The sequence below is a fragment of the Nonomuraea monospora genome (assembly GCF_039531895.1).
Lineage (GTDB): Bacteria > Actinomycetota > Actinomycetes > Streptosporangiales > Streptosporangiaceae > Nonomuraea > Nonomuraea monospora.
The window spans coordinates 114,967-169,721 of the sequence record NZ_BAAAQX010000025.1; the positions used below are offsets into that span (position 1 = coordinate 114,967).

53 protein-coding genes (1 of these 53 running past the window's edge) are annotated in these 54,755 nt (G+C 72.2%); 28 read left to right on the forward strand and 25 right to left on the reverse strand.

Translation table 11 applies throughout. From position 1 onward, the window contains the following. The 3 genes in view from ABD331_RS38265 to ABD331_RS38275 are tightly spaced (at most 58 nt apart) and all read right to left on the reverse strand, a layout consistent with a single transcriptional unit that may run on beyond the window. On the reverse strand, positions 1–526 hold the 5' portion of the coding sequence (locus tag ABD331_RS38265) for a sulfatase family protein (protein WP_344486423.1). Its footprint begins 884 nt before the window's first position; only the first 526 of its 1,410 coding nucleotides appear in the window; the start codon lies at positions 524–526; the stop codon falls past the left edge of the window. Then, positions 513–1,598, reverse strand: a complete 1,086-nt coding sequence (locus tag ABD331_RS38270; protein WP_344486426.1) for a Gfo/Idh/MocA family protein — start codon at positions 1,596–1,598, stop codon at positions 513–515. The genes ABD331_RS38265 and ABD331_RS38270 overlap by 14 nt, the downstream gene beginning before the upstream one ends. Before the next feature lie 58 nt (positions 1,599–1,656). Continuing rightward, on the reverse strand, positions 1,657–2,712 hold the full coding sequence (locus ABD331_RS38275; RefSeq protein ID WP_344486429.1) for a substrate-binding domain-containing protein: 1,056 nt from the start codon (positions 2,710–2,712) through the stop codon (positions 1,657–1,659). 173 nt (positions 2,713–2,885) lie between these two features. Here ABD331_RS38275 and ABD331_RS38280 point away from each other — a divergent pair, with 173 nt between their 5' ends. The 4 genes from ABD331_RS38280 to ABD331_RS38295 all read left to right on the forward strand — a co-directional run bounded on the left by ABD331_RS38280 (position 2,886) and on the right by ABD331_RS38295 (position 7,041). Then, positions 2,886–4,178, forward strand: coding sequence for an ABC transporter substrate-binding protein (locus ABD331_RS38280; protein ID WP_344486432.1), 1,293 nt, complete (start codon positions 2,886–2,888; stop codon positions 4,176–4,178). After that, positions 4,160–5,119, forward strand: a complete 960-nt coding sequence (locus tag ABD331_RS38285) for a carbohydrate ABC transporter permease (protein ID WP_344486434.1) — start codon at positions 4,160–4,162, stop codon at positions 5,117–5,119. The genes ABD331_RS38280 and ABD331_RS38285 overlap by 19 nt, the downstream gene beginning before the upstream one ends. A 2-nt stretch (positions 5,120–5,121) precedes the next feature. Then, the gene (locus ABD331_RS38290) at positions 5,122–5,964 is read left to right on the forward strand and encodes a carbohydrate ABC transporter permease (protein ID WP_344486437.1); all 843 of its coding nucleotides are present in this window, start codon (positions 5,122–5,124) and stop codon (positions 5,962–5,964) included. 63 nt (positions 5,965–6,027) lie between these two features. Then, a complete protein-coding gene (locus tag ABD331_RS38295; RefSeq protein ID WP_344486440.1) occupies positions 6,028–7,041 on the forward strand; it encodes a LacI family DNA-binding transcriptional regulator in 1,014 nt (337 codons plus the stop codon). A 14-nt stretch (positions 7,042–7,055) separates the two neighbouring features. Here the strand turns inward: ABD331_RS38295 and ABD331_RS38300 are convergent, their stop codons facing one another. Continuing rightward, positions 7,056–7,964 carry an NADP-dependent oxidoreductase gene (locus ABD331_RS38300; protein ID WP_344486443.1) on the reverse strand — a complete coding sequence of 303 codons (909 nt, stop codon included), beginning with the start codon at positions 7,962–7,964 and terminating at the stop codon, positions 7,056–7,058. 89 nt (positions 7,965–8,053) lie between these two features. On the opposite strand from ABD331_RS38300, the gene ABD331_RS38305 reads away from it, so the two are divergent. The 3 genes from ABD331_RS38305 to ABD331_RS38315 all read left to right on the forward strand — a co-directional run bounded on the left by ABD331_RS38305 (position 8,054) and on the right by ABD331_RS38315 (position 10,624). After that, positions 8,054–8,542 (forward strand): MarR family winged helix-turn-helix transcriptional regulator, encoded by a 489-nt coding sequence (locus tag ABD331_RS38305; protein ID WP_344486446.1) that lies wholly within the window; start codon positions 8,054–8,056, stop codon positions 8,540–8,542. Positions 8,543–8,614: 72 nt separating this feature from the next. After that, positions 8,615–10,051: an MFS transporter gene (locus tag ABD331_RS38310; RefSeq protein WP_344486449.1), complete on the forward strand. Its 1,437-nt coding sequence runs from the start codon at positions 8,615–8,617 to the stop codon at positions 10,049–10,051. A gap of 138 nt (positions 10,052–10,189) precedes the next feature. Beyond that, positions 10,190–10,624: a carbohydrate binding domain-containing protein gene (locus ABD331_RS38315; protein WP_344486452.1), complete on the forward strand. Its 435-nt coding sequence runs from the start codon at positions 10,190–10,192 to the stop codon at positions 10,622–10,624. A 113-nt stretch (positions 10,625–10,737) separates the two neighbouring features. Here ABD331_RS38315 and lgt read toward each other — a convergent pair whose 3' ends face one another. Further along, positions 10,738–11,577: a prolipoprotein diacylglyceryl transferase gene (gene lgt / locus ABD331_RS38320; protein ID WP_344486455.1), complete on the reverse strand. Its 840-nt coding sequence runs from the start codon at positions 11,575–11,577 to the stop codon at positions 10,738–10,740. A gap of 86 nt (positions 11,578–11,663) precedes the next feature. On the opposite strand from lgt, the gene ABD331_RS38325 reads away from it, so the two are divergent. Further along, complete coding sequence (locus tag ABD331_RS38325; RefSeq protein WP_344486458.1) at positions 11,664–12,863, forward strand: FAD-dependent monooxygenase; 1,200 nt, start codon at positions 11,664–11,666, stop codon at positions 12,861–12,863. Between the two features lie 25 nt (positions 12,864–12,888). On the opposite strand, the gene ABD331_RS38330 is transcribed toward ABD331_RS38325, so the two are convergent. Next, complete coding sequence (locus tag ABD331_RS38330) at positions 12,889–13,986, reverse strand: enolase C-terminal domain-like protein (protein ID WP_344486461.1); 1,098 nt, start codon at positions 13,984–13,986, stop codon at positions 12,889–12,891. A gap of 208 nt (positions 13,987–14,194) precedes the next feature. Between ABD331_RS38330 and ABD331_RS38335 the strand changes: the two genes are divergently transcribed. Beyond that, entirely contained in the window at positions 14,195–16,117 is a 1,923-nt protein-coding gene (locus tag ABD331_RS38335; RefSeq protein ID WP_344486464.1) for a hypothetical protein, read from the forward strand. Positions 16,118–16,128: 11 nt separating this feature from the next. Here the strand turns inward: ABD331_RS38335 and ABD331_RS38340 are convergent, their stop codons facing one another. Beyond that, positions 16,129–16,302 carry a hypothetical protein gene (locus ABD331_RS38340; RefSeq protein WP_344486466.1) on the reverse strand — a complete coding sequence of 58 codons (174 nt, stop codon included), beginning with the start codon at positions 16,300–16,302 and terminating at the stop codon, positions 16,129–16,131. Between the two features lie 362 nt (positions 16,303–16,664). Between ABD331_RS38340 and ABD331_RS38345 the strand changes: the two genes are divergently transcribed. Beyond that, positions 16,665–16,991, forward strand: a complete 327-nt coding sequence (locus ABD331_RS38345) for a hypothetical protein (protein ID WP_344486468.1) — start codon at positions 16,665–16,667, stop codon at positions 16,989–16,991. 53 nt (positions 16,992–17,044) lie between these two features. Here the strand turns inward: ABD331_RS38345 and ABD331_RS38350 are convergent, their stop codons facing one another. The 7 genes from ABD331_RS38350 to ABD331_RS38380 form a co-directional block, all read right to left on the reverse strand. After that, complete coding sequence (locus ABD331_RS38350; RefSeq protein WP_344486471.1) at positions 17,045–18,871, reverse strand: FAD-binding oxidoreductase; 1,827 nt, start codon at positions 18,869–18,871, stop codon at positions 17,045–17,047. Positions 18,872–19,008: 137 nt separating this feature from the next. Continuing rightward, positions 19,009–19,932 carry an iron-containing redox enzyme family protein gene (locus ABD331_RS38355; RefSeq protein WP_344486474.1) on the reverse strand — a complete coding sequence of 308 codons (924 nt, stop codon included), beginning with the start codon at positions 19,930–19,932 and terminating at the stop codon, positions 19,009–19,011. A 61-nt stretch (positions 19,933–19,993) separates the two neighbouring features. Then, entirely contained in the window at positions 19,994–21,706 is a 1,713-nt protein-coding gene (locus ABD331_RS38360; protein ID WP_344486477.1) for an FAD/NAD(P)-binding protein, read from the reverse strand. A 9-nt stretch (positions 21,707–21,715) separates the two neighbouring features. Beyond that, positions 21,716–22,597 (reverse strand): alpha/beta fold hydrolase, encoded by an 882-nt coding sequence (locus ABD331_RS38365; RefSeq protein ID WP_344486479.1) that lies wholly within the window; start codon positions 22,595–22,597, stop codon positions 21,716–21,718. Continuing rightward, complete coding sequence (locus tag ABD331_RS38370) at positions 22,594–23,067, reverse strand: hypothetical protein (RefSeq protein WP_344486482.1); 474 nt, start codon at positions 23,065–23,067, stop codon at positions 22,594–22,596. The genes ABD331_RS38365 and ABD331_RS38370 overlap by 4 nt, the downstream gene beginning before the upstream one ends. A gap of 34 nt (positions 23,068–23,101) precedes the next feature. Then, entirely contained in the window at positions 23,102–25,696 is a 2,595-nt protein-coding gene (locus ABD331_RS38375; protein ID WP_344486485.1) for a ThuA domain-containing protein, read from the reverse strand. A 6-nt stretch (positions 25,697–25,702) separates the two neighbouring features. Beyond that, entirely contained in the window at positions 25,703–28,477 is a 2,775-nt protein-coding gene (locus ABD331_RS38380; RefSeq protein ID WP_344486488.1) for a carbohydrate-binding protein, read from the reverse strand. A 455-nt stretch (positions 28,478–28,932) separates the two neighbouring features. Between ABD331_RS38380 and ABD331_RS38385 the strand changes: the two genes are divergently transcribed. The 7 genes from ABD331_RS38385 (at position 28,933) to ABD331_RS38415 (ending at position 38,157) form a co-directional block, all read left to right on the forward strand. Next, a complete protein-coding gene (locus tag ABD331_RS38385; protein ID WP_344486491.1) occupies positions 28,933–29,784 on the forward strand; it encodes an NAD-dependent epimerase/dehydratase family protein in 852 nt (283 codons plus the stop codon). A 307-nt stretch (positions 29,785–30,091) separates the two neighbouring features. Then, on the forward strand, positions 30,092–31,354 hold the full coding sequence (locus ABD331_RS38390) for an enolase C-terminal domain-like protein (protein WP_344486494.1): 1,263 nt from the start codon (positions 30,092–30,094) through the stop codon (positions 31,352–31,354). Between the two features lie 43 nt (positions 31,355–31,397). Continuing rightward, complete coding sequence (locus ABD331_RS38395; RefSeq protein ID WP_344486497.1) at positions 31,398–33,734, forward strand: substrate-binding domain-containing protein; 2,337 nt, start codon at positions 31,398–31,400, stop codon at positions 33,732–33,734. A gap of 304 nt (positions 33,735–34,038) precedes the next feature. Continuing rightward, the gene (locus tag ABD331_RS38400; RefSeq protein ID WP_344486500.1) at positions 34,039–35,040 is read left to right on the forward strand and encodes a glycoside hydrolase family 99 protein; all 1,002 of its coding nucleotides are present in this window, start codon (positions 34,039–34,041) and stop codon (positions 35,038–35,040) included. Continuing rightward, positions 35,037–36,395, forward strand: coding sequence for an ABC transporter substrate-binding protein (locus ABD331_RS38405; protein WP_344486503.1), 1,359 nt, complete (start codon positions 35,037–35,039; stop codon positions 36,393–36,395). The genes ABD331_RS38400 and ABD331_RS38405 overlap by 4 nt, the downstream gene beginning before the upstream one ends. Then, entirely contained in the window at positions 36,392–37,357 is a 966-nt protein-coding gene (locus ABD331_RS38410; RefSeq protein ID WP_344486506.1) for a carbohydrate ABC transporter permease, read from the forward strand. Before ABD331_RS38405 ends, ABD331_RS38410 begins: the two co-directional genes overlap by 4 nt. Beyond that, positions 37,354–38,157: a carbohydrate ABC transporter permease gene (locus ABD331_RS38415; RefSeq protein WP_344486509.1), complete on the forward strand. Its 804-nt coding sequence runs from the start codon at positions 37,354–37,356 to the stop codon at positions 38,155–38,157. The genes ABD331_RS38410 and ABD331_RS38415 overlap by 4 nt, the downstream gene beginning before the upstream one ends. Here ABD331_RS38415 and ABD331_RS38420 read toward each other — a convergent pair. The 6 genes from ABD331_RS38420 to ABD331_RS38445 form a co-directional block, all read right to left on the reverse strand. Further along, on the reverse strand, positions 38,147–39,619 hold the full coding sequence (locus ABD331_RS38420; protein WP_344486512.1) for an FAD-dependent monooxygenase: 1,473 nt from the start codon (positions 39,617–39,619) through the stop codon (positions 38,147–38,149). The two genes, ABD331_RS38415 and ABD331_RS38420, sit on opposite strands and share 11 nt — an antisense overlap. Continuing rightward, positions 39,616–40,194 carry a PadR family transcriptional regulator gene (locus tag ABD331_RS38425; RefSeq protein WP_344486515.1) on the reverse strand — a complete coding sequence of 193 codons (579 nt, stop codon included), beginning with the start codon at positions 40,192–40,194 and terminating at the stop codon, positions 39,616–39,618. Before ABD331_RS38425 ends, ABD331_RS38420 begins: the two co-directional genes overlap by 4 nt. Before the next feature lie 131 nt (positions 40,195–40,325). Beyond that, positions 40,326–40,715, reverse strand: coding sequence for a hypothetical protein (locus ABD331_RS38430; RefSeq protein WP_344486518.1), 390 nt, complete (start codon positions 40,713–40,715; stop codon positions 40,326–40,328). A gap of 173 nt (positions 40,716–40,888) precedes the next feature. Next, on the reverse strand, positions 40,889–41,314 hold the full coding sequence (locus ABD331_RS38435) for an ester cyclase (protein ID WP_344486521.1): 426 nt from the start codon (positions 41,312–41,314) through the stop codon (positions 40,889–40,891). Between the two features lie 81 nt (positions 41,315–41,395). Further along, the gene (locus tag ABD331_RS38440) at positions 41,396–42,517 is read right to left on the reverse strand and encodes an RNA polymerase sigma factor (RefSeq protein WP_344486524.1); all 1,122 of its coding nucleotides are present in this window, start codon (positions 42,515–42,517) and stop codon (positions 41,396–41,398) included. A 38-nt stretch (positions 42,518–42,555) separates the two neighbouring features. Then, on the reverse strand, positions 42,556–42,894 hold the full coding sequence (locus ABD331_RS38445) for a YciI family protein (protein WP_344486526.1): 339 nt from the start codon (positions 42,892–42,894) through the stop codon (positions 42,556–42,558). A gap of 123 nt (positions 42,895–43,017) precedes the next feature. On the opposite strand from ABD331_RS38445, the gene ABD331_RS38450 reads away from it, so the two are divergent. Continuing rightward, entirely contained in the window at positions 43,018–43,359 is a 342-nt protein-coding gene (locus tag ABD331_RS38450) for a carboxymuconolactone decarboxylase family protein (RefSeq protein ID WP_344486529.1), read from the forward strand. A gap of 225 nt (positions 43,360–43,584) precedes the next feature. Here ABD331_RS38450 and ABD331_RS38455 read toward each other — a convergent pair whose 3' ends face one another. Beyond that, complete coding sequence (locus ABD331_RS38455) at positions 43,585–44,343, reverse strand: SDR family NAD(P)-dependent oxidoreductase (protein WP_344486532.1); 759 nt, start codon at positions 44,341–44,343, stop codon at positions 43,585–43,587. A 68-nt stretch (positions 44,344–44,411) separates the two neighbouring features. On the opposite strand from ABD331_RS38455, the gene ABD331_RS38460 reads away from it, so the two are divergent. Continuing rightward, positions 44,412–45,026 carry a TetR/AcrR family transcriptional regulator gene (locus tag ABD331_RS38460; protein WP_344486535.1) on the forward strand — a complete coding sequence of 205 codons (615 nt, stop codon included), beginning with the start codon at positions 44,412–44,414 and terminating at the stop codon, positions 45,024–45,026. Here the strand turns inward: ABD331_RS38460 and ABD331_RS38465 are convergent. Then, positions 45,009–45,665 carry a TetR/AcrR family transcriptional regulator gene (locus tag ABD331_RS38465; protein WP_344486538.1) on the reverse strand — a complete coding sequence of 219 codons (657 nt, stop codon included), beginning with the start codon at positions 45,663–45,665 and terminating at the stop codon, positions 45,009–45,011. The two genes, ABD331_RS38460 and ABD331_RS38465, sit on opposite strands and share 18 nt — an antisense overlap. A 48-nt stretch (positions 45,666–45,713) precedes the next feature. On the opposite strand from ABD331_RS38465, the gene ABD331_RS38470 reads away from it, so the two are divergent. Together ABD331_RS38470 and ABD331_RS38475 are read left to right on the forward strand one after the other, a co-directional pair. Next, a complete protein-coding gene (locus ABD331_RS38470; protein WP_344486541.1) occupies positions 45,714–46,370 on the forward strand; it encodes a CatB-related O-acetyltransferase in 657 nt (218 codons plus the stop codon). Positions 46,371–46,374: 4 nt separating this feature from the next. Beyond that, on the forward strand, positions 46,375–47,547 hold the full coding sequence (locus ABD331_RS38475) for a macrolide family glycosyltransferase (protein WP_344486544.1): 1,173 nt from the start codon (positions 46,375–46,377) through the stop codon (positions 47,545–47,547). Here ABD331_RS38475 and ABD331_RS38480 read toward each other — a convergent pair. Further along, positions 47,531–48,133 (reverse strand): hypothetical protein, encoded by a 603-nt coding sequence (locus tag ABD331_RS38480; RefSeq protein WP_344486546.1) that lies wholly within the window; start codon positions 48,131–48,133, stop codon positions 47,531–47,533. The genes ABD331_RS38475 and ABD331_RS38480 overlap by 17 nt on opposite strands. Positions 48,134–48,194: 61 nt before the next feature. On the opposite strand from ABD331_RS38480, the gene ABD331_RS38485 reads away from it, so the two are divergent. Then, positions 48,195–48,815, forward strand: a complete 621-nt coding sequence (locus ABD331_RS38485; protein WP_148440541.1) for an L-threonylcarbamoyladenylate synthase — start codon at positions 48,195–48,197, stop codon at positions 48,813–48,815. A 55-nt stretch (positions 48,816–48,870) separates the two neighbouring features. Here ABD331_RS38485 and ABD331_RS38490 read toward each other — a convergent pair whose 3' ends face one another. Next, positions 48,871–49,392 carry a DoxX family protein gene (locus ABD331_RS38490; protein WP_344486552.1) on the reverse strand — a complete coding sequence of 174 codons (522 nt, stop codon included), beginning with the start codon at positions 49,390–49,392 and terminating at the stop codon, positions 48,871–48,873. A 210-nt stretch (positions 49,393–49,602) separates the two neighbouring features. On the opposite strand from ABD331_RS38490, the gene ABD331_RS38495 reads away from it, so the two are divergent. Genes ABD331_RS38495 through ABD331_RS38515 form a run of 5 tightly spaced genes read left to right on the forward strand, consistent with a single transcriptional unit; the run spans position 49,603 to position 53,351 of the window. Further along, positions 49,603–50,598: an Acg family FMN-binding oxidoreductase gene (locus ABD331_RS38495; protein WP_344486555.1), complete on the forward strand. Its 996-nt coding sequence runs from the start codon at positions 49,603–49,605 to the stop codon at positions 50,596–50,598. A gap of 36 nt (positions 50,599–50,634) precedes the next feature. After that, positions 50,635–51,039 (forward strand): hypothetical protein, encoded by a 405-nt coding sequence (locus ABD331_RS38500; protein ID WP_344486558.1) that lies wholly within the window; start codon positions 50,635–50,637, stop codon positions 51,037–51,039. Positions 51,040–51,094: 55 nt separating this feature from the next. After that, complete coding sequence (locus ABD331_RS38505; protein ID WP_344486561.1) at positions 51,095–51,610, forward strand: hypothetical protein; 516 nt, start codon at positions 51,095–51,097, stop codon at positions 51,608–51,610. Positions 51,611–51,657: 47 nt separating this feature from the next. After that, entirely contained in the window at positions 51,658–52,116 is a 459-nt protein-coding gene (locus ABD331_RS38510) for a MarR family winged helix-turn-helix transcriptional regulator (protein ID WP_344486564.1), read from the forward strand. Between the two features lie 2 nt (positions 52,117–52,118). Further along, positions 52,119–53,351 (forward strand): epoxide hydrolase family protein, encoded by a 1,233-nt coding sequence (locus ABD331_RS38515; protein WP_344486567.1) that lies wholly within the window; start codon positions 52,119–52,121, stop codon positions 53,349–53,351. 67 nt (positions 53,352–53,418) lie between these two features. Here the strand turns inward: ABD331_RS38515 and ABD331_RS38520 are convergent, their stop codons facing one another. Beyond that, entirely contained in the window at positions 53,419–53,913 is a 495-nt protein-coding gene (locus tag ABD331_RS38520) for an NUDIX hydrolase (protein ID WP_344486570.1), read from the reverse strand. Positions 53,914–53,971: 58 nt separating this feature from the next. Here ABD331_RS38520 and ABD331_RS38525 point away from each other — a divergent pair, with 58 nt between their 5' ends. After that, positions 53,972–54,736, forward strand: a complete 765-nt coding sequence (locus tag ABD331_RS38525; protein ID WP_344486574.1) for a PIG-L family deacetylase — start codon at positions 53,972–53,974, stop codon at positions 54,734–54,736. Positions 54,737–54,755: the final 19 nt, after the last annotated feature.

Sequence of the window (54,755 nt, forward strand, 5' to 3'; positions counted from 1 at the left end):
GGGACGCCTCGCGGTCGATGAACGCCTGCGCCTCGGCGGTGAGCACGTCGGTGAGGTAGCCGGGCACCTCGCGGCGCACCCCGTTGTCCCAGACGGGGGCGCCGTGGTACGGCCCTCCCCCGGACTCGTGCGCGTACCAGTGGACGAAGCCGGGACGGGGCCGGTCGTTGGCGCCGAGATGCCACTTGCCGACCAGGCCGAGCCGGTAGCCGGCCTCGGCCAGGTCGTCGGTGAACAGCCGCCGCCCCGCGAGGAAGTCGATCGCGCCGGGCCCGGCGTGGTGGGCGCTCAGCCAGTCGTGGACGCCGTGCCGCGACGGGATCTCGCCGGTGAACAGCGACGCCCTGGCCGGGGAGCAGACCGGGGAGGCGCAGAAGAACCGCGACAGCCGCAGCCCGGACTCCGCGAGCGCGTCCAGGTGCGGGGTGCGGATGTCGGCGTTGCCCGCGCAGCCCAGCGCCCACGGCCCCTGGTCGTCGCTGAGGATGAACAGGACGTTGGGCCGCCGGGGGTCACGGCTGGCCAAGGCGGTGCCGATCCGCGGCGACGAGCGGCTGGCCAAGGGGCTGCCGATCGGCGGCGACGAGCGGCTCGCCAAGGGGCAGCCGATCAGCGGCGACGAGCGCGGCCTCGCCGGTGTCCGCCGACGCGTAGGCGGCCAGCACGGTGGCCACCACCGCCCTGCCCACCTCGGGGCCGATGGCGGCGGGCCGCTCCCCGCGGACGGCGGCGGCGAAGTCGCGGAGCTGGTCGCGGAAGGCGAGGGCCACTTCCTGGTCGATGTCGCCGGGCTCGGCCAGTTGCCCGGCCCGGCCCCCGGTGGCCAGCCAGACGCCGTCGGCGCGGGAGGCCCGCAGCGTGCCGTGCGTGCCCAGGACCTCGATCTCGTCCACCTGCGGGATGGCGCCGGTGGTGACGGAGACGGTGACCAGCACGCCGTTGGCCAGCTCCAGGTGCAGCAGCCCTTCCGTCTCGACGGGCAGGCCGCGCTTCTCCAGCCGGGCGGTGACGCGGACGGCCGGCGCGCCGGCGAGCCAGGTGGAGCGGTCGACGCAGTGGGCGCCGATGTTCATCACGGCGCCGCCGCCCGCCAGCGCGGGGTCGAAGAACCAGGCCGGCCTGCGGTCGCGCCGGTAGTCGGTGGCTCGCCGGTCGACGATGGCGACCGGGCGGCCGATCTCGCCGGACGCGACGACCTCGTGCGCCTTCCTGGTGATCGGCAGGTAGTGCTGGACGTGCCCGAGGAAGAGCACCACCCCGGCCTCGGCGCAGGCGGCGGCCATGGCGTCGCAGTCGGCGAGCGTGGTGGCCATCGGCTTCTCCATCAGCACGTGCACCCCGGCCGCCGCCGCGTCGAGCGCGGGCGCCAGGTGCAGGGCGTGCGGGGTGCAGACGATCAGCGCGTCCACCTCGTCCAGCATGCTGAGGTGGCCGGGGTGCGCCTGCGCGCCGCTGCGCGCGGCCAGCTCGGCGGCCCTGGCCTGGTCCACGTCGCAGACGGCGGCGACGCGCACCTCGCCGGGCATGGCCAGCGCGGCCTGCGCGTGCAGGGCGGCCACTCCGCCGGCGCCGAGCAGGCCGAGTCGAACAACACTCATCGCTTTCCTTCACGTCAGGGGGTCGGCGTGACCACCTTGACCGAAGTCATCCCTAAATTCAACCCTTCTTGACGGAAGGACTTCCGGTCGAGTCGCGGATCACCAGGCGGGGCACGATGAGGTGCTGCCGGAGCGGCGCTTCGGGGCGGGCCAGGCGGTGCAGGATCGTGTCCACGGCCAGCCTGCCGACGTCGGCCTTGGCCGGGGAGATCGCGGTGAGCGGCACCTCCGACAGGTCGGCCACCTCGTCGTCGTAGCCGATCACCGACAGGTCGCCCGGCACCCGCAGGCCCCGCCGCAGCGCCGCGCCGACCAGCAGCGTCGCCTCCCGGTCGGCGAAGCAGATCGCCGCCGTCGCGCCGGCGTCGAGCAGCACGCCGAGGTAGTCCTCCGCGTCGGCCGCGCTCCAGCGCGGCAGCGTGCGCTCGGCCGCCGGGGCGAGGCCGCCGTCGGCCAGCGCCTGCGTGAAGCCCTGGACGACCTGCTCGGAGTGCGGGCTGGTACGCGCCATGTAGGCGACGGCGGTGTGCCCGAGCGAGAGCAGGTGACGCGCGCCGAGGTAGCCGCCGGCCCCGTGGTTGGAGCAGACGAACTCGTAGACGTCGCCGCCCGACCGCAGCCTGCGCTCGACCAGCACCGTGGGCAGCGGCAGCGCGTCGAGGTAGGCGTGCGCGTCGGGCCGCCGCCCCAGCTCGGGCACCAGCAGCAGGGCCTCGGCCCCGGCGGCGAGCATGCCCTCGACGCCCTTCTCCTCCTGCGCGGCGTCGTAGCCGGTGCTGCGCAGCAGCATCTGGCAGCCCCGCGCCGACAGCTCCTCCTCGATGCCCGCGATGATGCGCGGGTAGTAGTACGTCATCGACGGCACGGCCACCCCGATCACCGGGCCGGCCGCCGGCACGTCGTGCTTGACGTAGGTGCCCGAGCCCTGCTTGCGGTAGACGAGCCCCTCGCTGACCAGCAGGTCGATCGCCCTGCGCACGGTGTTGAGACTGACCTCCTGCTCCTTGGCGAGCTGCTGCTCGGTGGGCAGGCGGCCCTCCGGCCACCGCACCTCCGCGATGCCCCGGCGCAGCTCGTCCGCGAGCACGCGGAACTTCTGCCTGCGTTCGTTCATGCCACCTCCGTGGGCATTGTGGCCGACTTCGGCGGCGCCCCGGCGCCTGAGCGGCCCGCGGGGTTGTATCGCCTCCGTAACGACAGAATTCATTCCTATGAATCTGTTGACCATAGCGGATGAATGTGCGCAGAATCCTCCACAACGTTCCCGCAAGCAACGGTGGTTCCGCGATGAGACTCCACACCCCGGGCGCAGCCGCCCTCGCCGTACTCCTCCTGGGCAGCACAGCGTGCGGCGGCGCGGACGGCGAAGCCGGCGCCGCCGCGGAGTTCACCTACTGGTCGATGTACAAGCAGGACGAGGTCCGCGCCAAGATCGTGCAGGACGCGGTCACCGCGTTCACCAAGGAGACCGGGATCAAGGTCAACGTGGTCTTCCAGGGCCGCGAGAACCTCAAGAAGCTGCAGCCGACGCTGATCGGCGGCAACGTCGGCGCCGACCTGGTGGACGGCGCCGCGTTCAACGTGCTCAACATGCTGCAAGCGACCGGCAACGCCGCCGACCTGTCCGACGTGTACGCCGCCACCGTCCCCGGCGAGACCAGGACCGTCGCCGACGTGGTGCCCGACACCTACGAGCGGCTCGTCACCGACGGCGGCGCCAAGTACCTGGTGCCGGTCGCCGTCCACTCCTGGCAGGTCTTCTACGACGCCAAGCGGCACCCCGAGCTGGCCGAGCAGCCGCCGCGGACGTTCGACGAGCTGCTGGCCGTGGCCGGCGAGCTGAAGCGGAAAGGCAGGACGCCCCTCGCCCTCGACGGCGACGTGGCGGGCTACCCGCCCAAGTGGACCGCCACCCTGCTGATCCGCGAGCTCGGCCCCGGCGGGCTGGCCAAGGTGCTCCAGGACAGGAGCGGCGCGGGCTTCGACGACCCCAAGGTGCTCAAGGCCGCCGCCTACATGGAACAGCTCGGCAAGGGCGGCCTCTGGGCCGACGGCTGGGACGCCAGCAAGTTCCCCGCGATCCAGCAGAAGTGGGCGCAGGGCGAGTCCGACCTGCTGTTCATGGGCACCTGGGCGCCCAGCGAGACCGGCGAGGTCGCGGGCGAGGGCTTCGAGTACCGCTCCTTCCCCTTCCCCCAGACCGAGGCGGGCTTCGACTCCCAGGAGACGACCCTGTACGGCTTCGCGGTGCCCGCGAAGTCCCGGCACGCCGAGCAGGCCAAGAAGTTCATCGCCTACTTCCTGAACCAGAAGTGGATGAACCGCATCCCGGCCGAGGACAAGGTGCTCAGCGCCCGCACCGACACCAGCACCCCGCCGGAGCTGGCCGACACCAAGAAGGCGCTCGACGCCGCCACGACGGCGCACTTCGCGCTGGACGGGGTGCGCGGCATGGGCGACTGGGAGACCAAGATCTTCAACCCGCTGTCGAAGGAGATCCTGTCCGGCAGGCTCACGGGCGCGGAGTTCGTGGCGCGGCTCAAGGCCGAGACCGTCGAGTGGTGGAAGGTCAACGCCTGATGGCGGTCGAGGCCGTCCCCGTCCCGGTGACGCGGGCCGCCGCCGCGGAGTCCAGCCCGCTGGCCCGCTCCAGGCGGCGGCTCTACTGGCCGCTCGTGCTGCCCGCGCTGGTCGTCTACGTGGCGGTGTTCATGCTGCCCGGCCTGCTCACGGTGGCGCTGAGCTTCACCAAGTGGGCGGGCTCAGGCCCGGTCGAATGGGTGGGCCTGGCCAACTACCGCAGGCTCTGGTACGACGACGTCTTCGCCTCGTCGCTGGTCAACACCATGCTCATCCTGTTCGGGGTGGGCGCGCTGACGTTCCTGTTCAGCTTCGGGCTGACGGTGCTGCTGCGCGAGATGGCGGGGCGCAAGTTCGTCCGCGCGGTCATCTTCTTCCCCAACGCGGTCTCGGCGCTGGCCATCTCGATCCTGTGGGGCTTCCTGTTCCAGGCGGACGGCCTGATCAACGGGCTGCTCGGCGCGATGGGCATCGACGCGGTGCCCCGGTGGCTGTCCGACGACAACCTGTTCCTCGTCATCTGCGCGGGCCTCGTCTGGGTGAACACCGGCTTCTACACCACCATCCTGATGGCGGCCGTGGACCGCATCCCTGCCTACCTGTACGAGGCGGCCGACCTGGAGGGCGCCACGTCGTGGCAGAAGTTCCGCGCCATCACCCTGCCGCTGATGTGGGACGCGGTCGCGGTGAGCGCGACCCTCTGGGCGATCAGCGCCATCAAGATCTTCGAGTTCATCTACGTGTTCGCGGGGGCGGCCGGCTCGGTGCCGACCACCAAGGCCTGGACGCTGTCGCTGTACGCCTACGCCGAGGCGTTCCAGCCGACCGGCGAGTCCAGGTTCGGCGCGTCGGCGGCGGCCACGGTGGTGACGCTCGTCCTCATCGTCGTGCTGACCCTGCTGACCAGGCGGGTCACCCGCCGCGACAGCCTGGAGTACTGACCATGGCCCCTGTCCCCCTCCGCCTGCGCCCGCGGCACGCCGGGTTCGCCGTCGTCTGGCTCGTCGTGGCCTTCGACGTCCTGGTGCTGCTGTGGATGCTGCTCTCCTCGCTCAAGACGGCCAAGGAGATCTTCGCCAGCCCCTTCTCGCTGCCCGCCACGTGGCAGCTCGACAACTGGGCCCGCGCCTGGCAGGTCAGCGAGTTCGGGCCGGCCATCCTGCGGACCGTGGTCGTGGTCGCCGCCACCGCGGCGGGCACCGTCGCCCTCGCCGCGCCCGCCGCCTACGCGCTCAGCCGCTTCCGCACCAGGAGCGCCTCGCCGCTCACGTCGTTCTTCGCGCTGGGCCTCGGCATCCCGGTGCAGGCGATCATGTTGCCGCTGTTCGTGGCGTTGTCGCAGGTGGGGCTGGTCAACAGTCTCGGCGGTCTGATCATCGTCTACGTGGCGACGTCCGTGCCGTTCGCCGTGTTCTTCCTGACCGCCTTCTTCCGCAACCTGCCGGGCGACCTGGAGGAGGCCGCGGCCATCGACGGGGCGACGCCGTGGCGTACGTACTGGCAGATCATGCTGCCGCTCGCCCGCTCCGGGATCGTCACGCTGCTGATCCTCAACGTCATCCAGCACTGGTCCGAGGGGTTGCTGTCGCTGATCTTCCTGCAGGATCCGGCGCAGCAGACGCTTCCGCTGGCGCTGCTCGGGTTTCTGACGCGGGTGCAGTACAGCGGGGCCGACTGGGGCGGGTTGTTCGCCGCGCTCGGGATCGTCATCCTGCCGCTGCTGGTCATCTATGTGTGGCTCGGACGGCGGATCATCGAAGGGATGACGCTGGGGAGCGGGAAGTGAACGCGCCGGCGGCCCTGGCTTGACCCGTCGAGCGGCGACGGGCCGCCCCCGTAGACTGCCGCCATGACCACGGAGTCGTCCCCGCTCACCATCGCCCAGCTCGCCGAGCTGGCCGGCGTCTCCACCGCGACGGTCTCCAAGGTCGTGAACGGCCGCTCCGAAGTCTCCTCACAGACCCGCGCCGCCGTGGAAGAGCTGATCCGCCGGCACGGCTACCGCCGCCAGCGCCGCCGCTCCACCCCGACCGGCCTCTTGGAGCTGGTCTTCCACGCCCTCGAAGGCGACTACCCCGTCGAGATCACCAAGGGCGTGGCGCAGGTCGCCCGCGAGCACGACCTCACGGTGGGCATCTCGGACCTGCGCCGCGACCACACCGCCGCCGACGCCTGGCTGGAGGGCGTGTTACGGCGCCGCCCGAGCGGCGTGATCGCGGTGTTCTCCGGCCTGACCGAACCGCAGCACGAACTGCTCGCCCGCCGCGAAATCCCCCTCGTCCTGCTGGACCCGGCCGACGTTCCGGCACGGGACATCCCGTCGGTCGGGGCCGGTAACTGGAACGGCGGCCTCACCGCCACCCGCCACCTCCTCGAACTCGGCCATCGCCGCATCGCCATCCTCACCGGCCCCGACTCCGCGCTGCCCAGCCGAGCGCGCCTGGACGGTTACCGGACCGCCCTCGACATGGCGGGCGTCCCCGCCGATCCGGCGCTCATCGGGCGGGGCGACTTTCTCATCGAAGGCGGCCTGGCCGAAGCGCACCGCCTGCTACGCCTGCCCGACCCGCCCACCGCCATCTTCGCCACCAACGACGGACAGGCCACCGGCGTCTACCACGCCGCCCACCAGCTCGGCCTGCGCATCCCCGCCGACCTCAGCGTCATCGGCTTCGACGACATGCCCTCCATCCGGTGGACCATCCCCCCGCTCACCACCATCCGCCAGCCCCTCACCGACATGGCCGCCGCCGCCACCACGATGCTGCTGACCCTCGCTCAAGGCGAGCCGCTGCCGCAGAACCGCGTCGAACTGGCCACCGAACTCGTCGTCCGCGAAAGCACCGCACCGCCCGCCGCCTGAGCGCCGCAAACCGCTCAGGGCAGCAGGACGATCCTGCCGCGGAGGTGCCCCTGCTCCAGCCGCTCGAACGCGGCCCGGACGTCGTCCAGCCGGTACGTGGCCGCGATCGGCACCTCCAGCTCCCCGGCGGCCACCAGCGCGGCGAGCTCGGCCAGCAGCGCCGCGCTCTTGACGGAGCTGCCGTCGGCCTTGACCCCGTACTCGGCCACGGCGGCGAAGTCGGCGATCGTGTTGACGCGCTCCGGCGGCACCCCCAGCTCGACGGCGAGCGCCACGTACCCGTCGCCGTAGGTGTCGACGAACGCGTCCACACCGGCCTCGCGCAGCCGTTCCTCCAGGCCGTCCCCGTAGGCGACGGCGCGGACGCCGTGCGCGGCCAGCCACTCGTGATGGGCGGGCCCGGCGATGCCGATCACCTCGGCCCCGGCCCGCCTGGCGAGCTGGACGGCGATCGAGCCGACGCCGCCCGCCGCGCCCGACACCGCCACCGTGTCGCCCGGCCGCGGCGAGACCGCGCGCACCGCCGCCCAGGCCGTGCATCCGGCGATGGCCAGCGACCCGGCCACCTCCCACGGCACGTTCTCCGGCTTGGGCGTGAGGTCGCCCGCCCGCACGAGGACGTATTCCGCATGGCTGGCCCGGTCGTCGGTGAAGCCGATGACCTCGCTCCCCGGCGCGGGGCCGGTCACGCCGGGGCCGGTGCTGACGACGATCCCGGCCAGGTCGCTGCCCTCGCCCGAGGGGAACGTGGCGGGCCACCGGTCGTGCAGCAGCCCTTCGCGGATCTTCGCCTCGCCGGGGTTCACGGCCGCCGCCTTGACCTGGACCAGCACCTGGCCGGCCGCGGGCTCGGGAATCGGGACGTCGGCCACGCGCAGGACGTCAGGACCGCCGTACTCGTCGAATCGCACTGCCTTCGCCATGCCCGGCTCCTACCCGGCCCGGGGACCGCCGAGTCGATCGTCCTCTCGCAGATAATCTCCAGCGGGATGGTTTGGGTAGGCTGGCAGGCATGACAGCGATGGCTCCCGCGCGTACAGAAACAGACCTGTCCTTCCTGCTCGACCACACCGGCCATGTGCTGCGCACGCAGATGTCGGCGGCGCTGGCCGAGATCGGGCTGACGGCGCGCATGCACTGCGTGCTGGTGCACGCCCTGGAGGAGGAACGCACGCAGATCCAGCTCGCCGAGATCGGCGACATGGACAAGACCACGATGGTGGTGACCGTGGACGCGCTGGAGAAGGCGGGCTACGCCGAGCGCCGCCCGTCCAGCACCGACCGGCGGGCCAGGATCATCGCGGTCACCGAGGCGGGCGCGGAGGTCGCCAGGCGCAGCCAGCAGATCGTGGACGGCGTGCACAGGGCGGCGCTCGAGGCGTTGCCTGACGACGAGCGCGAGGTGCTCGTCCGGGCCCTGAACCGCCTGGCCGGCGGGCATCTCGCGACCCCCGCGGAGGGCACGCAGCAGGCCCGCAGAGCACGGGAGCGCGCAAAGTAAGTTCGTAAAGGATCGTCTGCAACGGAACTATCTGCTACGGTCTCTCTTGTCGACCTGAGACGGGAGAGACCCATGTCTAATGTGCTCAATTCGCGCTGGACCGCGCTGGGCGTGCTGTCCGCGACCGGACTGATGACGGTTCTGGACGGCAGCATCGTGACGGTGGCGATGCCGGCCATCCAGCGGGATCTGGACTTCTCAGCCGCCGGGCTGAGCTGGATCGTCAACGCCTACCTGATCCCCTTCGGCGGCCTGCTGCTCCTGGCGGGCCGCCTGGGCGACCTGATCGGGCGGCGGGCGATGTTCCTGGCCGGGAACGCGGTCTTCACGGCCGCCTCCGTGCTGGCGGGCGCGGCCTCCGACGCCGGCCTGCTGATCGCCGCCCGTTTCCTCCAGGGCGTGGGCAGCGCGCTGGCCTCCGCCGTGGTGCTGGGCATCCTGGTGACGCTGTTCACGGAGCCGGCCGAACGCGGCAAGGCGATCGCGATCTTCAGCTTCACCGGGGCGGCCGGCGCCTCCATCGGGCAGGTGGTGGGCGGCGTGCTCACCGACGCGCTGAGCTGGCCGTGGATCTTCTTCATCAACGTGCCGATCGGGCTGGTCACCATCCTGCTCGCGCTGCCGGCGCTGCCCGCCGACCGCGGCGCCGGTCTGTCCGCCGGGGCCGACGTGATCGGCGCCCTGCTCGTGACGTCCGGCCTGATGCTGGGCATCTACACGATCGTCAAGGTCGAGGAGTACGGCTGGCTCGCCGCCCACACCCTGGGCCTCGGCGCGCTCTCGATCGCCCTGCTCGGCGGCTTCGTGGCGCGGCAGGCCACCGCCAAGGCCCCGCTGATGCCGCTGCGGATCCTGCGCTCGCGCAACGTGGCCGGCGCCAACCTGGCGCAGATGCTGAGCCTGTCGGGGATGTTCGCCTTCCAGGTGCTCGTCGCGCTCTACATGCAGCGGGTCCTCGGCTACGGCGCCCTGGAGACCGGCCTGGCCATGCTGCCCGCCGCGGTGGGCATCGGCACGCTGTCGCTGTTCGTCTCCGCCCGGGTCATCGCCCGGTTCGGCGCCCGTACGGTGCTGGTCGCCGGTCTGGTGCTGCTCGTCGCGGCGATGCTGCTGCTCACCCGGATCACCGTGGACACCGGCTACCTCACCCACCTGCTGCCCCCGATGCTGCTGATCGCGGGCGGCGGGCTGATGCTGCCCGCGCTGGCCACGCTGGCGATGTCCGGCGCTCAGGACAGCGACGCGGGGCTGACCTCCGGATTGTTCAACACCACGCAGCAGGTGGGCATGGCCGTGGGGGTGGCGGTGCTGTCCACGATGGCCGCCTCGCGCACCGGCGAGCTGCTCGCGGCCGGGGCCGGTGAGGCCGCCGCGCTCACCGGCGGGTACCGGCTCGCGTTCGGCATCTCCGCGGGGCTGCTGGTGGCGGCGCTCGTGGTGGCGCTCACCGTCCTGCGCCGCCCCGCCGGCGAGCCCGCCTCCGAGGTGCGGCCCTCCGTGACCGTCTGAGCCCGCGGCCTTCCCTGCCCGGCCCGCCCCCCTGGCGCGCCGGGCCTAGGGTTTTCTCGGATCCGGTCCCGGATGCGATCGCCGCCGCCTTGCCGCACTCTGTGCATGCCGCCGAGGCCGATCGATCGAGGAGGAACGTTGTCGTACCTGCGTAATCCAAGCTTCGAGGCCCCCGACATCGCGCCCTGGACGCGGATGAACCAGGCGGGCTCCGTGCAGTACAAGATCTGGGGCACCAGCGACGCCAGATCCGGCGACGCCGTCCTCGTCATGAGCACGAGCCAGGCGGAGGGCTCGGTCGCCCAGGACTTCACCGCCACCGGGCCGCCCGCGAGCGTCTCCTGCTTCGCCTGGGTCAGGTCGGGCTCCCAGCAGCCGGTCAAGGCGTCGCTCACGATCTGGGACCTCGGCGTCAACCGCGCGGTGTCCGCCAGGTTCACGGCCACGCCTGAGTGGCGGCTCGTGACCTGCGCGATGGACACCTCGGGAACCTCGCCGAAGCAGATCCGCGTCGAGTTCTACCTGCACACGGTGAACAGGGAACTCTGGATCGACAGCGTGAACGCATTCTGAGCACAAAACAGACAAATGCATACATACTGGACGTGGCGGGTAGGGGTCCGAGTAGGGGATCGATTGCCCACCCCTGAGGACGCCTCTGCTGCGGTACGCGGTCGGGGGCGTTCTCATGCCCCGCGGGCCACCACCACCTCCTCGGTGTCCTTGGCCCGGGTGGCCCAGAAGTAGGCCAGCGCCCCCGCGAACAGCACGATCGACGTCCACTGGTTGATCCGCAGCCCCAGCAGCAGCACCGCGTGGTCCACCCCGCCCACCGGGTCGATCCGCAGCCCCTCGATCCAGAACCGCCCGAACGTGTAACCCGCCACGTACAGCGCGAACAGGCGGCCGTGGTGCAGCACGAACCGCCGGCCGATCAGGATCAGCGCGAAGCCGAGCGCCGCATCCCACAGCGACTCGTACAGGAACGTCGGGTGGTAGAGCACGCCCGGCTGGCCGCCGTGCGCCTGGTCGATCTCCAGGCCCCAGGGCAGCATGGTCGGGCTGCCGTACAGCTCCTGGTTGAACCAGTTGCCCCAGCGGGCGATCGCCTGCCCGAACGCGATGCCCGGCGCGACCGTGTCGGCCACCGCGCCGAGCGACAGCCCACGGCGGCGGCACGCCAGCCACACGCCGACGCCGCCGAGCGCGACCGCGCCCCAGATGCCGAGGCCGCCCTCCCAGATGTACAGCGCCTGGATCGGCTCCTTGACCGCGCGCGGGCCGAAGTAGGTCTGCCAGTCGACGATGACGTGGTAGAGGCGACCACCGATCAGGCCGAAGATCACCGCGGGGACCGCGATGTCGTACATCGTGCCCTTCTCGCCGCCGCGGGCGCGCCATCGGCGCTCGCTCAGCCAGGCCCCGACGACGATCCCGAGGATGTGACACAGCGCGTAGGCCCGGATCGGGATGAACCCGATGTCCCAGACCGCTTCCGAGGGGCTCGGAATCAAGGCGAGGCCCATGGAGGAGAGGTTAACCGAAGCCGCGCCCCCCGTAGTTAACGAGTAAGACTCTTTCGTGCGGCCACGTCCACGAGAGGAGCCGGATCATGACTTCGAACGGCAGCCGCGGCGCGGGCATCTCCGTCGCCGTCGTCGGCGGCGGGATCGGCGGGCTCACGGCCGCGCTGGCGCTGCTGCGCCTCGGCATCGACGCGCACGTGTACGAGCAGGCCGCCGAGCTGAGCGAGGTCGGAGCGGGCGTGCAGATCAGCCCGAACGCCTCGCGCGTCCTGCACGGGCTCGGCCTCGCCGAGGACCTCGCCAGGACGGGCGTCAAGCCGGCGGCCCTGCACCAGCGGCGCTGGGACGACGGCCGCACCCTCACCCGCGCCCCGCTCGCCGGGCCGCTGGAGGAGACCTTCGGCTTCCCCCACTACCTGATGCACCGCGCCGACCTGCTCGCCGCGCTCGCCGCCCGCCTACCCGCCGGACGGATACGGCTCGGACACCGCCTCACCGGCCTCACCGACCACGGCGACCGGGTCGAGGCACGCTTCGCCAACGGCGCACGCGTCGAGGCCGGCGTGCTGGTGGGCGCGGACGGCATCCACTCCCCCACCCGCGCCCTGCTCTTCGGCCCCGAGCACCCGCGCTTCACCGGCTGCGTCGCCTACCGCGGCCTGGTGCCCGCAGAACGGCTGCGCGCTCTCGAACTGGAGACCACGACGCAGCTCTGGATGGGGCCAGGCGGGCACTTCGTGCACTACTTCGTCGCCGGCGGGCGGCTGGTCAACTTCGTGGCCATCACCGAGCAGGACACCTGGACGCGCGAGTCCTGGACCGACCGGCGCGCCGCCGCCGACGCGCTCGCCACGTTCGAGGGCTGGCACCCGCAGGTCAGGGCCATCATGGAGGCGGTGGACGAGACGTACCTGTGGGCGCTGTTCGACCGCACCCCGCTGCCGCGCTGGAGCACCGGCGGGGTGACGCTGCTGGGGGACGCCTGCCACGCGATGCTGCCGTTCATGGCGCAGGGCGCGGCCATGGCGATCGAGGACGCCGCCACCCTCGCCGCCTGCCTCGCCTCCGAGGGGCGTCCGGGTTTGGGCCGGTACGAGGCGGAGCGCGTTCCTCGTACGGCGCGGGTGCACGCGCTGTCCACCGCCAACAAGGCGCGGTTTCATCTTCCGGACGGGCCTGAGCAGCGGGAACGGGATGCGGGGATGGCGGCGGGGGCGTCCGGGCTGTCGCTCGACGCCATGGCCTGGATCTACGGGCACGACGCCTTCGGCCATTCCACCCGGTAGCACGCTGGGGCGCTGGGGCGCAGCCTCAGGCCACCCGGTAACGCGACGCCTCGGCGGTGCGCAGCGTCAGGCCGTGACCGGGCGCGTCCGTGTGGGGCCTGGCCAGCCCTCCGGACGGATCGGCGGCCCCGTCGAACAACTCCGCCTCGATCCGCTGATGATCGTGGAACCATTCGACGTGCCGCAGCCCGGCCGTGGCCGCCGCAACCGGAAGATGCAGGTTCGGAGCGCAATGCGCCGACACCTCCAGATGGTGCCCGTCCGCCACAGCGGCGGCGGCGAACCAGCCGCTGTAGCCACCACACCGCGTAGCGTCGATCTGCAGGCAGTCCACCGCCCGCGCCTGACACATGCGGGTGAAGTACCCCGGGTCGCAGCCGTACTCGCCCGCCGCGACATCGGCGTCGCAACGCTCCCGCACCAGACGCAGCCCGGCCAGGTCGTCGGAGGACACGGGCTCCTCGAACCAGGTGACGTCCTGCTCACGCATCCGCTCGGCGACGCGGACGGCCTGCTTGGCGGTGTAGCCGCCGTTGGCGTCCACGTACAGCTCGGCGTCCTGACCGATGGTGCGGCGGGCCAGCGCCACCCGGTGCAGGTCGCGGTCGGGACGGCTGCCGTATGACTCACCGATCTTGATCTTGACACGGCCGATGCCCTGCTCATGCACCCAGTGCGTGAGCTGCCCGACGGTGGCGGCGTCGTCGTACGTGGTGAACCCGCCCGAACCGTACAGCGGCACCTCTTCCCTCGCCATCCCCCACAACCGGGTCAGCGGCACCCCGATGAGGCGCGCCTTGAGATCCCACAACGCCACATCCACGGCCGAAACCGCGTAACCGGCGACACCGGGACGACCCGCGTTGCGCACCTGACGCGTCAGAGCGGCGAAGATCGCCGGGATGCCGTCGGGATCGGCGCCCTTCAGCGTGCCCGCCAGCGCCTCTGTGACGAACGCCGCCGCGGCGGCCGGCGCATACGTCCACCCCGTCCCCATAACGCCCGCCGCCGACACGGTGACCACCACCATCGTGGTCGACTCCCACGCCAGCGTCCCATCCCCCTCGGGACACTCGGTGGGAACGCGGTAGGCCGCCGCCGTGACCTCGTCGATCGTGCTCATGCGGCTCTCATCCCCCGGACGGGCGCGGCTACCCCACGGTCACCGTCCGAACGGTTATAAGGCGGCGTGCGGCGAGCGCACCTGTGGGAAAGTTGGGGCCTCGTACGGTCCGTCCAGGCCACCGTCTGCGGGGTCGAGGAGGTAGCGACGCGTGGCTCACCCGTATGGCCCGTGGAGACCCGAGGTGTCGGGGATCGACCCCGCCCGCATGGACACGTTCGTCGCCGCCCTCGACCGCGCCTGCGCGGACGTCGCCGAACAGACCCAGGCCATCAGAGCGGAGCTGACGCGCCTCGGGGTCGGCACGCTGACGCTGACCCCGTTCGCCGAGATCGAACGCTGGGCGCGCGGCCAGGTCCCCAAACTCCAGGCCCGCAACGCCACCATCCGCAAGCGAGTGCCGGGCTGGACGCCGGGCATCGTGACGTACGACGAGGCGGCCATGCCGTACGCCACGCCTGAGGAGTCGCGCCGCGAAGGCGCCGCCATGGGCGCCCTCTACCGGCAGTACGCGCAGGCGGCCGAACTCGGCATGAGCAGCCCCCGGCCCAACTCCGCCGTGCGGCGCTTCACGGAGCTTCTGGAGCGCATCCTGGCGCACCAGTCCGATCCCGACTTCGCGGCGGCCTTCTTCGGGGAGCTGGGGACGGCGGGAACCCTTGCGGTACCCAAGGACATCCTCGACCTGTTCGGGCCCGCCGCTCCTGGCATTCCGGTGCGGGACGAAGAGAAAAAACTGCTGGGCGAATTCAGCCGGATGTTCGCCGCCGCCTCCACCGCTTCGCCGCCGGATCCGCGGTTTCCTCAGGTGATGAGTGATATCGAGCAGGGTGGGGAGGGGGTGGATTCCGAATCGTTGTCGTGGCTGGTTAGTGAGGGGGCGTTTCCTACTCAGTGGCTTACTGCTGTGGCTCGGCGGCATTTGGACAACGGGCGGGTTGATGTCACCGGGCGGTTCTTGAGTGGTCTTTCGCATAATGTGGTGGCGGCTCGTGCTGTTGTCACGGATTTGGTGGGGTTGGCTGCGCAGGTGGGGAAGGATCCGGAGGCGAGTGAGGCTTTTGGGCGGGTCCTGGCGGCGGCTTCGGGGGTTTATGACGAGCGGGACGGGGCGCATAGTGAGGGGGCGGCGGCGTTTGCGTTCGGGGTTATTACTCGGGGGCCTGAGCTGGTGACGAACGATGTCATGCGGAAGCACTTCGCGGAGATCGCCGGGGCTTACGCCACCGAGTTCGCAGCAGGAGCTCAGGTGCAGGATCCGGACTCGCAATTGCCGAGCCGTTTCGGTCACTTCGACGACGAACTCGTTGGAACCAACCCGATGTTCCGCCTATCACTCGCCGACAGTTACCGCTTTCTCAAGACCTTCGCGGACACCAACAGCAACATGGAGCCCTTCAATAAGGGCATGGCAGCGCTCACGCAGCGGCTCTTCGACGCTGGAGTGCGCGCCGACCGCCACCTGCTGGCCTTCCCCGCCCCGGACCGGCGTCAGCAGGACACAGCCGTCGAACTGGTCTTCGCCCGGCTCGGCGCGGTGGCGGGTCTGCAGTTCGCCGCGATGAAGGCCGTCAGGGGCACCGCGGACATCAAGGACCAGGAGGAGGTCGAGCGCTTCGGACAAGTGCTGGACAAGGGCATGGACGCGGGCATGCTGTTCCTCCCCGCCACAGGGGGAATGCCGGCGGCGGCGGGCTGGATGTTCCTGAGCTGGGGGATCAAGGACGGCATCGGAGCCATGATGGAGCCGGACCTGCGGATGCCTGAAGTCAACAAGCAGGAGCTGGCGCACGCACGCGGGGTCCTCTACGAGATCGCCGCCGGGCTGGTCGCGCAAGGCTACACCGCGGAGAATCCGCCCGTCGGGTTCCGGCCTCCGACCGACCCCCTCATCGTCGATGAGCACAGACGGCTGCGACCGTATGGGGAGATCAGCGCCGACCCGCAGGCCACCAAGGCCTTTCTGTCGTGGATGAAGGAGAACGGAAGCCTCGACGACGAGGCCGACCGCCGGATGCTGGGCAAGATGGCCGCCAGGGCGGCCAGGCAGTTCGCCGGGGAACGGGACAACGTGGAGAATCACCTGTCCACGATTGATCCCGAACTCAAGGAGGTGCTGGAAGGCAAATGACTCTGCTTGCGCTAGCTGCGCGGGATGCAGTCCGTCACGCCGGTGGCCACGGCTTCGTGGTCGCTGAGCGTCTCGACGGTGATGCTGGTGCGGGACGAGGGCAGCTTGAGCGTCGTCCTGGGCGATCCGGCCTTGTAGGCCTCCTGAACCTTGTAGCCCCAGGTCGTGCTGAGGGTGCCCGCCATCTCGGGCAGGAGAAGGACACTCGATCTGGAGAAAGTGGACTTAACGCCATAAGTACGCTTCACCCCACCCGCCCCACAAGGCACATCCTTCCCCCCACCATCGGTCACCACCGTCTCCTCCGGATCCACCGACTCCATCAACTCCGTGATATGCCGCTGAAGCGTCTCCCCCGCCTCCTCCACCGTCGGCCCCGCCTCAGCCGCCGAGCACCCACCCAGCACCACGACCACCCCCACCACAACGACCCAACGCCCCACAGCCACCATCGACACCGTCTCCGTCCCGATCGCCCGCCCCGCCGCTCCCATACTCCATCACCGACCCCCCGCCGTACCCGTAACGCCGAGATGGGTTGGCCCCGATGACCGACACCCCGGTGGACAATCCGCGCTATGCGGCCCTGCGGGAGGCGCAGGTCAGGGTGGCGCGGCATGTCGCCCAGTTGCGGGCGGCGCTGGACGAGCCGTTCCGGTTGTTCTCCGGTGACGCGGTGTGGATCGGGCCCGTTGCCAGGAGGTTCGGCGAGGATCTGGGGCATTACCGGCAGCGGCTCAGGCAGCAGGCCGAGACGGTGCTGGCGGAGCTGGAGGCGGAGATCAGGCGGACGCCGCCGCAGGTGTCGGCGGCGGTGGCCCGGCAGGAGGCGGCGCGGCTGTCCGGGGAGCCGTCGGCGTTCACCGGCTTCTGAGGGCTGTCCGCGCTGGTGCGGCCGGTCCCCCAGCGAAGCCCTCGCGATGTGGTTCAGCCCGTCGCGGGGAGCTCGATCGACAGGGCGTGGTGGAAGACGTCGTGTGGGTCCCAGCGGGCCTTCGCCTGCTGGAGGCGGGGGTAGTTGTCCTTGTAGTAGAGGGTGTGCGCGGAGACGCCCGAGGTGTTCCATGCCGGGTCGGCCAGGTCCGCGTCCGCGTAGTTGATGTAGGAGCCGTCGCTGACCTCGCCGGGCACCGGGACGCCGCCGGTGTCGGCGTACACGTCGCGGTAGAGGCCGCGGACCCAGGCCAGGTTGGCGGCGTCGTCGGACTGGTCGGCCCAGACGGTTTGGTAGACCGCCTTCATGATGGCGTCGCGCTGGGCGATGGCGGTGGAGGATGGGTTCACCGCGCCGACCTGGCCGCCGTAGCCGACGAGGAGCATGCCGGAGTGCGGGCCGCCGGTGGAGTTGGTGAGGTGGCGGTGGATGGTGGTGAGCTGGGTCTCGGTGAGGGAACGGCGCAGGTAGGCGGCTTTGATCTTGTAGCGGCGGACGAGGACGTCGCCGGGCTCGCCGCTGCCCGGCCAGGTCATCCGGTGCAGCCACGGCATCGTGCGTCGCAGGTCGAGCACGGGGGTGAGGTGGACGCCCGCGGTCACCGCCGAGAGGAAGCCGGTCACCAGGTCGCCGGCGCCCGGCAGGTCCGCGTCGATCTGCGCGACCAGCATGACGGTGCCGCCCGCGCGGTGGGACGGCTGGAGGATGCCGTACAGGCCGACGGCGCGGGAGCCCGGTGCGCTGTTGCGCTCGTGCCAGGCGCCGAAGTTGCGCAGCAGCCCCGTGAGTGCCTGCTCGGTCATGTGCTCCCAGGACCAGATGACCACGTGTTGCAGCATGCGCCGCGGCGACGGGGGCAGCAGCCGGGACGGGTCGGTGCCGGTGGCGTCCGGCGAGCGCAGCCAGTAGCGGGTGACCACGCCGAAGTTGCCGCCGCCACCGCCGGTGTGGGCCCACCACAGGTCGCGGTTCGGGTCGCCGGGCTCGCGGGTGGCGACCACGGCTCGGGCGCGGCCGTCGCGGCCGGCGACCACGACCTCCACGCCGTACAGGTGGTCCACGACGGAGCCGTACCGGCGGGACAGCGGGCCGTATCCGCCGCCCGCGAAGTGGCCGCCCGCGCCGACCTCCGGGCAGCCGCCGGCGGGGATCGTCACGCCCCAGCCCTTGAACAGCGTCCGGTACACCTCGCCGAGCGTGGCTCCCGGTTGCACGGCGAACGCTCTGCGGCGGGGGTCGTAGCCGATCTCGTTCATCGGGGACAGGTCCAGGAGCATGCGGACCGCCGGGTCGGCGGTGAGGTTCTCGAAGCAGTGGCCGCCGCTGCGCGCCGCTATCCGCCTGCCGGAGCGGACGGCGTCGGACACGGCGCGCACCACCTGGTCGATGGACGTGACGACGCGGATCTCGTCGGGGGCGCCGGTGAAGCGGAAGTTGTTGCCGCGCAGGAGGGCGTCGTAGCGGGGGTCGTCTGGGCGGATCGTGACCGCCCCGAAGGCAGGCCCCGTGGGGTCCGTTGACGCGGGCGCGGAGGTTCTCGCGGGTCGGGCCGATGCTGTCGCGGGTCGGGCCGATGCTGTCGCGGGTCGGGCCGATGCTGTCGCGGGCGTTGCTGTGGCGAGAGCAGAAGCCGCGGTAGCGCCCGCGGCGGCGAGCATCCCGCGGCGGCTCATCGCGGGGCTGGCGGACGGGCCGGTGGCGGGGTCGATGGTCAGGCCGGTGGCCGAGCCGGTGGCGGGGGTGGTGGGGCCGGTGGCGGGGGTGGTGGGGCCGGTGGCGGGGGTGGTGAGGTCGGTGGCGGGGTTGTGGGGTGCTGGCATGTGGCTTGTGTCCTCTCGGATCGGAGGGCATCAGCCTCGCAATCCGGCAACGGGCGCCACATCAACCGATGTCATGAAACGACGGCTGAACACCGGACTCCACCGATCGGCTGAGCCCGTCCGCCGATCAGACAGCCTCAGCCGGTCGCCGCCACCGCCTCACCCTCCTGATCGTCGTGCCGCACCGGCCTCCGCCCCACCTCGTCAGGATCGCCGTCCAAAGAGCTGAGGCCGAGACGCCAGCGGTTCACGACGTGCTCGGCCCAGCGGCGTTCGAGTGTCAGGGCGCAGGCGGCGCCGTACAGGATGTCGCCGGTGAGAGCGGGCTCCCGGGCGGCCAGTTCCGCGCAGAGGTCGAGTGCGGCGAGGTGGGCGGGTGAGGTGGGCGGCTCGGACGCGGCGAGGTGTCCGGCGAGCGCGCCGCGCAGCCGCCGGTGCAGGCCGAACAGTGTCCTGAGGTTGGAGACGGCCAGGGTGATGCCGGGGACGACGGGCAGGTAGGCGCCGTAGGAGTCGTCCAGGCCGATGCCGGTCATGGTGGCTCTGAAGAGGTGGACGCTGGCCTGCTCGGCACCGGCGTCACGCTCGGAGGACGGGTCGCCGGACAGGCGTACCCGGGGGCTGGTGTCCTTGAGGTGGTGGATGGAGCGGTGTACGAGGAGCTCGCGGAACCGTCCCAGATCGGCCTCGCGCTGCAGGTGGGCGGGCGACAGGACGCTCGTCTCCTCCTTGGCCACCAGCTCGGCGAGCGCGTCGCGCACGCGGGACGGCGGCACGGCGGGCGGGCGGGGCACGGCGTGCGCGAGCGCGGACTCCAGGGATCGCTCCAGGTCGCGGCGGGTGGCGAGCAGGGAGGGCTGCCATTCCCAGAGGTCGTCCACGTCGTCGAAGCCGCGGGCGTGCAGCTCGTAGCAGGCGAAGAGGGCGAGCTGGAGGTCGCCGTCGTCGAGCGCCGTGCCGGGGGGCGGGGTGACGAGCGGCGGGTCCAGCTCGACCGGCCGGCCGCCGAGGCGGGCGAAGAGCCCGGTGGTGATCGGGCCGCGGGCGGCGGGCAGACGCATGACGAACCTCCTCAAGGTGAACCCCTGGCTGCCCCGCCCCCGCACGCTCAAACGGCCGTTTTCACGAGCGGGCCAGCAGGGCGGCGGCCACCGCGTCCGCGTCGCGGAAGAACGGGCTGTCCTGCCCTGGCCGGCCGGTGCCGACCTCGGTGAACCAGCGGGTGTGGTTGGTGGCGACGCCGAGGGCGTGGAGGTCCGGGGCCGCGCGTCCCAGCCCGTCGATCACCCGGTACGGCGCCCGCGTCACGGCCAGCCCGCCCGCGTCGAAACGCGCCCCCGTGGACGGGTCCACGTTGACGAACTCGCTGACCATCCCGTCGGCCAGCAACTGCTTGATCAGCGGCGAGGCGTCCCTGGACAGGTCACGCGCGGGCGCCCGCGCGTCCACGAGCACCCTGGCGACCCGCCGCGACCCGCTCACCTGCGGCGACACCACCCCGAACCCGCCGGGCACCGCCTCGACCACGGCCCCCGGCCCGACGGGGCGCACGATCCCGGCCTCCAGCAGCGCGGCGAGCTGGTCGACGTGGGACGCGGGCGGGCCCGCCGACAGCACGAAGCTCTGCGGCACGAATCGGGCGAGGAAGTCGCGGTGCGAGTCGGGCAGCAGCCCGCCGAAGTCCACGACCTGCGGGAGCAGCGGCCGGATCGCGCGGAGCATCTCGGTGGCGGCCTTGACCGTGCCGTCCACGCAGCCGGCGCCCGCCCGGCGGGCGTCCTCGCGCAGCAGCCGGGCCAGGCCGGCGTGGTAGTCGCCGGGGGTGGCGAAGCGCCGGTCGCGGAAGGGCCTGGCCAGGCTGGTGAGCGGGTGGGCGGCCCCGTTCGAGCAGGCCAGGTCGGCCTCGTACTGGATGAGCGGCTCGACCAGGCGGGCGAAGTCGAGCTGCGGCGTGCCGGTGGCCGCCAGCGCCGCCGCGCGCAGCTCTCCCAGGCGTTCCTCCGTCACGACGCGCAGCCGTACGGGCGGCGCGGGGTAGTCCGGCACCGCGGGCCTGGCCAGGAACGGCAGGCCGCCGCGCGAGAGCGCCAGCAGGATCGGCTCGTCGCCGCTGGGCAGGTAGCGCAGCCCGGCGGGGGTGAGCGTGAACCGGCCGCCCCTGCCGAGGGTCACCGCCCGCATCACGTCGTAGAACGTCAGCCCGAACCCGCGCACCGCGACCTCGGCCCCGGGCGGCAGGTCGTCGAGCGGCATCTCGGCGGCCAGGCCGGGCGGGAGGTAGCGCAGGCCGTGGTCGTCGGCGTGCCGGAGCCAGCCGAGCTGCTCGTCGTCGGGCTCCAGGCTGCCGTGGCCGGTGGCCAGCACCGCCTTGTCCACCCGGTACGCGACGCCGTCCGCGACCAGCCGCAGCCCGCCCGGCACGCGGGTCATCCCGGTCACCTCGGCGCGTACAGGATGGACGCGCACGTGCGGCGGGGCCGTCGCGCACAGCGCGCGGAACACGTCGGCCAGGTACTGCCCGTACAGGCGGCGGGCCGGGTACGCGCCCGGCTCCAGCCCGGCCCAGCGCGCCATCGTGCCGTACCGTTCGGCGGGCAGGCCGTCGTCGCCGGGCGAGCGCATCGTGCTCTCTCCCGCCGTGGTGTTGGCCGACAGCCAGGACGGCTGGTCCACCCGCCAGACCCGGCCGCCGCCGTGGCCCACGGCGTCGAAGGCCCAGATGGTCACCTTGTCGTGGCCGTGGCGAGGGGGGTCGCGCAGGCGTACCAGCAGGCGTTCCAGCACCGACAGGCCGCGCGGCCCCACCCCGATGACCGCGATGGCCCGTTCCCCCATGCCGCTCCGCTACCCGGGAGCCCCCAGGTCAGGCACCTGGGCGGGGTGGGGGAAGCCCAGCACGGCCCGCGCGATCTCGTCCGGCTGCTCGGCCACCATGTTGTGGCTGGCGTCCAGTTCGAGCACGCGCAGGTGGGGCCGGTCGGCGACGAGGGGCAGCAGGTCGCGGCGGATGCCCGCCCGGTGCGCGGGCATGAGCTGCCCGACGCGTCCTGGCAGCCCGGGCAGGTCGCGGGTGGCGAGCACGAACAGGGCGGGGCAGCGGAGGTCCGCGACGGGCGGGACGCTGTCCAGAAAGTACGGGTCGTGCCGGACCTGCCCGGCCAGCTCGGCACTCGGCCGGACGAACACGCCGTCGCCGGTGGTGCGGAGCGACCGCTGCGGGTACATCGCGGCGTGCGCCTCGGGCAGCGGCTGCGCCATCGCCGCCGCCTGCGCGTCGAAGACGGCCTTCAGCTCCGCGAGCAACTCCTGGAGGTCGTCCTGGGCGAGACCGGCGTAGTGCCGCGGCTCGGTCTCGGCCGAGCGCAGGCCGTCGAGGTTGACGATGCCGGGCCCGCCGGGGTGGCGCAGCGCCCACCGCACGGCGACCATGCCGCCGAGCGAGTGGCCGACCACCAGCGGCTGGTCCAGGCCGAGGTGGTCGATGACGGCCTGGACGTCGTCCAGGACGGCCTCCCACTCCCACGGCCCGTCGCCCGACAGGCCGTGGCCGCGCAGGTCCATGGCGACGACGCGGTGGGAGCCGGTCAGCAGGGGCGCGACGGCGTCCCAGTGCAGCAGGGTGCCGCCGAGGCCGTGCAGCAGCAGGACGGGTGGGCCGTCGCCGCCGTGGTCGCGGACGGCCAGGGGGACGGGGCGGTCTTCGATCACGAGATCGAGTGCGGTCAAGGGGTGCTCTCCTTGGGACGGTTGAGCCGGGCCTGGATGGAGGAGGTCGTGACGCCGCCCTCGGGGTCCCTGTCGAGCTTGCCGCGTTTGACCAGGTCGTGGACGCCCTGGCGGGTGATGCCGAGCATCGCGCCCGCCGTGGAGTAGGAGACCGCCGTCGCGGAGGGGTGCCCGGCGCCGCGCGCGACGGCGCGGCCGAGCGGGGTGCGCCACCACTGCTCGGGCGGGTCGAACGGCTCGTCGCCGGGGAACAGGACGGCGATCAGCTTCGCCGCCGTCAGCGCGGCCTGCCGCCGGTCGGGGCCGAGGAGCTGGGCGGCCCAGACCTCGGCCTCCACGTGCAGGCGGTCCTTGATCGGGGTGAGCAGCTCGTCGGAGGCGAGAAGGATCTCCAGGGGGTCGAGCACCCTGGTCTCCAGCAGCCGGACGAGCGCGCCCACCAGCTCGACGTGTTCTTCGGTCGTCGTCACTTGACGGACGATAGCAAGTACTTGCTATCGTCCGTCAAGTAGCAGAGGTGAACCGGCCCACCCAGTAGGCCGTGCGGTCCAGGTACGCCGTCTGGGCCGCCGCCCCCGTACGCCCGTAGGCGCCCTCGAAGCTCTGGTAACCCGCACGCGGCACGGCGGGCTCGATCACGCTGCCCTCGTGCCACTCGTTGAAGGAGGTGATCGACACCCAGGTGGGCCCGGTCTGCAGGGCGTTGGCCCACTCCTTGTCGTAGGTGGCGCCGTTGTCCCTGGCCAGGGTGGGGGTGGTGTTGCCGGGCACCGCGCGATCGTCGAGGTAGCCGGGCCCCACGGACGGCGCCCACACCAGCCCGTGCTGCCGCGCGTAGTCGGCGGCCTGCTGCCAGCCGGGCGCGGTGGCGCCGGCGATCGCGTCGTAGGTGTACATGCCGTTGAAGTGGGCGATCTTGCTGGTGTCGGTGGTCTGGGCCAGGATGACGTTGTCCTGGTTCACCTGGTCGAGGGCCGACCAGTCGGTGATGCGCAGGCTCTCGAAGACGTAGAAGGCGTCGCTGAAGGCCGGGTGCGCGCCGTAGGTCTGGTTGATGTGGCGGACGTCCTCCACGGTGGAGGCGGCGGTGCGGCCGGAGTAGGGCTCCAGGTGCCAGGCGACCTTGAGCCCCTCCCTGGCCGCCGCGTCCAGGATGCCGCGGGCGAGGCCGTCCTCGTAGCTGCCGCGGCCCCACCAGCTCAGCACCAGCACCCCGGCCGCCGACTGCCTGATCCACTTCATGTGCTGGGCGACCGTTCCGGCGAAGTCCCCCGAGTCGTACGCGCCCAGCGCCGGGTAGAAGTCGGCCCCGATGTCGCCGGGCGGGGTGCGGCCGCCCTGCTGCCAGTGCCGCCAGCCGCCGTTGACCTGCGGCGAGCCGTACCAGGGGTAGTAGAAGACGTGCACCTTGTCCGACAGGAGCGGCGCCGGACCGCCGCCGCCGTCGAGGGTGATGGTGTCGAGGTCGTACAGGTTGCCGCTGCCGCCGGTGAAGACCAGGAACAGCGGTCCGGTGGCGGAGCCGGTCAGGGTCGTGGTGACGGTCTGGAAGTTCTCCCAGCCGCCGGTGACGGGCACGGCGACCGAGCCGAGCAGGGTGCCGGTGGCCGAGCCCGACCGGATCTGGATGGTGCCGCCGACGCCGCCGGAGGAGACGCGGGCGGAGAAGCGGGTGGCGCCCGCGGTCGTGACGTGCGCGTAGCCCGCCCAGTCACCGTTGTCCACGTAGCCGAGCGTCTTGCCGCCGCTGGCCGGCGGGTGGTCGGCGATCTGCACGCCCGAGCTGGAGGTGTAGGACTCGCCCTCGGCGGTGACGCTGCCGCCGCCCAGTTCCTTGACGCGGACGTTGCGGAAGGCGACCTGGTCGGCGGCGCCGTGGTTCTGGATGCCGACGTGGCCCTGACGCAGCGAACGGCGGGGGTCGGTGTTGGTGAAGTCGTTGATCAGCGCGCCGTTGAGGTAGACGCGCAGCCGTTCGCCCTCCACCAGCAGCTCGTAGGTGTTCCACGAGCCGGGCGGGTTGAGCGCCGCGTCGCGGGCCGCCTGGTCGGCGGCCTTGTGGCCGTAGATCGAGCCGGTCGTGCGGTCGGCCGTGTCGGTGGCGTCGATCTGCACCTCGTAGCCGTTGTCCACGGCGGACTGCGGGTCGCCTGAGGCGGGGAAGCCGACGAACACGCCGGAGTTGCTGTCGCCGGTCAGCTTCCAGTCCAGTTTCAGCGAGTACGAGCCCAGCTCCCTGGCCGAGTACCACAGGAGACCCATCCCGCCCTGCGAGGTCAGGGTGGCGTCCGCGTTGGCGAAGCCGCCGGGCCCTGCCTGCGACCAGCCGCTGGTGGAGCCGTTGTAGAGCGGGGTGTACCCGGTCTCTGGGCGGCAGTCGGCCTTGGCCGTCCCTGCCGCGTAGCGGATGCCGCCGAGCAGCACGTTGCGGAAGGCGGGGTCGGCGTAGGACTCGATGGTGTGGCCGAGGCCGGTGTAGAAGGCGCGGCCCTGCCCCTGGGGGTGGCACCAGGTGATGGGGTGGTCGCCGCCCATGTCGCCGCCGCTGTAGGTCGTCTCGTCCAGGGATTGCAGGACGCGTACGGACGGGCGGGGGCCGGCGCGGTAGTTGTACCACTCGTCGGTGCGCGTCCAGGCGGGGCCGAGGTGCGCGGTGGCGGGGTGGGCGCGGTCCTCGGTGCGGACGGTGGCCTGCTGGATGGCGGGGTGGCTCTTGAAGTACGCGCCCGCCAGCCTCCCGTAGTACGGCCAGTCGTACTCGGTGTCGGCGGCGGCGTGCACGCCCACGTAGCCGCCGCCCCCGTCCACGTACTGCTGGAAGGCGGTCTGCTGGGCGTCGTTCAGCACGTCGCCGGTGGTGTTGAGGAAGACGACGGCCTTGTAGGCGGACAGGTTCGTGAAGGCGCCGGCGTCCTCGGTGGCCGTGACGGTGAAGTTGTTGGCCGCGCCGAGGTCGCGGATGGCCTGGATGCCCGCGGGGATCGCGTCGTGGCGGAACCCGGCGGTCTTGGAGAAGACCAGCACCTGATAGGCCGGGTCCGCGGGGACGGCGGTCAGGCTCGCCGCGACGAGGGTGAGGCTCAGGAGTTTGGACAGCATCGCCGCCTACCTGGTGATTGTGAACGTGTCGAGGTCGAAGAGGTTGCCGCTGCCGCCGGTGAAGACCAGGAACAGCGGTCCGGTGGCGGAGCCGGTGAGGGTCGTGGTGACGGTCTGGAAGTTCTCCCAGCCGCCCGTGACCGGCACGGACACCGAGCCGAGCAGGGTGCCGGCGGCCGAGCCCGAACGGACCTGGATGGTGCCGCCGGCCCCGGCGGAGGAGACGCGGGCGGAGAACGTCTTCGCGCCGGTCGTGTCGATGCCCGCGTAGCCGGCCCAGTCGCCGTTGTCCACGTAGCCGAGCGTCTTGCCGCCGCTGGCCGGTGGGTGGTCGGCGATCTGGATGCCCGAACCGGAGGTGTAGGACTCGCCTTCGGCCATCGTGGCTCCCGCGGAGAAGGTGAAGGCGTCCACGTCGAGCAGGTTGCCCTGGCCCGTCACGCCCTTGAAGACGAGGAACAGCTTGGTCGTGCCGGTGGGAGCACTGCCGTTCAGGGGGGCGGAGACGTCGGTGAAGGTGTCCCAGCCGCCCGTGTTGGCGACGGTGAGCGTGGCCAGCAGGGTTCCGGTCGCCGAACCGGCGCGGACCTCAATGGTGCCGCCGGGGCCGCCGGAGGAGACGCGGGCCGTCACGCGGGTCACCCCCGCGAGCAGGTACGGCTCGAAGGAGATCCAGTCGCCGTGGTCGGTGAAGCCGACCGTGGTGCCGCCCTCCGCCCCGCCGTGGGCGGCGGTCTGGATGCCCTGCTGCGCGCCGAAGTGCTCGGCCTGGCGGTGCGCCGGTTGCAGGGTGCGCAGGTCGTGGCCGGTCAGCCCGCCCTTGTCGGTGTACTCGGCGTCGAACACGCCGTACAGGTTGGCCGCCGCGTCGTGCTCGCCGTCGGGCGGGATGGTGATCGACCCCGTGCAGCCGTTCTTCGAGGTGATGGCGTGGGTGTGGCTGTCGTGGCCCACCAGGTACGTCACCTTGACGGCGGCGCAGTCCACGGCGCCGTCCTCGGGGTCGGTGACCGTGACGCGGAAGGGCACGGCCTGGCCGTAGGAGAAGATCTGGCCGTTGGCCGGGGTGGTGAGCGTGACGGCGGGCGCGGTGTTGCCGACGGTGATCACCAGGCTGGCGGTGCCGGTCAGGCCCTGCGGGTCGCGTACGGTCAGGGTCGGGCGGAACGTGCCGTTGGCCGCGTACGTGTGCGTCGGGTTCGCCTGCGTGGAGGACGTGCCGTCACCGAAGTCCCAGGCGTAGGTGAGCGCGCCGCCCTCGGGGTCGGAGCTGCCCGCCGAGGAGAACGCGACGGCCAGCGGCGCCTTGCCGGAGGTCTTGTCGGCGGCGGCCCTGGCGACCGGGTTGCGGTTGGCGCCGCCGAGGTACTCGATCCGGTACAGCGCCTGGTTGCCGCCGCCCGTGCCGTAGTCCAGCACGTACAGGGCGCCGTCGGGGCCGAACTCCGAGTCGATGATCTGCGTGCCGTCCCACGGGAAGTCCTCGATCACGGCGGGCGCGCCGTCGCCGCCGACCGCGATCGCTTTGATCCACTGGCGGCCGAACTCCATGGCGAAGAAGCGGCCGTCGAGCGACTGCGGGAACTTGACCGCCGAGGAGGAGCCGGCGTCGTAGCGGTAGACCTCGCCGCCCATGGGCGACTCCGAGCCGCCGCCGAACTCCGGGGGCGAGCCCGCGTCGCCGTACTTGATCCAGCTCGGCTTGGCGGCGGGCAGCCTGGCCAGGCCGGTGTTGCGGAAGGAGTTGTTCGCCGGGCCGCCCGCGCAGTCGTACTTGGCGGCGGACGGGCCGCTGGGGAAGGTGTACTCGTTGTACGTCTCGGCGGCCGTGTTGGTCCCCGTGCAGTACGGCCAGCCGTAGTTGCCCGGCGCGGTGATCCGGTCGAACTCCACCTGCCCGCCGGGGCCGCGGGAGGAGTCGGCACCGCCCGCGTCCGGGCCGTAGTCGCCCAGGTAGACCGTGCCCGTCTGCTTGTCGACCGACATCCGGAACGGGTTGCGGAAGCCCATGGCGTAGATCTCGGGCCGGGTGCCCGCCGTGCCGGGCGGGAAGAGGTTGCCCGACGGGACGGTGTAGGTGCCGTCCGGCTGCGGCTTGATGCGCAGCAGCTTGCCGCGCAGGTCGTTGGTGTTGCCCGAGGAGCGCTGCGCGTCGAACTGCGGGTTGCGGTTGGTGCGCTCGTCGAGCGGGGAGTAGCCGCTGGACTCGAAGGGGTTGGTGTCGTCGCCGGTGGTCAGGAACAGGTTGCCCGCGGCGTCGAAGTCGAGGTCGCCGCCCACGTGGCAGCACTGGCCGCGGTCGTTGGGCACCTCCAGCACGACCTTCTCGCTGCCCAGGTCGAGCGTGTTGTCGGCCTTGAGCGTGAAGCGCGACAGGTTCAGGTGCCCCTTCCACGGGGCGAAGTCGGCCTCGGTGCCGGTCACGGGGGCGTCGCCGGCGGGGGTGCTCAGCTTGGGCGAGTAGTACAGGTAGACGAAGCGGTTGGCGGCGAAGCCGGGGTCGGCGGCGATGCCCTGTAAACCCTCCTCGTCGTGGGTGTAGACGTCGAGCTTGCCCGCCACCTTCGTCGCGCCGGAGGCGTCGGTGTGGCGGACGGTGCCGTCGCGGGCGGTGTGCAGCACCGACCTGTCGGGCAGGACCGCCAGTGACATGGGCTCGCCCAGCTCGGACGGCCCGAGGGCGAGCTGGACGTGCTGGTAGTCGCCGGGTGGGATGTCGATCGCCGCCGCGCCGGTGAACACCAGCGACGCCGCGACGAGCAGCCTCGACCACGCAGACATGGGCTTCCTTTCCTGACCGGGGGGACGTCAGGCAAGGCGCGCGCCGACCGCGCTTTGCTGTGGGATGCGCTTGACGATTTGGACGGATATTTCAGGATCCAACGAGTTGCTTACCGCGCCGAAATTTGGCTGTCAAGAGGCTGACTGTTCAGCGAGTGAACGGTGAGAAGCGACGAAGATCCGCAAAATCCCGATCATAGAGCGCAAATTCGCTCTGGATGCTTGCGCCTGCCGGGGCCGAAGACGTTTAATCCAGACTCACGCCCGCCTGGCACCGGCGGAAGGTCGCGGCGGCCCCCTTGCCGCCGACCTCGGAGGCCGCCGCACGTGGGTGCCTGTCCTCCCGGCGCCAGGCGAGGCTCTTTCTTACAGTCGCTGTACGCGCCTTCCTTGACACCTGCCCTTCACCGATGCATTCTGCCCCTACAAAACGATTTGCCTCTCTTGGGGAGTACATGACCGAACTTCCACGGCGGGTGCTCGTGACCGGGGTGGCCGGAAGCGTCGGTCAGGCCACCCTCGACCTCCTCGCCCGCCGGCAGGTGGCCGTGACCGGGCTCGACCTGCGCGACCCCGGCGGCCTGCCGCTCGACCGCCTGGTCGTGGGCAGCGCCGGCGACCCGGAGACCGTGCGGCGGGCGATGAAGGGAGCCGAAGCCGTCATCCACCTCGCCGCCCTCCCCGCACCCGTGCTCGGCACCCCCGAGGAGGTGTTCTGCGGCAACACCCGCGGCACGTTCGTGGTGCTGGAGGAGGCGGGGCGGGCCGGGGTGCGGCGCGCCGCCATCGCCAGCAGCATGTCGGCCCTCGGGCTCGCCTGGTCCGGCCGGACCCTGCACCCGGCGTACGTGCCCGTCGACGAGAACATCCCCTTGCAGGTCGAGGACCCGTACGGGCTGTCCAAACAGGCCGACGAGCTGACCGCGGCGATGATGAGCCGCCGCCACGGCATGACCACCGTCGCGCTGCGCTTCCCCCGGCTGGGCGGGGTGGACGACAAGCTCCGGCACACGGCCGAGGAGTGGGCCGCCGACCGGGCCGCCGGGGCCAGGGAGTTGTGGAGCTACCTGGACGTTCGCGACGCCGCCCGGGCGGCGTGGCTGGCCGTCACCCGGCCCATCGAGGGGCACCACGTGGTGACCGTCGCGGCGCCGAACACGCTGATGTCCGAACCTACCGAGGAGCTGCTGGCCGTGTTCCATCCCGACAGCGAGCTGCGGGCTCCGCTGCCTGATCGTGCCGTGCCCGTTGATCTGCGTGCGGCCGAACGGGTGCTGGGCTTCACGGCGCGGCACGTACTGCCATGACCGCACCCCAGGCGAGCACCCCGCTGCGGCCCAGCACCGCACCCCGGGCCAGCACCCCGCCTCGGGCGAGCACCCCGCCCCGGGCCAGCACCCCACCTCAGGAAAGCACCGTGCTGCGGCCCAGTACCGCGCCCCGGGGCAGCACCCCTCGGGCGAGCACCGCACCCCAGGCGAGCACCGTGCCCCGAGTTTGTGCCGTGCCCCGAGTTTGTGCCGTGCCCCGACCCGAAGTCGCGCCCCGAACAAGAGCCGCGCCCCGGGCGAGTGCCGCTGCGACGACCGTTGCCGGGTGTGGGCGGGGGCTGCGGTGACCGGGCCGATGGAGGAGACGCAGGCGCCCTGGCCCGCGCGCGACGGCCTGCGCATCACCCGGGTCCGGGCCGTCGTCACCGCGCCGGAGGGCCCGCCGCTGGTCGTGGTCAAGGTCGAGACCAACGAGCCCGGCCTGTACGGCCTCGGCTGCGCCACGTTCACCCAGCGCTTCCACGCCGTGGCGGCCACCGTCGACCAGCACGTGGCGCCCATGCTCACCGGCCGCCACCCCGCCGACATCGAGGACATCACCCGGATGATCCACCTGTCCTCGTACTGGCGCGACGGCCCCGTACTCAACAACGCGCTGTCAGGCGTGGACATGGCGCTCTGGGACATCGCCGGCAAGCGGGCGGGCATGCCGGTGTACGGGTTGCTCGGCGGCCGGGTCCGCGCGGCGGCCGACACGTACCTGCACGCGGGCGGCGCCACCGTCGAGCAGACCCTCGACCAGGCCCGCGCGATCCTGGCGGCGGGACACCGGCACGTCCGGCTCCAGACCGGCGCGCCCGGCCTGGGCCATTACGGCGCTCCTGGCACGGCGAACGGCTATCCGGGGCAGCCGTATCCCGACGGCTGGGATGTCCAGCGCTACCTGCGTGAGACGCCCGCCCTGTTCGAGCGGGCCCGCGACGAGCTGGGGGAAGAGCCGGGTCTCCTGCACGACGTGCACTCCAGGCTCACCCCGAAGCAAGCGGTCGTGCTGGCCAGGGCGCTGGAGCCGTACCGGCTGTTCTTTCTGGAGGACCCCATCGCGCCCGAGTTCTACGACCGGCTGCCCGAGGTGCGGCAGGCGGCACCGATGCCGATCGCGGCGGGCGAGCAGCTCGGCTCCGTCGCCGGCGCGGCGCGGCTCGTCCTGCGGGGCGGCGTGGACCTGCTGCGGCTGCACGTCTCCTCGATCGGCGGCCTCACCCCGGCGCGCAAGCTCGTGGCGTTGTGCGAGCTGACGGGCGTGGGCACCGCCTGGCACGCGCCCGCGGACGTCTCCCCGGTCGGCGCCGCCGCCAACCTGGCGCTCGACGTGACCTCCCCGGCGTTCCAGATCCAGGAGGGGCACGTCTATCCGGACGCGGTGCTGGAGACGTTCCCGGGGACGATCAATCCCCGGGAGGGCTACCTCCATCCTCATGACGCGCCGGGCTGGGGCGTGGACCTGGACGAGAAGGCGGCCGCCCGGTACCCGCCCGTCACCCACCTGCACGAACGGTGGGCCGCCAGGGTGCGCCGGCCCGACGGAGGTCTCGAAGCGCCATGAACTTACAGCGGCTGTAAGGATCCTGTCGATGTAAGATCTCCGCATGCCCACCCAGCAGCCCCCGGCCAGGCGTGCGCGCAAGAAGGCCGAGACGCGGCGCGCCATCGCGGACGCGGCGCTGCGGTTGTTCGCGTTGCGGGGGTTCGACGCGGTGACGGTCAGCGAGGTCGCCGAGGCGGCGGACGTGTCGGCCAAGACCGTGTTCAACTACTTTCCCGTCAAGGAGCAGCTCTTCTACGAGCACGAGCCGCTGCTGGCGGGCGACCCGGCCGAGGTGGTGCGGCGCCGGCGCGGGGGACTGACGGCGGTCGCGCTCGGCGGGCTCCTGCGTGCCGCGCCTTCCGGGGAGCTGGCGTTGTTCGGGCGGGTGTATCGCGGGAGCGAGACGCTGCGGGCGTTCGGGCGGGAGCTGTTCGCGGCCCGGGAACGGGCGCTCGCGGAGGCGCTGGCGGAGGCCTTGGCGGAGACGCCCGCCGGAGTGAGAGACGCGGCGCGGGCGGAAGGCGTCGGCGCTTCCAGGACGCGAGCGCAGGGTGTCGGCGCTTCGGGAACGCGGGCGGAAGGTGCTGGCGCTTCGGGAACGCGGGTGCAAGGTGCTGGCGCTTCGGGAACGCGGGTGCAAGGTGCTGGCGCTTCCGGAACGCGGGCGGAAGGTGTCGGCGCTTCCAGGGCGCGAGCGGAGGGCGCTGGCGCTTCCGGGATGCGGCCGGAGGGGGTCGGCGCTTCGAGGACGCGGGCGCCGGTCTGGGCGGAGGGTGGGGGCGGGCTCAGGGCGCGGATTTTGGCGGCGGCGGCGCTCGGTCCGCTGCGTCAGGTGTGGGAGGCGATCCTGCTGGAGGCGGCCGACCGGGTGCCGCCCGCCGAGGCCGTCGCGCGCGGCGTGCGTGCGCTGGAGGAGGCGTACGCCGTGCTGGGCGGCGCGTTCGAGGCCTTCTTCCAGGGCCGCGTCACCCCCGGGGCCACTTCCCGAAGCGGCACCACTCCCCCAGCCGCGCCCGAACGCGACACCACTCCCCTAGGCGCGCCCGGACGCGGTACCGCGCCCACAGGTGCGCCCGAACGCGGCACCACGCCAGAAGACCCGCCCGCAAACGGCGGCGCTCTCGAAGACGCCCACGCGAGCGGCCACACACGCCAAGACACTCCCCCAAGCGGCCACTCACCCGAAGACGCGCACACAAGCGACCCCACACCCGAGGGCGCGCCGTCGAGCGGCCCCGCACCCGAGGGCGCGCCCCCGAGCGGCACGACACCCGAAGACGCGCCCCCAAGCGACCCCACACCCGAAGGCGCGCCCACATACACCACCCCACCCGGGTTCGCGGCGCGAGGCGACGGCGTGCCGGAAGACGTCGCCCGAGACACCCCCCGCCTGGTCAGGGGCGAGCGGCCGAGCATCAGGAGGGTGGCCGACCTGGCCGGGGTGAGCGCGACGACCGTGTCCCACACCCTCAACGGCCGCCGCCCCGTCGCAGAGGAGACCCGCCGCCGGGTGCTCCAGGCGATCGAGCAGCTCGGCTACCGCCCGAACGTCCTGGCCAGGGGCCTGCGCACGAGCCGCAGCCAGACCATCGGCCTGATCATCCCCGACATCACCAACCCGTTCTACCCCGCACTGGCCCGCGGCCTGCAGGACGTCCTGGGCCCCGCCGGTTACGACCAGATCATCAGCAACACCGACGGGGTGCGGCGGGTCGAGCAGGCGGCGATCGAGCAGATGATCGCCCGCCAGGTGGACGGGCTGGCGTTCGCGGTGTTCCACACGCACGCCGAGGACCTGCTGCCGGTCATCGAGGCGGGCATCCCCGTGGTGCGGCTGGGCGGGCGGCTGGCCCAGCGGGGTGTGGACGTGGTGCACAGCGACGACGAGGGCGGCGCCGCCGAGGCGACCCGCCACCTGCTGGCCCGCGGCTACCGCAGGATCGCCTTCGTGTGCGGCCCCGCGGCCGAGGGCCCGGCGGCCGAGCGGGTGGCCGGTTATCGTGCGGCGCTCGCCGAGGCCGGGGTGCCGGCCGACCAGGGGCTGGTGGCGCACACCGAGTTCAGCAGGGCGGGCGGGGCGCAGGGCGTGGCGCGGCTGCTGGAGCTGCCCGAGCCGCCCGACGCCGTCCTGTGCGCGAACGACGTGATGGCGATCGGGGCGCTGGACGTGGCGGCGCGGCGCGGCCTGCGCGTGCCGGAGGAGCTGGCGGTGATGGGCTTCGACGACATCGACGCCGCGGGCATGGTGTCGCCCGGCCTGACCACGATGGCCAACCCGGCCCGCGAGATCGGCCAGGCCACGGCCATGCGGCTGCTCGAACGGCTGCGCGGCGCCATCGACGAGCCGTCCACGGAGCTGGTGGTCCCGGCCCGCCTCGTGCGCCGCCACTCCGCCTGAGCGAGCGAAGCCTCGCGGTCCCGCCACTCCGCCTGAGCGAAGCCTCGCGGTCCCGGCCCGCCCAGTGCGCCGCCACTCCGCCTGAGCGAAGCCTCGCGGTCCCGCCACTCCGCCTGAGCGGAGCCTCGCGGTCCCGGCGCCGCCTCGCGCGCCGCCGCTCCGGCTGTGAGCCGTCCATGGCCTGAGCCGCTGCCGTCACCCCTTGACAGGGCTTGCCGCGCGTGTAGATTGCGGAAGCATCTTAACGATTTGCGCGCCACGCCCACAACCGCGATGGGCAGCATCCTTCCCCCGAAAGGACGCCATGATCGCAAAACGTCGAAGCCTCATCCTCCTCCTGGCCGCCCTGACCTGGTGGCTCCCCCAAGCCCCCTCGGCAGCCGCCCCGAAGCTGTCGCAGAACGTCCACCTGTTCTACTACCCCTGGTACGGCGCCCCCGACTGGCGTCACTGGCAGCAGGGCGGCCACACCCCGCCCGACGACATCGGCGCCGACCTCTACCCCGCCCTCGGCCCCTACGACTCGGGCGACCCCGGGGTCCTGTCCCAGCACATGAAGTGGATCGGCAGGACCGGCGCGGGCGTGATCGTCTACAGCTGGTGGGGCCAGGGCAGCTACGAGGACGGCCTGGCCGCCAGGGTGATGGACGCCGCGGCGAAGAGGGGCGTCAAGGTGGCCTGGCACCTGGAGCCGTACGAGGGCCGCACCGCCGCCTCCACCGTCGAGGACATCCGCTACCTGCACGGCAAGTACGGCGCCCACCCCGCCTTCCACAACGTCTTCTACGTGTTCTGGAGCCTGCAGATAGCCGACTGGTCGGCGCTGGACGCGGTGAACGACGACAACGTGATCCTCGCCCAGACCACCGACACCACCAGGATCGCCCACTTCAACGGCATGTACACCTACGACGGCATCGCGGGCGCCACCGCGCCCGGCTGGAAGCAGGCGGGCGACTACGCCCGCGCCCACGGCCTGATCTGGTCGCCGTCGGTCGCCCCCGGTTACCTCGACGACCGCGCGGTGCCGGGCAACACCACGCCGACGATCGCCCGCGACGACGGCGCCGCCTACGACCGGCAGTGGTCCAACGCGCTCGACCCGGAGATCGGCGGCTCGCCGGAGTGGGTGTCGGTGACGTCCTTCAACGAGTGGCACGAGGGCAGCGTGATCGAGCCCGCCGTGAATCGCGCGGGTTACCAGAGCTTCGAGGGCGCCTACGGCAAGCGGGGCAGGGCGGCGGAGACGGCGTATCTGGATCGGACGCGGCACTGGGTGGAGACGTTCGAGAGGCGGAGCCGATGAGGAGGGTTCGCGCGCTCGTCCTGGCCGTGGCGGTCGTGGCGGCGCTGGGCGGCTGTTCCGGCGGGGGCGGGCAGGAGCCGGCCGGGCAGGCGTTGCGGATGTGGACGTTCAAGAAGTCGCACGCCGACGCGCTGAACAAGGCGGCGGCGCGGTTCACCGCGCAGACCGGCATCCGGGTCACGGTGGAGGCGGTCACGCCTGACGACGTGTTCGTCAGCAAGGTGCAGAGCGCCGCGCAGACGGGCGGGCTGCCGGACGTGCTGGAGGTGCACGCGTCCGGCGAGGACTACGAGATGGGCGCGTCCGGCCTGCTGCAGGACATGGCGCCGGACGTCACGGACGCGTGGCGGCAGCGGCTGCTGCCGTCCACGCGGGAGAGCGGCGTGCTGACCCAGCAGAAGATCGACTCGGTGGCCGCCGACTCGCCGATCAAGAACGGCAAGGCGGGGCAGCGTTTCAGCGTGCCGTTCACGGCGGGCGCCTTCGGCATCGTCTACGCCAACAAGGACAAGCTGCGCGCCGCCGGGCTCGACCCGGAGACACCGCCGCAGTCGTGGCAGGAGTTCGTCCAGGCGTTGCGGACCACGACCGCCAAGGGGCAGGGCGGGCTGTCGCTGGGGCTGAAGGTCTCCCAGACCGGCTTCAACTGGGTCTACCAGCCGCTCGCGTTCGCGCTGCTCGGCAAGGAGCGCTTCCACGCGCTGTTCGGGAAGGGCACCGCGCAGGGGTTCGCCTCGCCGGACGGGGTCAGGTCGCTGGAGACGTACGCCGAGCTGACGCCGTACTGGATGCCCGGCACCACGACGCTCGGCATCGACGAGGCGGACATCGCGTTCGCGCAGGGCAAGTCGGCCTTCGCGGTGGGCGGCACGTTCACGCTGGCCTTCCTCGCCCAGAACGGGCTGAGCCCGGACAAGGTGCTCGCCTTCCCGGTGCCGCCGTCGTCGGAGGGCACGCACAAGCGGATCTCGATGGCGCCGCTCGCGCTGACCGGGCTGGGCGTCACGGCGACCACGGCCAACCGCGAGGCCGCGATCAGGTGGATCGACTGGGTGACCTCGCCCGAGGGCGCCGGCCTGGTCGCCCAGGGATCGCTCGACCTGCCCGCCACCGATCTCGGCAGCCAGGCCGAGGCGCTGCTCGGCAAGGATCTGGCGGCGCTGCAGCGCTACTTCACCGGCCCGCCGGACAGCGCCTACGAGGCGGCCGACGACAGCTTCTTCCCCTCAGACTGGGACCAGGTCAAGCCGGGCGACCTCACCGTACGGCTGACGCCGCTGAAGGAGCTGACCCCGCGGCAGGCGGGCGCCGAGCTGGACAAGGTCGTGGCGTCGATGTGGAAGTCCACGCAGTGAGCACCACCTCACTCGAACGCCCGGCGGGTCGGCCGCGCGTCCGGCCGCCCGCGCCGGGCCGGGCGGCCCGCACGCGGCGGTGGCTGGTGGGGTGGGCGTTCGTCGCGCCGGCGGTGGCGCTGTTCCTGCTGATGGGCGCGTACACGATCGCCGGCGGGTTCCTGCTGAGCTTCGCCAGGTGGAACGGTTTCACCCCCGAATGGCGCTGGGTCGGCCTCGGCAACTACGCCGACCTGCTCTACGCCGACCCGTCGCTCGCCGCCGACCTGCGCAGGGCCGCCGCGAACACGGCGTGGGTGATGGTCGTCACGCCGCTGCTGACCGTGGCCGTCGCCCTGCCGCTCGCGGTGATGCTGAACTCCGTCACGCGCCTGCGCGGCGTGCTGCGCTCGGTGTACTTCCTGCCGTACGTGACCACCGGCATCGCCGTCTACTACGCCTGGCGGTACGTGCTGGCGCCCGACGGGGCGATCAACCTGCTGCTCGGCTCCCTCGGTCTGGGGAGCCTGCGGCAGCCGCAGGGCTTCCTCGGCGACCCCGGCACGGCGCTGCCGACGCTGATCGTGATCCTGGTGTGGTCGAGCGTGCCGGTCGCGACGCTGCTCTACCTCAGCGGGCTGCAGGCCATCGACCGCAGCCTCGTCGAGGCGGCGCGGATCGACGGCGCCGGCTCCCGTCAGGTGCTGAGCCGCGTCATCTGGCCGCTGCTGCGGCCGATCACCGTGGCGATCGTGCTGCTGGGCGTGCGGGACGCGCTGCACGGCTTCCAGCTCTTCCTGATCGCCACGAACGGCGGGCCCGGCGGGCACACGGACGTGCTCGGGCTGATGGCCTACCGGCTGGCGTTCATGAAGGGGCTGGCGCCGTCACTCGGTCACGCCAGCGCGCTGGGCTGGCTGCTCTTCGCGGGCGCCGTCCTGCTGACCCTGGCCAACGCGCGGCTGCTGCGGAGGGTGCGGTGAGGCGGTTCGCCTACGCGGGGCTGATCGCGTACGCGGTGATCAGCGTGTACCCGTTCCTGTGGATGGTGTCGGGCGCGTTCAAGACCCGCGAGGAGATCCTCGAAGGCGGCCTGCTGCCGCGCGAGCCCACCCTCGGCACGCTGGTCGCCACGTGGAGCAGGCTGCGCTTCTTCGACTACTTCCTCAACAGCCTCCAGGTGACGGCGCTGACCGTGGCCGGCGTCCTGGTGGTCTACAGCCTGGCCTCCTACGCCTTCGCGATGCTGGACTTCCCCGGCCGCCGCCTCCTGTACTGGTTCTTCGTGGCGCTGCTGTTCGTGCCCGGGATCACGGTGCTGCTGCCGGTGGTGATCCTGGAGAAGAACCTCGGCCTGCTGGGCAGCCATCTGGGGCTGGTGCTGCCCTTCGTCAACGGCACCGCGCCGCTGACGGTGCTGCTGCTGACCAGCGGTTACCGCGCGATCCCCGGGGAGCTGCGCGAGGCGGCCAGGTCCGACGGCGCGGGCGAGGCACGCGTCTTCTGGTCGATCTACCTGCCGCTCGCCAGGCCCGCGCACATCACGGTGGCGGTGCTGACGGCGGTGCCGACCTGGAACGAGTACGTGCTGACGCGGGTGTCGCTGTCGGACCGGTCGCGGTTCACGCTGCCGCTGGGGCTGGAGTCGCTCATCTCCAGTGAGGTGCCGAGTTACCACGAGGTGATGGCGGCGTCGCTGATCATCGTGCTGCCGGTGATCGCGCTCTTCCTGGTCCTGCAGCGGTATTTCGTCAACGGGCTGGTGGGGGCGGTCAAAGGGTGACCGGCACGCCGAACCAGGTGCCGAGGGCGGTGGCGAGGGTGCCGGTCGGCTGGGGGTCGGACGTGGTGGAGACCCAGGCGGTGTGCCCGTCCGGGCGGATCAGCAGCCCTTCGAGGCCGGGCCACGCGGGGCAGCGGGCGTCGCGCGTGTCCACCCGGCCGCCTGCCTCCGGCAGAGGCCGGTCGCCGAGGCGGAGCAGGAGCGGGCGGGCGGGGCGCAGCAGCTCGGCGACGCTCGTACGGCGGCCGTCGACGGTCAGCTCCAGGTCGGGGGCGAGGCGGCCGAGCCACGGGTGGTCGCCGGGGATCTTCGGGTCGTATCGGGTGCTCACCCCGGTCGCCAGCTCGGCCAGGTACTTGCCGACGCCCGGCACCCGTTCGACGAGCTGGCCGAACAGGTCACGCACCGGCGCGAGGTCCTGGTCGTGCCCGGCGAGGGCCGCCTGGGCGCGCAGGGTGGCGAGCAGCCGCTCCCCCGCCTCGTGCCGTTCCTCGTGGTAGCTGTTCAGCAGCCCGGCGGGGGCGTGGCCGAGCGCGGTGGCCGCGAGCTTCCAGCCGAGGTTGACCGCGTCGGCCAGCGCCACGTTCACCCCCACCGCCCCGGTCGGCGGGTGGATGTGCGCGGCGTCGCCGGCCAGCATCACCCGGCCCGAGACGTAGCGGCCGGCCAGACGGGCCGCGTCGCCGAACCGGGTGAGCCAGCGCGGCTCGCGCAGCTCCGCCCGGCGGCCGAGCTGGTCGTCCAGCAGGCGCTGGAAGTAGGGCAGGGTCACCGGCTCGTCCCGGTCGGCGGGCGGCTCGGGGTCGTCGAGCACGATGCGCACGTAGCCGGGCCTGGGGATCACGAACACCGCGCCGCGCTCGCCGTGCGTCACGCCGAACGGCAGCGCGGCCGGGTCGGCCAGCTCGACGTCGGCGAGCACGCCGTAGCTGGTGGCGGGCGTGCCGGGGAAGGGGATGCCCGCGCGTTTGCGTACGGTGCTGCGGCTGCCGTCGCATCCCACCAGGTAGGCGACGCGCGTCCGCTGCCGCCTGCCGCCGGACTCGACGGTCACCTCGACGCCGTCGCCGTCCTGTTCCAGGTCGATGAGCGTGTGGCCCCAGCGCACCTTGACGCCCAGCTCGGCCAGCCACTCTTCGAGCAGTTCCTCGACGCGGGTCTGCGCGATGCCCAGCACGTACGGGTGGCCGCTGTCCATCTGCGTCAGGTCGAGCGGCCTGGCCGGGTCGGCGAACATGCTCGCCGTGACGGTCGGCCCCTCGGCCAGGAACCGTCCGGCGATGCCGCGCCGGTCGAGAAGTTCCAGGCTGCGGGCGTTGAGGTTGAAGCCTCTGCAGAACGGCGAGCGCTCGGGCAGGCCGTCGAGCACCGTCACCTCGGCCCCGGCGAGGGTCAGCTCCGCCGCCAGCATCAGCCCGGCGGGCCCGGCGCCCGCCACCATGATCGTGCCTTCGCCGCTCATCGGCCCTCCTCCTCTTCGGTGTGCGGCCAGGTCAGGCGGCCTGTCTCGATGTCGGCGGCGATCTCCTCGATCCAGCCGAGCTCGGCCTCCTGCATGCGCAGCGCGTACTCCACCTCGATCACGAACAGCCGCGGCACCTTCCCGCTCGCCAGCAGCTCACCGTGCTCGCGCCGGTACTCCTCCAGCGTCGCGCGCAACCGCGTAGCACGTTCGCGCAGCGCGGCCGTGGCGCCGCCGGGCCCGAGCGCGCCCAGGTAGCCGACCGCGGACAGGAACTTCGGGTACTCGGCGGCCGGGACGCGGATCAGCTCCTCGACCCAGCGGCCGAACTCGGCCCGTCCGAGCTCGGTGTGCTGGTAGACGGTGCGCTCGGGCCGGGCACCGACCTTGATGGTCTCGCGCGCCTCGATCCATCCGGCCCGCTCCAGGGCGCGCACGACGTCGTACAGAGAGCCGGTGGTCACCTTGAACGCCCGGTCCTGGCCGCGTTCGCGCAGGGTGGCGGCCATGGCGTGCGGATGCATCGGGGTCTCGATGAGCAGCCCGAGCACGGCGAGGCCCAGGGCGTTCGACACCGGGCGCTTCTTGGTCGCTTCCAATCACTTGCCTCCAATCGCTCGGATCCGAGTATTAGGCAGGCGTGAGTGACTGTCAAACGGCGAAGGGCCCCGCCGGTGGCGGGGCCCTTCGCGCCGATCGGTCGCGGCTAGCAGTTCGTCTTCTTCTTGGTGAGGACGACCTTGTCCGGGTTCGAGTTGTCGATCTTCTTCTTGCCGCTGGTACGCGGGTTGACCGACACGCACTTCCAGAAGTAGTCGTGGTTCTGCTTGACGAACTTCAGCTCGATCCACCGCTTCTGGTTGCAGTGGTTGTTGAAGTAGACCGTGGTGGAGACGTTGCCGTCGCCCCACGAGACGTTGATCTTCTGCCCCCGTGGCGACGTGCACGACGCCGACGCCCGGTGGACGCTCGACGACTGCGCCGCGATCTGAGCGGTGGACTCGTACACCGCCGCGGAGGCGGCGGACGGGACGGCGAGCATCGCGAGGGCGGCGGCGAGTCCGGCGGCCGCGGGGGCGAGCTTCGAGTACGTCATGATCCTCTTCCTGGCTCGGGGAACGCCCCGGATCGGCTTCGCCTGCCACCCCCGTCGGGCGGCGACCTGTGCACCGGGGCTCTGTCTCCACGCTGGACGGCGGCCCCCGCGAACGGCAAGCGTTCTTTGTCCAGCGTCCGTCCAGGAACCGCTGGACAATAGGAACACCCAGGTCAGGCCGGCAGGGCGCCGAGCTGGCGCAGTTGCGAGAAGACGTCCACGACACCCCAGATCTCGGCGATCCTGCCGTCCGAGAAACGCACCACGAACATCTCCCCGTACGTGACGGTCCTGCCGGTCGGCGCGAGGCCCCGGTACTCGCCCCGGTGGGTTCCGGTGACGGTGTTCCGGCAGGCGACCAGGTCGCCCTCCTCGATCACGTCCTCGATCTGGACGTGCAGGTCGGGGAACGCGCGCAGCAGCGTGTCCCACACCCGCGTGAACGCCTCCACCCCGCCGGGCGCGGCCGGCGCGGGCGCGTGGAAGCGCACGTCCGGCTGGACGAGCTCGTCGATCGCCTTGGCGATGACGTCCGCGTCGCCGCTGCTGATCGCCGCGTGGAAACGCCGGAACGCCGCCTTGTTGTTGCTGGTCTGCATCTGCATGCTCCTCCGGTGTGGCGCGAGCGTCCGTCGCCCGCACTAAGGCGACGAACGGGCACGCCCTCCGGGGACAGCTCGTCAGAGCTGTTCCAGCCGCCGCGTCAGAAATCGCCGCTCGGGGGCCGAGGTGGCCAGCGCGAGCGCCCGGCCGTAGGCGTCCCTGGCCTCGGCGTCGCGGCCGAGCCGCCGCAGCAGCTCGCCGCGCGTGGAGTGGAAGTAGAGGTAGCCGTCCAGGCCGAGCCGGTCGACGGCGCGCAGCGCGGCGGCGGGGTCGCCCGCCTGGGCGAGCGCGACGGCGCCGTTCAGCTCGACGACCGCCGAGCCGGTGAGCCCCGCCAGCCGCCGGTAGAGCGCGGCGACCTGCGGCCAGTCGATGCGCTCCCGCGTCTGCAGCGACGCGATCGCCGCCTGGACGACGTAGGCGCCGCGCCCGCCCGCCGCGACGGCCCGGTCGAGCACCGCGCGGCCCTCCGCGATCCCGCGCTGATCCCACAGCGACCGGTCCTGATCCTCTAGCAGCACCAGGTCCTCGCCGGAGAAGCGGGCCCGCCGCCTGGCGTGGTGGATCGTCATCAGGGCCAGCAGGCCGAGCGCCTCCGGCTGGTCCGGCATCAGCGTGGCGAGCAGGCGGCCCAGGCGCAGGGCTTCCGCGCCGAGGTCCACCCGGCCGCGGTAGGCCTCGTTGTAGATGAGGTAGACGACGGCGAGCACCGCGTCGAGCCGCTCGGGCAGCAGGTGCGCGGCGGGCACCCTGAACGGGATGCCGGTCGCCTTGATCTTGGCCTTGGCGCGGGACAGCCGCCGCTTCATGGTCTCCTCGCTGACCAGGAAGGCCGTGGCGATCTCGGCGGTGTCCAGGCCGCCGAGTGCCCGCAGCGTGAGCGCCACCTGCCCGTCCAGGGGCAGCGCGGGGTGGCAGCAGGCGAAGATCAGCTCCAGTCGTTCGTCCTTGATGACCGTGTCGTCGAACTCGTCCATGACGGCCTCTGATGGCAGCAGCAGGTGCATCTTCCCGGTCAGGGTGCGTTCGCGGCGTACACGGTCGATCGCCCGGTTGCGGGCCGTCGTCACCAGCCACGCGCCCGGCCTGTCCGGCATTCCGGACTTGGGCCAGCGTTCCGCCGCGATCGCGAACGCCTCCTGCACGGCCTCCTCGGCCTGGTCGAAGTCGCCGAGGAACCCGACCAGCGAGGCCAGCACCCTGCCCCACTCGTCCCTGAAGACCTCCTCCAGCGTGTTCAGAGCCGCCCCACCGGCCTGATCTCCACCACGCCGCCGAGCCTGGCGGCCGGGACGCGCGCCGCCAGCTCGATCGCCTCGTCCAGGTCGGCCGCCTCGACCAGGCAGAACCCGCCGAGCACCTCCTTGGTGTCGGCGAACGGGCCGTCGGTCACCAGCGTCCGGCCGCCGCTGACGCGCACGCCGGTCGCCGTCTCGACCGGCTGCAACTGCGCGCCGCCGGCGTAGCGGGGGTCCTCTGCCAGCGCGCGATAGTCCGCGAACGCGGCCTCGCGCTCCTCCTCCGGCAGGGCGTCGAGGTAGCCGGGCTCCTCGTAGATGATCAGGGCGTACTGCATGGCGGCCTCCACTGGTTCTCACCTGTACGACGGACGAACGACCGCACTCGGGACGATCTTCTTGAAGATTGTCCCCGCACGGCCGATCACTTCGTCGCCTGGGTGTAACCGGCGGGCAAGGTCGTGCACGACTCGCCGCTGCCCGCCGCGACCCGGGAGCACACCAAGGACGCCGCGCACGCCGGAGAGACCTCGGTGCGGCTCAGCCTGGTCGCGGTGTGGCGTGAGGCCACCGTGTTCACGGCCGCCGAGCGCGCCGCCTTGGAGCTGACCGAGCAGGGCACCCGCGTCGCCGACGCTTCCGGCGGGGTGTCCGAGGAGGCTTGGGCCTGGGCCGCCGAGCGCTACGACGAGGAGCAGCTCACCGCGCTGGTGGGTTTGATCGCGGTCATCAACGCGTGGAACCGCATGAACGTCATCACCCGGCAGCCCGCCGGCGACTACCGGCCCGGCCAGTGGGGGTGACTCCCCGCCGCTGGGCTCAGACCGGGCTGGGCCAGTGAGGTGACCCAGGCCCCTGGGCGCAGATCGGGCGGGGTCAGGGGGAATGACCCCGGCCGCTGGGCTCAGACGGGGCGGGGTCAGGGGGAATGATCCCGGCCGCTGGACACGGACCGGGCGGGGTCAGGGGGGAATGACCCCGGCCACTGGACTCGGACCGGGCAGGGCCGGGGGCGCGCGCCGCTGTGCTCAGGCAGCGCGTGGTCCCAGGAACAGGCCGCCGCTGGCGTCGATGACCTGGCCGGTGATCCAGCGGGCGGCGTCGGAGGCGAGGAAGGCGACGACGTCGGCCACGTCGCCCGCCTCGCCCACCCGCCCCAGCGCCGTGGACCCGGCGATGAGGCCGGCCAGCCCCGGCGCCTCGAAGATCGCGCCGTTGGTGGCCGTACGGGTGGCGCCGGGAGCGACCGCGTTCACGGTGACGCCGCGGGCGCCCAGCTCGTTGGCCAGGGTCAGCGTCATGGTCTCGACGGCGCCCTTGGTCATGGCGAACGACGTCTGCGCCGGGTTGGCCATCCGGGTCGCCACGGACGAGATCGTGATGACCCGCCCGCCGTCGCGCAGCAGCGGCAGCGCCCGCTGGATGATGAAGTACGGCGCGCGCACGTTCACCGCGAAGAGCCGGTCGAACGCGGCTGGCGTCGTCGCCCCGAGCGGCCCGGCGGGCGGCGCCGCCGCGTTGTTGACCAGGACGTCGAGCGGCCGTCCCGCCAGGGCCGCCTCCACTCCTGTGAAGAGCGTCTCGACGTCGCCGTCCGTGCCCAGCTCCGCGCCGACGGCGTGCGCCGCGCCGCCTTCGCGCTCGATCTGGGCGACCGTCTCGCGCGCGCCGTCCTCGTCCGTGCCGAAGTGCACGATGACCGTCGCGCCCGCGGCGGCCAGCCGGAGCGCGATCGCCTGCCCGATGCCGCGCGACGCGCCGGTGACCAGAGCCGTTCTGCCGTCCATGTGAACCATCCCGTTCTGTTAGTTGCTACCAAATTGGTAGTGACTATCACTGCGGTAGTGTCTACCACATGGCCGATCAGCACTCAACGCTGCGGGAGCGCAGGAGAGCCCAGACGCAGCGCACGATCCAGGCGCACGCGGTGCGGCTGTTCGCCGAGCGGGGGTACGACGCGACGACCGTGACGGACGTCGCGGAGGCCGCCGGGGTGTCGCCGATGACCGTGTACCGGCACTTCCCGACCAAGGAGGACCTCGTCCTGGCCGATCAGCACGGCCGGCTGGTGGCCGAGCGGATCGCGGCGTCGGGGGGCGGGCTGCCGCTGGTGCGGCGGATCGGGGGTGCGCTGGTCGAGTCGGGGGCCGCGTTGACCGCTGACGACGGTGCTCGGGAGTTCCTGCTCACGCGGCTTCGGTTGATGATCTCCACGCCTGCGTTGCGGGCCAAGCACCTGGACAACCAGTACGCCCTTCTGCAGGCGATCATCGGTGCTCTGGGTGACGACGCGGCCGATCCGGAGGCGGCGTTCCAGGCGCAGGCGGCGGCCAGCGCGTGCCTGGCCGCTCTGCACACGGCGCTGGTGCGGTGGGCCGAGCAGGACGGGCGCGAGGAATTGCCCGGCCTGACCGCGAAGGCACTCAGCGCCGTCTTCGGCGACGGCCCGCTATCACACAGAGGTGGCTGACGGGCCCGGTGTGAAGGCGCCTGCGGTGGCGGCGAGGACGGCGGTTCTGGCCGCCTGTTCGGGCAGGTCAGGGTCCGGCGGCGTGCGGAGCAGCACGAGCTGATGGTAGAGCGGCGCCGTGGCCGCGACCAGCAGCCGCCGCGCATCCGTCCCCGCCGGCAGCTCACTACGCGCAACGGCGCGCCTGACGATCACCTCGCAGCGGGTGTAGCGATCCTCCCAGAGCCGCCGCAGCCCACGGGCGGCCTCCTCGGAACGGAACGAGGCGGCGATGAGCGCGGCGGCCATCGACGGCTGCGCGGTCATGGCCCCCAGGTTCTCCCGGTTGAGCACGATCAGGTCGCCCAGCAGGGAGCCGGTGTCCTCGGGCTCCCAGTCGTCGCCCCCCGTCGCCTCCAGCACGTCGGCGAGCAGGCCGCCGACGTCCCGCCAGCGCCGGTACACCGTCGCCCGGTGCACGCCCGCGCGGGCCGCGACCCCGTCCAGGCTCAGCCCGTCGTAACCGTGCTCGGCCAGCTCCATACGGACGGCGTCGAGCACCCGCGCGCGGGTGCGGCTCGTCCGGCCGCCCGGACGACGCTTGGGAGGCGCCTTCTCAGGCGTCGTCGCTTTATCGGTTTGCTCATCGAACCGCTCCATGCCAACATCTTAATGTACAAGTTGTCGCGTTAACCGGAGTCGCACCTCATGAATCCGCTCGTCCCCGCCGATCCGACCGTGCTGCACCCCATGCCGGAGCAGCCACGGGTGGTGCTGCTCCGGCCGCTGGTGAAGTCCCCGCTGATCGAGGTCGGGGAGTTCTCCTACTACGACGACCCCGACGACCCGACCGCGTTCGAGACGCGCAACGTGCTCTACCACTACGGCCCCGAGAGGCTGGTCATCGGCAGGTTCTGCGCGCTGGGCACGGGCGTGCGGTTCATCATGAACGGCGCCAACCACCGCATGGACGGCCCCTCGACCTTCCCCTTCCCCACCATGGGCGGCTCGTGGGCGCAGCACTTCGACCTGCTGACCGGCCTGCCGAACCGCGGCGACACGGTGGTCGGCAACGACGTCTGGTTCGGCTACGGCGCGACGGTGATGCCGGGCGTGAAGATCGGGCACGGCGCGATCATCGGCGCGGGGGCGGTGGTGACCTCCGACGTGCCCGACTACGGGATCGTCGGCGGCAACCCGGCCAGGCTGATCCGCACCCGCTACAGCGAGGCGGACGTCGCCCGGCTGCTGAAGGTGGCCTGGTGGGACTGGCCGGCCGGGCACATCACCGAGCACGTACGGACGATCATGTCGGGCAGCGTCGCCGACCTGGAAGCCGCCGCTCCCCAGCAAGGAGGCGAGTGACCGCATGGCCCACATCGCGATGGCCGGCATCCCCATCGTCAGCCACGTCCTGCCCAGCCTGGAGATCATCCGTGAGCTGGTGTCCCGCGGCCACCGGGTGACCTACGCCAACGATCCCGTGGTCGGCGACCTCATCACCGCCACCGGCGCCGAGCTGGTCCCCTGCGCCTCCGTGCTGCCGGTGGCCGACGACTCCTGGCCCGACGACCCGGTGGCCGCGATGAGCCTCTTCCTCGACGACGCCATGCAGGCGCTCCCGCAGCTCCGCGCCGCCTACGACGGCGATCCCGCGGACCTGTACCTGTACGACATCGGCGCCTACGCCGCCCGCGCTCTCGCCGAGTCGCAGGGCCGCCCGCTGCTGCAACTGTCGCCGACGTTCGTGGCCTGGAAGGGCTATGAGGAGGACGTGGCGGCGCAGATCCGGCTGCTGCCGGGCGCGGACGCGTACCAGGACAGATTCGCGCGGTGGCTGGCCGGTTCCGGGGCGAGCACCACCGACGTGGACGCCTTCTCCGGCGTCCCGTCGCGGGCCCTGGCGCTGATCACGCGGGCCATGCAGCCGCACGCCGACCAGGTGGACACCGGCACGGTCACCTTCGTCGGCCCCTGCTACGGCCCGCCCGGCGAGCAGGACGAGTGGACGCCTCCCGCCGGCGCGGGCAAGGTGCTGCTGATCTCCCTGGGGTCGGCGTACACGCGGCAGCCCGAGTTCTACCGGCGGTGCCTGGCCGCGTTCGGCGACCTGCCGGGCTGGCACGTCGTCCTGCAGATCGGCCGGCACACCGACGCGGGCGAGCTGGGCGACATCCCGGCGAACGTCGAGGTGCATCCCTGGGTGCCGCAGCGGGCGATCCTGGAGCGGGCGGACGCGTTCGTCACCCACGCCGGCATGGGCGGTTGCGGCGAGGGGCTGCTGGCCGGCGTCCCGATGATCGCCGTTCCGCAGGGCGCCGAGCAGTTCCTCAACGCCGACCGGCTCGTGGAGCTGGGCGTCGCCCGCCGCATCGACACGGCGGACGCCACCGCCGCGGCCCTGCGGTCCGCGCTGCTCGCACTCACCGCCGACCCGGAGGTCGCCCGCCGCTCCGCGCGGCTCCAGGCGGACGCGCGCGCCGAGGGCGGCACCACGCGCGCCGCCGACCTCGTCGAAGGGATGCTCACAGGAGCTGCATAGGCTCCCCGAACGGGTCCCACTTCACCATGACGAGCCCGCCGTAGCGCTCGGCCAGGCGGCGGCGCAGGCCCGGATCGAAGACGTTCGTCTCGAGCACGAGCCGGTTGGCCTCCGCGTCGATGCCGCTCCCGTAGACGGCGGGCTCCTCGAACCCCGCCGTGCTCTCGTGCAGCCGGCTCAGCGCCGCCTGGCTGTTGGCGACCCGCCGCACCTGCGGCACGATGTCGAACCTGACCCGCCGCCCGTCCTGCCAGAACACGCCGGAGATCACCGGGGTGGCCAGCGCGCGGCCCCGCTCGGTGACGTAGGGGGTGACGAGCCGGTACGACCTGCCGTGCGCGATGTAAGGGGGTGCGAGGTCGTCCGGGTAGGCCTCGGCCCGCTGCTCGGCGAGGAGCTGCGCCCGGTTGAAGGGCTCGATCCCCTCGTACGACCTGAGCAGCACGGGAGAGGTGACCTCGTAGAACACCTCGACCCCGTCGGCGGTGGCGGGCTGGAGGACCACCCGCAGCTCACCGGGCAGGAACAGGGGCGCCGCGGTGACGAGGTAGACCAGAGAGAGCGCGAAGATCATCTTGAGGCGCATGCGCGCAAAGTCTAGACGCCAGATGTCCCGGGTGGTGCTGGACCGCTTCTAGGATCCGAGGGTGGCCAGATACTTCGACGTTCACCCGGAAAACCCCCAGCCCCGCCTGATCGGCCAGGTCGTCGACCTGTTGCGCGCCGACGGGCTGATCGCGTACCCGACTGACTCCTCGTACGCGCTGGGCTGCCGGCCGGGCAACAAGGAGGGCATCGACCGGATCAGGGAGATCCGCGGCCTCGGCAGCGACCACCACTTCACCCTGATCTGCAGGGACTTCGCGCAGTTCGGCCAGTTCGTGCATGTGAGCAATGCGGTGTTCCGGCTGGTGAAGGCGGCGACGCCCGGCGGTTACACGTTCATCCTGCCGGCGACGAAGGAGGTGCCGCGGCGGTTGCTGCACCCCAGGAAGAAGACGGTGGGGGTGCGGATCCCCGACCATGTGGTGACGCAGGCGCTGCTGGCCGAGCTGGGTGAGCCGCTGGTGTCGAGCACCCTGCTGCTGCCGGACGAGGACGAGCCGCCGACGCAGGGCTGGGAGATCAAGGAGCGGCTCGACCACTCGGTGGACGCCGTGATCGACGCCGGTGAGTGCGGCGCGACCCCGACGACCGTGGTCGACCTGTCGCAGGACGAGCCCGAGATCCTCCGCGTCGGCACGGGGGACCCGTCGCTGTTCGAGTGACGGCATGGCGAAACGCCCACCCCCCGGACGCCCGGGGGGTGGGCGGGGTGGCTCGCTACTGGAGCCATGGGGTGCGCCGGACGATGGGCAGGTTGCCGAGCCCGAGGGTGCGGCCGGCGCCGGCGAGGGCCAGGCCGATGAGGACGATCGAGTAGATGATGTGGTCGTCCATGAACGGGTTGTTCTCCAGGGGCAGCTCCGCGGCCCACATGAGGAGCAGCATCGCGCTGCCGGCCCCGGCGGCGATCCGGGTGCCGATGCCGAGGATGAGGGCCAGGCCGACGCCGAGCAGACCGGCCATGAACAGCCAGTCGACCCAGGGCTGACCGGCCAGCGAGCCGAAGAACCCGCCGAGCGCGTTCTCGCCCGTGCTCTTGAGGAAGCCGGTCGTCGGGCTGCCGCCCGCGACCCAGGCCCGCTCGGCGGGGGTGGCCAGGCCCCACCCGAAGGTCTTGTCGAGGAACGCCCACAGGAAGATCCAGCCGATCGAGATCCGGGCGATCGCCCAGACGTAGTCGACGGGGCGGCGAACGGCGATCTCTCCGGTCGTCTGCGGCTGGTGGATGGTGCAAGCCATGACGAGCCTCCCTTTCCAGCTCGGTGGTGCAGTCCTTGTCACGCCTCCATCACACCGCTCGCGGACGTCCGCGCTCAGTGCCGTAGGGCCCGCGCTCGAAGGTCATTGGTCCTTGTCCCCGCTGGGGGACCTTCGGCGCCGCCGGGAGGCCGTCCGGCACTCATCGGGGCGGGGCGGGTGCGCGAGCGTCGGTGGCAGGAGGTGTGTGCGATGTCCGCTTCACTCGCCACCGAGCTCGGTGTCCGTCGGCTGCTGGTGGCGGCCGGCCAGGCGCCCTCGGTGCTCAACACCCAGCCCTGGCGTTTCCGCGTGGTGCGCGGCGAGTACGTCGAGCTGCTCGCCGACCAGGACCGGCGGTTGCGGGTCGGTGATCCGCGTGGTCGCAACCAGCACGTGAGCTGCGGCGCGGCGCTGTTCAACCTGCGCCTGGCGGTGCGGACGGCGGGGCGGCGGCCGATGGTGTGGCTGCTGCCGTCGCCCGGGGAGGAGCCCGGCCTGCTGGCGGCCGTCCGCGTGGGCGAGGCGTCGCCCGTCCCCGGCGCCTCCCGCGAGCTGTACGACCTCATCCCGGTGCGCCGCACCAGCCGCCGCCCGTTCCTCAGCCGGAGCCTGCCCCGCGCGGTGTGGGAGGAGCTGCGGCTGGCCGCCTCCCGGGAGGGCGCGGCCCTGGTGCGCCTCGGCCGGCACGCCACGGCCGACCTGCTCGACTACGCGGCCATCGCCGAGGACCAGCTCGCCCGCGACCACGGCTACCTGGCCGAGGTGGCGGCCTGGACGATGCGCGGCGCGCGGCACGACGGCCTGCCCGGCTACGTGCACGGGCCGCGGGCGCTGCGCGACCCCTCGCCGGTCCGGGACTTCGGGCAGCACGACAGCGAGGCGCGTTTCGAGGAGCGGCCGCAGCTCGCGGTGCTGACCACGATGGGTGACCGTCCCGCCGACTGGTTGCGTGCCGGTCAGGCGCTGCAGCGGGTGCTGCTGGTCGCGGCCCTGCACGGCGTGTCGGCGTCCTTCCTGAACCAGCCGCTCGACCTGCGGGACATGCGCAGCCGCCGCGACCCGCGCCACCGGCGCGGCCACCCCCAGATGATCATCAGGCTCGGTTACGGCCCGTACGTGGCGCGCAGCCCGCGCCGCCCGGCGGGCGAGCTGGCGGCGGGATCAGCGATCTCCAAGCCGATCGCAAGAGCGGGGCCCTATTCGTAGGAGGGTTCGATCGTCACCGCACCGTGGAGTTGTTTCATGCGTTCGCTCGTCGTCCTGGTCACCGCCGCCGCCGTCTCGCTGACGCTCAGCGTCCCGGCCGCTGCCACGCCCGCGCTGCGCAAGTGGCGCGCCGTGCACTCAGCCGACGGCATGGCGTCGGCCTGGGGCGAGGTCGCCATCCACCAGTTCGGCCACCTCGTGACCGGCAACCTGGAGGACACGCGGGGCAAGGGCTGCGCGTGGGCGGTGCTGCGTTCGCAGGGCTCGCGCGACGGGCGCTGGCGCGACCACGGCTTCTACAACTGCGTGCCGGGCGTCGGCACGTTCAGGAAGGACTATCGCGACGCGCGGCAGGTCAAGGTGCGGGTCTGCCGGGGCACGGCCCAGCGGCCCACGGGCGGGTGCTCGGCGTGGAAGACCATCCTGCGTCCTGGGCAGTGATCCGTCGAGCCCTGACGGACGAACCCTCATATGCCATGACAACGGGGAGGAAATCATGAAGAAGCTGCTCGTCGCCCTGCTGGCCGGTGGGGCGCTGGTGGCCGGTTCCGCCGCGCCCGCGCTCGCCACGACCCCGCTCGCCACGACCGCGAAAAGGCCCGCCCTCGGCCCGTACGGCTACGGCGCGGTCAAGCTCGGCATGAGCGCCGCCAAGGCGAAGGCCACCGGGAAGATCGTCTTCAAGCTGGGCTCGGGCGCGAGCCCGTGCTCCGGCTGGAACCTCAAGGCGCACCCGGCGGGGAAGGGCCGCGTCGGCCTGTACATCTCCAAGCGGGTCGGGGTGGCCGTGATCCTGGCGCAGAAGGGCATGCGGACGCCGCAGGGCATCGGCCTCGGCTCCTCCACCAAGCAGGTCAAGAAGGCCTACCCGGGGCTGCGCATCTCGCCCGCCGGGATCTCGTACGTGGCGGTGCCCGGCAACGCGAAGGCCTACTACGCCTTCCTCTACACCAAGGGCGGCAAGGTCAGGGAGCTGGCCTTCGGGCTCGACAAGCAGGACTGCGTCAACTGACCCCTTGGCCGTGGGCAGTTATATCGAAGTTTGATATAACTGCCCACGTGCCTTCTCCACCCGGCGGGAACCCCGGCCTCGACGCGCTGGCCCGCGCGATCGAGGACTTCAACACGTACTTCATCCGGCTCCCCGCGGTCAGAAGGCTGAGCTTCTCGAGCCTGTCCGTGCTGCACACCCTGTCCCGCAAGGGGCCGATGCGGCTGACCGAGCTGACCGCGACGGAGCAGCTCAAGCAGCCCGCGCTGACGAGCCTGGTCACCAAGCTGGAGCGCGACGGGCTCGTCACGCGCAGCCCCGACCCCCGCGACGGCCGGGCCGTGCTGCTGTCGCTCACCTCCGAGGGCGAGCAGGTCGTGGAGTCCCGGCGCGCCGACAGGGTGGCGCGGCTGGCGCGCGTGGTCGAGCGCCTCGACGCGCGCGAGCAGGCGGAGCTCGACGGTTACGCGCGGGTCCTGGCCCGGATGACGGAGATCGCCGCGCGTCTCGAAGGTCTGGAGGATTGACGATGCCCGATCGGCCGTTCCCGCTGGAGCCGGTGCCGCTGCACGTGCCGGACGAGACCCTGGACGATCTGCGCCGCAGGCTGAAGGCGACCCGCTGGCCGCTGGACGTCGGCAACGAGGACGGCCACTACGGGGTGCGGCGGGCGTACCTGGAGGAGCTGGTCGCGTACTGGGCGGACGGCTTCGACTGGCGGGCCGCCGAGCGGGCGATCAACCGCTACGAGCACTACCGCGTGGACGTCGGCGGCGTGCCCCTGCACTTCATGCGCAGGCCGGGCGCCGGCCCCGACCCGAAGCCGCTGATCCTGAGCCACGGCTGGCCGTGGACGTTCTGGCACTGGTCCAAGGTGGTCGACCCGCTCGCCGACCCTGCCGCGTACGGGGGCGACCCGGCCGAGTCGTTCGACGTGATCGTGCCGTCGCTGCCGGGCTTCGGCTTCTCCACGCCGCTCACGCAGCGCCCGGACATGAACTTCTGGAAGATGGCCGACGTCTGGCACGAGCTGATGACCGGCGTGCTCGGCCACGACAGATACGCCGCGGCGGGCTGCGACGTCGGCGCGCTGATCACCGGGCAGCTCGGGCACAAGTACGCAGGAGAGCTGTACGCGACGCACATCGGCTCGGCGCAGAAGCTCACCATGTTCAACGGCGACCGGGCGTGGGACCTCAGCGGCGGCGCGCCCATCCCGCCCGGCCTGCCCGCCGACGTGCACGACCGGTTCGTCGAGCTGGACCGGCGCTTCGCGGTGCACCTGGCCGCGCACCTGCTCGCCCCGACCACGCTCGGCTTCGGCCTGTCCGACTCCCCCTCCGGCATGCTGGCCTGGCTCCTGGAGCGGTGGGCGAAGTGGTCGGACAACGGCGGGGACGTGGAGCGCGTGTTCAGTAAGGACGACCTGCTCACGCACGCCACCATCTACTGGGCGGGCGGCGGGATCGACACCTCGATCCGCACCTACGCCAACAACAACCGCTACCCGTGGACGCCGTCGCACGACCGGTGGCCGGTCGTCGAGGCGCCCACCGGGATCACGTTCGTCTCCTACGAGAACCCGCCGGGGGTGACGACGGGTAAGGAGCGGATCCGTGGCTTCCTCGACGGGGACAGGGCGGCCTGGTACAACCATGTGAACATCGCCTGCCATGATCGTGGCGGGCACTTCATCCCGTGGGAGATTCCCGGGGAGTGGGTGGCCGACCTGCGCCGCACGTTCAAGGACCGCACGTCATAACCCCGTCCGGGCCTCGACCGCACGCCCGAAACCGCAGGACGGGAGCCGCGCGTCCGGGGTCGCGGCTTTATAGCCCCATGCGGATCGGCTCAGCGGGCACGCCGTCAGCCAGCAGCGCGCCCAGGACGCCGGCCAGGTCGCGGGGTGAGAAGAGGTCGTCGCCGTGGCCCGCCGCGATCTCCGCCACGCTCCACCACCGCCACCCGCTGATGTGCTCGACCGCCAGCTCCTCATCACTCATGGAACCCCGTGGCACGAAGCCGGGCCGCCGCAGGAGGAAGTAGTCGTTGACCACGCCGTCGTAGCCGGGCGCGTACGGCCCGGTCGCGCTCTGGTGCCAGACGTGCGGCGGCCGCTCGCCGTCCAGGCGCAGCCCGATCTCCTCCTCCAGCTCGCGGGCCAGCGCCCGCAGGCTCGTCTCGCCGGGCTCCACCCCGCCGCCCGGCATGGCCCACACGACCGGGCCGTCCTCAGCGGTCAGGTCGATCCTGCACAGCAGCACCCGGTCGTGCTGGTCGAGGATGACGGCGCGCGCCGCCCTGCGCAGCCGGGGCGTGGACATGTGGCTCCCTATCGTCGATCGGGCGATCCACGATAGGGCAGGCCGCTAGCATGATCGAATGGATTTCGGGCTGCTGTGCGTGCACGCGCACCCCGACGACGAGGCGATCTGGACGGGCGGCACCCTGGCCAGGTACGCCGACGCCGGAGCGAGGACGGCCGTGGTGACCTGCACCTGGGCGGCGGGCACCGGCCGCGCCGGGGAGCTGGAGCGCTCGCTGGAGATCCTCGGCGCGGGCGCGCCGAGGCTGCTCGGGTACGCCGACGCGGGCAAGCCCGGCTCGGCGCCCGGAGCGCCGCGCTTCGTGGACGTGCCGCTGGAGGAGTCGGCAGGGCGGCTGGTCGAGCACATCAGGCAGGTCAAGCCGGACGTGGTGCTCACCTACGACGGCTACGGCGGATACGGCCACCCTGATCACGTGCACGCGCACCGGGTCACGCTGGCGGCGGCCGAGGCGGCCGGATACGACCAGCTCTATCCCGGGGCGGGCGATCCGTGGCGGCCACGGGCCGTCTACCTGGCCACGTTCCCGCGTTCGGTGGTCGTGGCGGGGTGGGAGGAGGTGTTCGGGGCGCCGCCCGAGCCGGGGCAGACCATGCTGGGCGTGCCGGACGGGGAGATCGCCGTCCATCTGGACGTGGCGGCGTGGGCGGAGCGGAAGTGGGCGGCCATGCACGCGCACAAGTCGGAGGTGGGGCGGGGCGCGTCGATGACGCTGCTGACGTCACTGCCGGAACGGGCGCGGGCACAACTGCTGGGCAACGAGTGGTACCGGCGGGTATCGTTCACCGCTCAGCCCACGGCCACCTCACTGGAGGCGTGATCAGGCCGTCCAGCACGCA

Excerpts from the sequence above, each read along its gene's own strand:
- ABD331_RS38270 (WP_344486426.1), bottom strand. The coding sequence starts at position 1,598 with ATGAGTGTTGTTCGACTCGGCCTGCTCGGCGCCGGCGGAGTGGCCGCC.
- ABD331_RS38275 (WP_344486429.1), bottom strand. The coding sequence starts at position 2,712 with ATGAACGAACGCAGGCAGAAGTTCCGCGTGCTCGCGGACGAGCTGCGC.
- ABD331_RS38280 (WP_344486432.1), top strand. The coding sequence starts at position 2,886 with ATGAGACTCCACACCCCGGGCGCAGCCGCCCTCGCCGTACTCCTCCTG.
- ABD331_RS38290 (WP_344486437.1), top strand. The coding sequence starts at position 5,122 with ATGGCCCCTGTCCCCCTCCGCCTGCGCCCGCGGCACGCCGGGTTCGCC.
- ABD331_RS38295 (WP_344486440.1), top strand. The coding sequence starts at position 6,028 with ATGACCACGGAGTCGTCCCCGCTCACCATCGCCCAGCTCGCCGAGCTG.
- ABD331_RS38300 (WP_344486443.1), bottom strand. The coding sequence starts at position 7,964 with ATGGCGAAGGCAGTGCGATTCGACGAGTACGGCGGTCCTGACGTCCTG.
- ABD331_RS38305 (WP_344486446.1), top strand. The coding sequence starts at position 8,054 with ATGACAGCGATGGCTCCCGCGCGTACAGAAACAGACCTGTCCTTCCTG.
- ABD331_RS38310 (WP_344486449.1), top strand. The coding sequence starts at position 8,615 with ATGTCTAATGTGCTCAATTCGCGCTGGACCGCGCTGGGCGTGCTGTCC.
- lgt (WP_344486455.1), bottom strand. The coding sequence starts at position 11,577 with ATGGGCCTCGCCTTGATTCCGAGCCCCTCGGAAGCGGTCTGGGACATC.
- ABD331_RS38325 (WP_344486458.1), top strand. The coding sequence starts at position 11,664 with ATGACTTCGAACGGCAGCCGCGGCGCGGGCATCTCCGTCGCCGTCGTC.
- ABD331_RS38330 (WP_344486461.1), bottom strand. The coding sequence starts at position 13,986 with ATGAGCACGATCGACGAGGTCACGGCGGCGGCCTACCGCGTTCCCACC.
- ABD331_RS38335 (WP_344486464.1), top strand. The coding sequence starts at position 14,195 with ATGGACACGTTCGTCGCCGCCCTCGACCGCGCCTGCGCGGACGTCGCC.
- ABD331_RS38340 (WP_344486466.1), bottom strand. The coding sequence starts at position 16,302 with ATGGCGGGCACCCTCAGCACGACCTGGGGCTACAAGGTTCAGGAGGCC.
- ABD331_RS38345 (WP_344486468.1), top strand. The coding sequence starts at position 16,665 with ATGACCGACACCCCGGTGGACAATCCGCGCTATGCGGCCCTGCGGGAG.
- ABD331_RS38350 (WP_344486471.1), bottom strand. The coding sequence starts at position 18,871 with ATGCCAGCACCCCACAACCCCGCCACCGACCTCACCACCCCCGCCACC.
- ABD331_RS38355 (WP_344486474.1), bottom strand. The coding sequence starts at position 19,932 with ATGCGTCTGCCCGCCGCCCGCGGCCCGATCACCACCGGGCTCTTCGCC.
- ABD331_RS38360 (WP_344486477.1), bottom strand. The coding sequence starts at position 21,706 with ATGGGGGAACGGGCCATCGCGGTCATCGGGGTGGGGCCGCGCGGCCTG.
- ABD331_RS38375 (WP_344486485.1), bottom strand. The coding sequence starts at position 25,696 with ATGCTGTCCAAACTCCTGAGCCTCACCCTCGTCGCGGCGAGCCTGACC.
- ABD331_RS38380 (WP_344486488.1), bottom strand. The coding sequence starts at position 28,477 with ATGTCTGCGTGGTCGAGGCTGCTCGTCGCGGCGTCGCTGGTGTTCACC.
- ABD331_RS38385 (WP_344486491.1), top strand. The coding sequence starts at position 28,933 with ATGACCGAACTTCCACGGCGGGTGCTCGTGACCGGGGTGGCCGGAAGC.
- ABD331_RS38395 (WP_344486497.1), top strand. The coding sequence starts at position 31,398 with ATGCCCACCCAGCAGCCCCCGGCCAGGCGTGCGCGCAAGAAGGCCGAG.
- ABD331_RS38400 (WP_344486500.1), top strand. The coding sequence starts at position 34,039 with ATGATCGCAAAACGTCGAAGCCTCATCCTCCTCCTGGCCGCCCTGACC.
- ABD331_RS38405 (WP_344486503.1), top strand. The coding sequence starts at position 35,037 with ATGAGGAGGGTTCGCGCGCTCGTCCTGGCCGTGGCGGTCGTGGCGGCG.
- ABD331_RS38420 (WP_344486512.1), bottom strand. The coding sequence starts at position 39,619 with ATGAGCGGCGAAGGCACGATCATGGTGGCGGGCGCCGGGCCCGCCGGG.
- ABD331_RS38430 (WP_344486518.1), bottom strand. The coding sequence starts at position 40,715 with ATGACGTACTCGAAGCTCGCCCCCGCGGCCGCCGGACTCGCCGCCGCC.
- ABD331_RS38435 (WP_344486521.1), bottom strand. The coding sequence starts at position 41,314 with ATGCAGACCAGCAACAACAAGGCGGCGTTCCGGCGTTTCCACGCGGCG.
- ABD331_RS38445 (WP_344486526.1), bottom strand. The coding sequence starts at position 42,894 with ATGCAGTACGCCCTGATCATCTACGAGGAGCCCGGCTACCTCGACGCC.
- ABD331_RS38455 (WP_344486532.1), bottom strand. The coding sequence starts at position 44,343 with ATGGACGGCAGAACGGCTCTGGTCACCGGCGCGTCGCGCGGCATCGGG.
- ABD331_RS38460 (WP_344486535.1), top strand. The coding sequence starts at position 44,412 with ATGGCCGATCAGCACTCAACGCTGCGGGAGCGCAGGAGAGCCCAGACG.
- ABD331_RS38465 (WP_344486538.1), bottom strand. The coding sequence starts at position 45,665 with ATGGAGCGGTTCGATGAGCAAACCGATAAAGCGACGACGCCTGAGAAG.
- ABD331_RS38470 (WP_344486541.1), top strand. The coding sequence starts at position 45,714 with ATGAATCCGCTCGTCCCCGCCGATCCGACCGTGCTGCACCCCATGCCG.
- ABD331_RS38475 (WP_344486544.1), top strand. The coding sequence starts at position 46,375 with ATGGCCCACATCGCGATGGCCGGCATCCCCATCGTCAGCCACGTCCTG.
- ABD331_RS38480 (WP_344486546.1), bottom strand. The coding sequence starts at position 48,133 with ATGCGCCTCAAGATGATCTTCGCGCTCTCTCTGGTCTACCTCGTCACC.
- ABD331_RS38490 (WP_344486552.1), bottom strand. The coding sequence starts at position 49,392 with ATGGCTTGCACCATCCACCAGCCGCAGACGACCGGAGAGATCGCCGTT.
- ABD331_RS38495 (WP_344486555.1), top strand. The coding sequence starts at position 49,603 with ATGTCCGCTTCACTCGCCACCGAGCTCGGTGTCCGTCGGCTGCTGGTG.
- ABD331_RS38500 (WP_344486558.1), top strand. The coding sequence starts at position 50,635 with ATGCGTTCGCTCGTCGTCCTGGTCACCGCCGCCGCCGTCTCGCTGACG.
- ABD331_RS38505 (WP_344486561.1), top strand. The coding sequence starts at position 51,095 with ATGAAGAAGCTGCTCGTCGCCCTGCTGGCCGGTGGGGCGCTGGTGGCC.
- ABD331_RS38515 (WP_344486567.1), top strand. The coding sequence starts at position 52,119 with ATGCCCGATCGGCCGTTCCCGCTGGAGCCGGTGCCGCTGCACGTGCCG.
- ABD331_RS38520 (WP_344486570.1), bottom strand. The coding sequence starts at position 53,913 with ATGTCCACGCCCCGGCTGCGCAGGGCGGCGCGCGCCGTCATCCTCGAC.
- ABD331_RS38525 (WP_344486574.1), top strand. The coding sequence starts at position 53,972 with ATGGATTTCGGGCTGCTGTGCGTGCACGCGCACCCCGACGACGAGGCG.